The organism is Arthrobacter zhaoguopingii, assembly GCF_009828595.1.
GTDB classification, from domain to species: domain Bacteria; phylum Actinomycetota; class Actinomycetes; order Actinomycetales; family Micrococcaceae; genus Arthrobacter_D; species Arthrobacter_D zhaoguopingii.
In genome coordinates, this window is record NZ_WPNY01000004.1 from 1 (window position 1) to 56,361 (window position 56,361).

Sequence of the window (56,361 nt, forward strand, 5' to 3'; positions counted from 1 at the left end):
AACTTGGCACACTATTGAGTTCTCAAACAACAGGCACTACCGGCACCACACAACCCGACAAAACCAGGCCATCCTCGCTCCGGAGCAACTTCACAAGCCTACCCGCACCCAACCATCCCCGCAAATCCGCTCCCCCGCACCACCACCGGACAACCCAGCACCAGCACAACAGAACCAACCCGCAACAACAGACACCAAACCAAGACCACCCCGGACCCGTGCACAGCACACACCGGAAAAGCCTCAGAAATTTGTGTGGGTTTCGCCGCCCTCACCGGGGCAACTCCATAACTATACGACCCCCACCCACCAAACACAAATCCCCCACCCACCCCCACAAAACCGGCGAAATCCCGGGGTTGGGAGCGGGGTTAGGCCGGTTCGACCTCGACCATGGCGAGAGTCCGCTTGCCCCGGCGAACCAGGGCGTAGCGGCCGTGCAGGAGGGCCTCCGTGCCGATGGCCGCCTCCGGGTCGGTGACCTTGACGTTGTTCACGTAGGCTCCGCCCTCGCTCACGGTCCGGCGGGCGGCCGAATTGCTGGCGGAAAGTCCGCTGGCGGTGAGCAGCTCGACAATGGTGGGCGTTCCGGCGGGAAGGGTGACGGCCGGCAGTTCGGCGGTGGCCGCCGTCAGGGTGGGCTCGTCAAGCTGGCCCAGCTCCCCCTGGCCGAACAGCGCAGCCGAGGCTGCGATCACCTTCTCGGTGGCGTCGGCCCCGTGGATCAGCGAGGTGACGTCATAGGCCAGGGTGCGCTGCGCCTCACGCAGATGCGGCCGTTCGGCGGTGGACTGCTCGAGCGCCTCGATCTCCGCCCGCGTCCGGAAGGTGAACACCTTGAGCCGGTCGATGACATCGGTATCGGCGGTGTTGAGCCAGAACTGGAACATGGCGTAGGGGCTGGTCATGGCGGCGTCGAGCCAGATGGCGTTGCCCTCGCTCTTGCCGAACTTCGTTCCGTCGGAGTTGGTGACCAGGGGCGTGCCGATGGCGTGGACGCTCTTTCCCTCGGCCTTGCGGATCAGTTCGGTTCCGCTGGTGAGGTTGCCCCACTGGTCCGAGCCGCCCGTCTGCAGGACGCACCCGTAGCTGCGGAACAGTTCGAGGAAGTCCATGCCCTGAAGCACCTGATAGCTGAATTCCGCGTAGCTGATGCCCTCGTCGGAATTGAGCCGGGTGGCCACGATGTCCTTCTTGATCATTGTCCCGACCCGGTAGTGCTTGCCGACCTCGCGCAGGAAGTCGATGGCGCTCATCGGCGCGGTCCAGTCGAGGTTGTTGACCATCCGGGCCCCGTTCGGGCCGTCGAAGCTGAGGAAGCGCTGCACCTGCCCCTGGAGGTAGCCGACCCATTCGGCCACCGTCTCCTTGGTATTCATGGTGCGCTCGGCCGTGGGCCGCGGGTCCCCCACGAGCCCGGTGGAACCGCCCACGAGGGCCAGCGGCTTGTGGCCGGCGAGCTGGAGCCGGCGCATCAGCAGCAGCTGCACCAGGTTGCCCAGGTGCAGGCTCGGCGCCGTCGGATCGAAGCCGCAGTAGTAGGTGACCGGGTCTCCGGCCAGGAGCTCTTCAAGCTCGGCCTCGTCCGTCGAGACGTGCACGAGCCCGCGCCAGCGGAGCTCCTGCCACACGTTCGCGAATGTGGGGTCGTTCTGCTGGGCGGTCAGGCCCGGATCTGAGGATTCTTTCGTCTGCGGCACAGGATCCAAATTATCAGCCCTCGATGCCCTCCGGGATCGTGCCGGTCGAGATCAGGCGCAGCCGCTGGGTGGGACGCGTCATCGCCACGTACAGGTCCCCCACGCGGGCGGTGGCCGAATCGAGCATGAGCTGCGGCTCAAGGATGACCACGCCGTCGAACTCAAGGCCCTTGGAACCCCGCGGAGTCAGCAGCACGATGTCCTGGGTGGGGCCTCCGGCCCCGGATCCGACCCGGTCGCCGTACTCGGCCGTCAGGGCCCGCCGGACGTTATCGAGCTGGTCCTCGGGGGCGATGACGGCGAGCAGCCCGCCATCCACGATGTCCAGTTCCTCGGGCACCGCCTGCAGCAGGGCGGGAATCAGATCGGGCACCCGGTCGACGACGGGGGCGAAGCGGCCTTCGCGCACGGCCTTCGGCGCCGAGATCACCAGCCCGGCCGCGGTGGCCATCCGGACGGCGGCCTCGGCGATCTGCGCCGGAGTCCGGTAGTTCACCGTCAGCTCCTCGAGCTGCCATCGATCGCCCACGAACGGTTCGAGCGCCTGGCCCCAGGAGCTCGAACCGGCGGCCGAACTTGTCTGGGCGATGTCCCCGACCACCGTGAATGACTTCACCGGGCAGCGCCGCATGAGCAGGCGCCACTGCATCGGCGAGAGCTCCTGCGCCTCGTCGACGACGATGTGCCCGAAGGCCCAGGTCCGGTCGCCGGCGGCCCGTTCCGCTGCACTGAGCCGCGCCGTGGGGACGGCATTGTGCTGCGCCAGTACCTCGGCGGTGACGACGCCGTCGACACCGGAGTCGACCAGGGACGCGTTGACGTTCTCGAGGGTGCGCTCGGCGTTGGCCAGGTCCCGGCGGCTCTCTGCATCGCGGGCGGCGGTGTCCCTGCCGGCCGAGGCGTCGAGCTCGCCGAGGAGCTCGGCCGCCTCGTCCAGGAGCGGCACATCCGCCTCGGTCCAGGGGGCGTCGGCGGGCCGCAGCAGCAGTGCCCGGTCCGCCTCGCTCCAGTGCGGTGCGGCCGCGGCAAGGTGGGCCGGTTTGCTCAGCAGTTCGGTGATGAGCTTCACCGGCGTGAGCGGCATCCAGGCGAGGTTCAGCGCAATCCGCACGTCCCGGGAGCTGCGCACATCCTCGGCGAGGTAGGCCCTGTCGGCGTTGTTGCCGGGTCCGGAGGAGGCCTCGAGCTGCTCGGTCAGCTGTTCGGTCAGTTCGCGCAGGAGGATCTTGACGAACGTCACGCGGGCTTCATTGTGCGGTTTGCCGGTGGCGCGCGCCCGGTCCCTCGCCCGAGCCACCTGGCGCGGCGTCAGGGTCAGTATGGTGCCTTCCACATTGAGCCGCCGGGGTTCGGGCGGGATGCGCTGGCGGTTGGCGACGGCGTTCCGGATGATCTGCGCCATTTCGAGCCGGCCCTTGAGTGCCGCGGCTCCTTCACTGTGTTCGGGAACGGTGGTGATCCCGGGCATGAGGGTGCCGATGCCTGCCATCACCACGCCCGTCTCGCCGAGCGAGGGCAGTACCCTCTCGATGTACTTCATGAACGCATCGGTCGGTCCGACGAGGAGGACGCCGGCGGACTTGAGCCGGTCCCGGTGCGTATAGAGGAGGTAGGCGGCGCGGTGCAGTGCCACGGCGGTCTTGCCGGTGCCCGGCCCGCCCTGCACGACCGTCACCCCCGACAGCGGTGCCCGGATGATGCGGTCCTGCTCGGCCTGGATCGTGCCGACGATGTCGGACATCTGCCCGGTCCGGCGGGAGTTCAGTGCGGCCAGCAGCGCGCCCTCGCCCTGCAGCGACTCGTCGTTGCTCAGCAGGCCGGCGTCCAGGACGTCGTCCTCGATGGCGACAACGTCGCGCCGGGAGAGGATCAGGTGCCGGCGGCGGCGGACGCCCATCCGCTCGAAGGCCGTCGCCTGGTAGAACGTTCCCGCCTCCGGCGCACGCCAGTCGATCATCAGCTGCTGGAGGTCCTCGGTGGAGAGCCCGATCCGGCCGATGTAGCGTTCCTCGCCGTCGTCGAGGTCGAGGCGCCCGAAGACCAGCCGGTCGTCCACGGCGTTCAGCTGGGCGAGGCGGTCTTCGTACATGGTGGCGAAAGCGTCGCGTTCGGAGCGGTTCTGGTGCGAGCCGGCCGAGGCGCTGCGGCGGACCTCCGCCAGCTGCCGGGCTTTTTCCTCACGCAGCTGGTCGAGCCGCCGGTACAGGCCGTCAACGTACCCGCGCTCGTGCTCAAGTTCGTTCTTGGCGTGGGACGTTTCATGCATGATGGGTTTCCCTCCCGGAAAGGCAGACCGTCAATTCTATCCTGAATAGCGTGCGCAGAACCCTACAGGGTTGACAGCGCGTGCACCCGGCGACCCGGCAGGAGTCCGCGGCCGGCCAGTGCCTCGAGTTCAAGGACAACGCCGCATCCAACCACCTTCGCACCGCCCCGCTCAAAGAGCCGGGCGGCCGCCGCGAGGGTTCCGCCGGTGGCGAGCACGTCGTCGAGCAGGAGCACCCGGGTGCCGGGAGTGACGGCGTCGCGGTGGATCTCCAGGGTCGCCTGGCCGTACTCGAGGTCGTAGGCCTCGGAGTAGACGGCACGCGGCAGTTTGCCGGCCTTCCTGACCGTGACGACCCCGGTTCCGGCGGCATATCCGACGGCAGCCGCGAGCAGGAACCCGCGGGCCTCAATCCCGGCCACCACGTCGAAGATGCCCTGGAACGGTTCGATGAGGGCGTCGATGACGGTGCGGAACGCCGCGGCGTCCGCGAAGACCGGGGTGAGGTCCCGGAAGATGATTCCGGGCAGGGGAAAGTCCGGCACCGGGGCGCAGAGTTTTTCGACGAGGTCGCGTGCGGAACCGGCGCTCTGGGGGGCCTGTGAGCTGATATTCACCCCATCACCTTACGGGCAGCAGGGGGCTTCGCGGGCCGGTACTTGGAGACCGTGGGCTCACCGGGCAGCCAGAAGCGCCATGGGTACTCGGCGCTCCCTCCCGGACCGCTGAGCCCGACGCGCGGACCCGTGGCATACTCCCCGGCCGCTGCGGGCGCCTCGGGCAGCTCGAGGGTCAGCGGGGCGGCGAACAGGTCGGCGCCGTCGAACCGGCGGTCGAGGCCGAGCGCCTGCGCCAGGCGGGCCGGGCCACGGGCCAGGTCGAGGTCGCTTCGGGGCCCTCCGCGGCGGGCCCGGGCCGTCTCGATCCCGTCGACGAGCTCCCCCGCTCGCAGCAGCACGCCCCCGGCGCGGCCGTCGTCCCCGCACACCACGTTGGCGCAGTAGTGCATGCCGTAGGTGAAGTACACGTAGAGGATGCCTGCGGGCCCGTGCAGGGAGGCGTTCCGGGCGGTCCTGCCCCGGAAGGCGTGCGAGCCCGGATCCTCGGCGCCCCGGTAGGCCTCGACCTCGGTGATGCGGACGGTCACCGCTCCGTCTTCGCTCCGATGGGTCAGGAATGCACCCAGCAGCAGAGGTGCCGCTTTCAGGGGGTTCACTGCCAGGCGGCTGCGCGACGGGTGGGAAACTGGCGGGACGGGCGCGGGTGCGCCGGGAGCAGGCAGATGGGCCACAACCAGTTACGGTAGCAAGCCTTCCGCGTCCTCCTCCAACCCGGGGCACGACGGCGATGTCCGATTCCCGCTAGGTTGGGCTGGGGAAAGCTGGGAGGATGAAGCAATGGACTTCTGGCAGCAGTACCGCGCCATCGACGCCCGTGACGTCCGCTTCGACGGGCAGTTCGTCACGGCGGTCTCCAGCACAGGCATTTACTGCAGGCCGTCCTGCCCCGCACGGACCCCGAAACCGGCGAATGTCCGGTTCTACCGCACGTCAGCCGCAGCCCACGAGGCCGGATACCGGGCCTGCAAGCGCTGCCTTCCCGAGGCCGTTCCGGGCACCCCGGAATGGAACCTGCGCTCGGACGTGGCGGCCCGCTCGATGCGGCTGATCGCCGACGGCGAGGTCGACCGCTCGGGCGTCGTCGGCCTGGCCGGAAAGCTCGGGTACTCGACCCGCCAGCTCAACCGCATCCTGCGTGAGGAGCTCGGAGCAGGCCCGCTCGCCCTCGCCCGCGCCACCCGGGCGCAGACCGCGCGGACGCTGCTGACTGCGACGTCGATGAAGCTGTCGGACGTGGCCTTCGCCGCCGGCTTCAGCAGCATCCGCCAGTTCAACGACACGGTGCAGGAGGTCTTCGACCTCACCCCGTCCCAGCTGCGCGGGGCGGATTCCCTCGGCCGGACGGCCCGCCGTCCCGCCGAGAGCCCGGCCGGCGCGGCCGCGCCGGCGTTTCCGGGGCTGGTCCTGACCCTGCCGGTCCGGACCCCCTACGACAACGGCATCTTCGGCTTCCTGGCCGCCCGCGCACTGCCCGGCGTGGAGCAGGGCACCGAGGAAAGCTACGCCCGGCTGGTGCGGCTTCCGGGCGGACAGGGCTGGTTCCGGGCGTTCCCCGTGGGCGGCACGGATGCGCCCGGGGGTCTGCGGGTCGAACTGCGCCTTGAGAGCCTCAGCGACCTGCCCGTGCTCCTGAGCCGGATCCGCAGGCTCTTCGACCTTGATGCCGATCCCACGGCCGTCGACGCCGCCCTGTCGGGCAGCGCTCTGTTCGCGCCGCTGGCGGCAGCGGTGCCTGGAATCCGGCTTCCCGGGGCGGTGGACCCCGCAGAGCTCCTCATCCGGGCGATGATCGGCCAGCAGATCACCGTGGGCGCAGCGAGAACCGCACTCACCTCCCTGGCGGAGGCGGGCACACCGTCGGTGCTGTCCCAACCCGGCTTTGATCGGCTGTTTCCGAATCCGGCGCAGATCGCGGCGGTGGCAGGGAGCGTCCTGCGCGGACCGGCCCGGCGGATCGAAGCGGTGCGGCGCACCGCCGAGGGGCTCGCCGATGGCAGCATCCGCCTCGGCGTGGAGGACGACCTGCAGTCCCTGGCGGACCGGCTGCTTCCCCTTCCCGGGATCGGCCCGTGGACGGTGAACTACGTCGCTATGCGGGTGCTGGGAGCAACCGACATCCACCTCGGAAACGACGCCGCCATCCGGAACGGGTGGGCGGCCCTCACCGGTTCCGGCGGGTCGGCGGCCGGCACGGCGACCAAGGCCGGGGCGGCCGCCGCGCTCTCCGACGCCATGTCCGCCGTCAGCCCCTGGCGTTCCTATGCCACGATGCACCTGTGGCGGGTTGCCGCCGGCGTCCCGGCGCGGGCCTCCGCCGCCCGCCGGGTTCACGCTGCCCGTCCGGGTCCCTCCCCCGATGCTTTCACCCCGGCCCCCTCCAAGGAATCGAAGGACAACCAGTGATGACCTCCCTGACCACCACCATCCCCACCCCGGACGGGCCGTTCACCATCATTGAAGGCGACGGGGTGGTGATTGCCTCGGGCTGGACCGCCGACACGGCTGACCTGACCGGGCAGATCCACGTCAGCCTCAAGCCCGTCTCGATGAGCGCCGCGCCGGCGGAGCTCCGGCGGATCACCGATGCCGTTGACGCCTACTACGACGGCGAGCTCGCGGCGATCCTCGAGGTCCCCGTCCACCAGCTCTCGGGCCCGTTCCGCACCCGCGCCTGGGAGGTGCTGCGCGAGGTGCCGGCGGGCGAGCCGGTCACCTACGCCCAGTACGCGGCGCTGACCGGCAAGGCGACCGCCGTCCGGGCGGCCGCGGCAGCCTGTGCACGCAACGCGGCGGCCCTTTTCGTCCCGTGCCACCGGGTGGTCCGCACCGACGGCACCCTGGGCGGGTTCCGCTGGGGCCTCGAGGTCAAGCGCCGGCTTCTTGACCGGGAAGCCGCCGTGCGCGGCCTCACCCCTGCCGTGTCGGCCACTGCTTCCGGCGCCCAGACGGCCCTCTTCGACTGACCCGTCCGCCGGAAGGGCACCTCTCCAGGCAGGCGCGCAGCTCGCCCCCGTCGAATCGGCAGCTCACCACCCTTCGGTGTCCGCAAAGCGGGGTGATGTGCAGTCTCGACGGGACGGTCAGGCCCCTGTGCGCGGCACCTTCTCGCCGCCCCTCCTCGCCGCCCCTCCCGCCGAATACGCAGCTCACCACCCGTCACGGGCGGCGGAGCGTGGTGAGGTGCAGTTTCGGCGAGGAGGTGCCCACTCGAGCGGCCTGCCTCGGAGTAGTCAGCCCGCGGGCTGCAGTTGGCGCCGGTAGAACTCCTCGAGGACCCGGATCTTGCGCTCGCTCCGGTGGGATGAGCCGCCGGCGAGGTTCACAGCGACCGCGTCGAGGTGGGCATGCCAGCGGGCCATGAGCAGCGGAAGCCCCTCCCTGTCCTCAACGACCGCGCGCACCGTCACCCGGGTGCACTTCTTGCCCTCGCGGGTGAGGTCCACCTCGGCCAGCTCGACGAAGGGCTGGTCCTCGGGATCAGCGGTCAGCGCATCATTGACAAGGAGCAGTTTCCCTTCGTAGCGCCGGTCGAAACGGACAAGCGGCACGCCGTCCTCCTCTTCGAGCACGCCCATGCTGGGTGAGATCGCGTAGCGCCGGCAGTAGGCGTCGCGCAGCTCCATCCAGTCCGTCCCCGGCCCCTGCGCCGGCACGCCCGCCGCCGCCGCCCGCAGGGCCCCGAGCAGCAGCTGCCAGCCCGCCGCTCCCTCGGCCAGGAATTCGTCGGTCTCCGGGTGCAGCCGGAGCTGGAGAAGGGTGCCGCCGTTGCTGGGCAGCACCCGGATCTCGACGATCGATACGAGGCCGAACTCGTCCTCCCAGGTGAACTGCGCGCTGGTGGGCGGGTCGATGTGCACCACGGTGCCGCTGATGGTTCCGCCGTCGAGTTCGAGGGTGAACGCCTTGCCCAGCTTCAGCCCGGGGCTGAGCCGCCCGAGCCAGCGCTCGAGCTTCGGGGGCGAGGTCAGCAGTTCCCACACATACGACCGGGGGTAGTCGAACTGTTCGTCGAAGGCCAGGACGTGATTCCCGTGGACCTGCTCGACGCGTCCGGTGGGATCCGCCCGCCCGGAGCCGCCCGCAGGCATTCCTTCGGGGTGGGTTCGCCCGGGCACGTTCGTCCCGGCGGGGGTTTCGGTGCTGGTGCCTGCGTCCATGGTCCCTCCGGGTGGGTTAGCCACAACCTACTCCGGCTCCGGGCCCGACGGAAGACTCCCCCGGCGGCCCGTCCGGGCCGCCGGGGATCCTCAGGAGGCCCGGGGGCGGGTGAATCCGGCCGCCGCGCGCAGCTCCCGCTCGAGGGCTTCGAGCTGGCGGGCGACGGCGGCCGGAGCGGTTCCGCCCTGGGCGTCCCTGCTGCCGAGGGACCCCTCAACGCTCAGGACCTCCCGGACCCCGGGGGTGAGGTGCGCGGAGATTCCCGCGTACTCCTCGTCGGTGAGACCGTCCAGGTCCACGCCGCGGCCCTCCGCGAGCCGCACGGCCGCGCCGGACAGCTCGTGCGCCTCACGGAAGGGAACCCCCTGCCTCACCAGCCATTCCGCGACGTCGGTGGCCAGCGCGAACCCCTGGGGCGCCAGCGCTGCCATCCGTTCGGTGGAGAAGGTGAGGGTGGCGATCATCCCGGACACCGCCGGCAGCAGGAGCTCAAGGGTGTCGACGGCGTCGAACACCGGCTCCTTGTCCTCCTGGAGGTCCCGATTGTAGGCCAGTGGCAGTCCCTTCAGGGTGGCCAGGAGCCCGGTGAGGTCTCCGATCAGCCGGCCGGCCTTGCCGCGGGCCAGCTCCGCGACATCCGGATTTTTCTTCTGCGGCATGATCGAGGAACCGGTGGAGAAGGAGTCATGAAGCGTCACAAAGGAGAACTCCTTGGTGGCCCAGAGAATGATCTCCTCGCTGATCCGGGACAGGTCGACGCCGATCATCGCCGCGACCCAGGCGAATTCGGCGTAGACGTCCCGTGAGGCGGTCCCGTCGATCGAGTTGTGAGTCGCCGAATCGAACCCGAGGTCGGCGGCCACGGCCTCCGGGTCGAGGCCCAGCGAGGAGCCAGCCAGTGCCCCGGACCCGTAGGGCGAGACGCCCGCGCGCCGGTCCCAGTCCTGCAGCCGCTGCACATCGCGCAGCAGCGCCCAGGCGTGGGCGAGCAGGTGGTGGCTCAGCAGCACCGGCTGGGCGTGCTGCAGGTGGGTGCGCCCCGGCATGGGTGCCTCCGGGTGGGCCCGCGCCTGGCCGACGAGTGCATCGACGACAGCGAGCACGCCGCCGGCGATGACGCGCGCGTGGTCCCGCAGGTACATGCGCCCGAGCGTCGCGACCTGGTCGTTCCGGGACCGGCCGGCGCGCAGCCGGCCCCCCAGCTCCGCGCCCGCCCGCTCGATCAGCCCGCGCTCAAGGGACCCGTGAACGTCCTCGTCCGAGTCCGCCGGGGTGTAGGCCCCGGAGCGGACATCGGCGTCGAGCGCGTCGAGGGCCTTGAGCATCCCGGCCAGCTCACCCTCGGTCAGCAGCCCTGCCCGGTGCAGCACCCGGGCGTGGGCGCGGGAGCCTTCGATGTCGTACACGGCGAGGCGCCAGTCGAAATGTGTCGACTTGCTCAGCGCCGCCAGGGCGTCGGCCGGGCCGCCATCGAACCGGCCGCCCCACAGCGATCCGGTGTTGGTGCTTCCGGTGGCGCTGGCCTCCACCTCAGGCCCCTGCCCGCTGGTCGCGGCCGGAGGCCACCTTCGAGGACAGGCCGAAGATCTCGATGAACCCGCGGGCCATCGACTGGTCGAAGGTGTCTCCGGTGTCGTAGGTGGCCAGGTTGAAGTCGTAGAGCGCGGTCTCGGACCGGCGGCCGGTGACGGTGGCGCGCCCGCCGTGGAGGTCCATGCGGATGTCCCCGTTCACGTACTTCTGGGTGTCCTCGACGAAGGTGTCAAGGGAGCGCTTCAGCGGGGAGAACCACTGGCCGTCGTACACCAGTTCGGTCCAGCGCTGGTCGACGGTCTTCTTGAAGCGGGCCTGCTCGCGCTCCACGGTGACGTTCTCGAGCTCGCGGTGCGCGGCAATGAGTGCCATGGCACCGGGGGCCTCGTAGATCTCCCGGCTCTTGATGCCGACCAGGCGGTCCTCGACGATGTCGATGCGGCCCACGCCCTGGGCGCCGGCCCGGCGGTTGAGCTGTTCGATGGCCTGCAGCGGGGTGACGGGACTGCCGTCGATGGCCACGGGGATGCCGCCGGCGAAGGTGATGATGACCTCATCGGGTGCCGGGGAGGACTCGGGGGCGTCGGTGTAGTCGTAGACGTCCTTGGTGGGCCCGTTCCAGATGTCCTCGAGGAAGCCGGTCTCCACGGCGCGGCCCCACACGTTCTGGTCGATGGAGAACGGATTCTTCTTCGTGGTTTCGATCGGCAGGTTCTTTTCCTCGGCGAAGGCGATGGCCTTGTCGCGGGTCAGCGCGAGGTCGCGCACCGGGGCGATGCACTTCAGGTCCGGGCCGAGGGTCTGGATGCCGACCTCGAAGCGGACCTGGTCGTTGCCCTTGCCGGTGCAGCCGTGCGCCACCGTCGTCGCGCCGAACTCGCGGGCGGCGGCGACGAGGTGCTTGACGATCACCGGGCGGGACAGGGCGGAGACCAGGGGGTAGGCGTCCATGTACAGGGCGTTGGCCTTCAGGGCGGGCATGCAGTACTCGTTGGCGAACTCGTCCCGCGCGTCGGCGACGTAGGCTTCGACGGCGCCGCAGGCGAGGGCGCGCTGCCGGATGTCTTCGAGGGACTCGCCGCCCTGTCCGACGTCGACCGCCACGGCGATCACCTCGGCGCCGGTGGCCTCGGCGATCCAGCCGATGGCCACCGAGGTGTCGAGTCCGCCGGAGTAGGCGAGAACAATGCGTTCGGTCACTGGGTGTGCTCCTTGGGTGAATCCCCGGACACGGCGTCCGGGAGGGGGTTGAGGGGGACGGGGTGGGGCTCGCCCGCGCTGAGGGGGTCGCGGGCATAGTTCAGGAAGCGCTCGGCGACCTCCGCGCCGCCGTTCGGGTCGCGGGTCACGAGCATCACCGTGTCGTCCCCGGCGATGCTGCCGAGGATCGACGGCATAACCGAGTGGTCGATGGCGAGCGCGAGGAAGTTGGCGGCGCCCGGCGGGGTGCGCAGGATGACGAGGTTCGCCGAGGCTTCCGCGGTGACCAGGAGTTCGGCGCACAGTCGAGCGAGGCGCGCGTCGAGGATTTCCTGGGTCAGCCCGGTCTGCGGGGTCCGGCCGCCGCCTTCGCCCGGCACCGCGTACACGAGCGCGCCGTCGCGGCCGCGGATCCGCACGGCACCGAGTTCGACGAGGTCCCTGGAGAGGGTCGCCTGGTTGACCTGGACGCCGTCGGCGGCCAGCAGGGCGGCCAGTTCGGCCTGGGACCGCACGGACTGGGCGGTGAGCAGGGCGGTGATCCGGGCCTGGCGGGCGGTCTTCGTCGCCGGCCGGTGCGACTCGCGGGTCACGGCGATCCGTCTTCCGGTGCCGGGTTGCGCAGCAGCCAGGCCAGGAGCGCCTTCTGCGCGTGCAGCCGGTTCTCGGCTTCGTCCCACACCACCGACTGGGGGCCGTCGATCACGTCGGCGGAGATTTCGTAGCCGCGGTAGGCCGGCAGGCAGTGCAGGACGACGGCGTCGGGCCGGGCCAGGTCCATTGCGGCCGCGTCGACGCCGTAGGGGCGGAACAGCTCGAGCCGGGCCGCCTTCTCCTCCTCCTGGCCCATGGAGACCCACGTGTCGGTGGCGACCACGTCGGCGTTCCGGAGGGCCTCGGCCGGGTTGGTGGTGACGAGCACCGAGCCGCCGGTCGCCGCGGCCCGCTCCCGGGCGGCGTCAACGACGGCTCCGGCGGGCTGGTGGCCCTCGGGGCCGGCGATCCGCACGTGCATGCCGGCGGTGGCCCCGGCGAGCAGGTAGGAGTTGGCCATGTTGTTGGCGGCGTCGCCGAGGTAGGCCAGGGTGAGCCCTGAGAGTTCGCCCTTGCGCTCGCGGATCGTCATGAGGTCCGCGAGCAGCTGGCAGGGGTGGTAGTCGTCGGAGAGGGCGTTGATGACGGGCACCGAGGACGCCGCGGCCATCTCCTCGAGCCCGGCCTGGGCGTAGGTGCGCCACACGACGGCCGCGGTCATGCGTTCGAGGACCTTCGCGGTGTCGGTGATCGACTCCTTGTGCCCGAGCTGGGTTTCCCCGGCGCCGATGATCAGCGGCGAGCCGCCGAGGTCGGCGATGCCTGCCGCGAAGGAGATCCGGGTCCGGGTGGAGGTCTTGTCGAAGATGACGGCCACCGTGCGGCGCCCGTGCTCCCCGCCCGCCAGCGGGGCGAGCGCGTAGGGGTCCTTCTTCAGCTCGTCGGCAAGGTCGAGGACCTCACGCTGCTCCGCGGGACTGAGGTCGGTGTCGACGAGGAAGTGTCGGGTCATGATGCGGCTCCTTGCGCGGTGGTGAGGATGCCGGGGAGGGCCTCCAGGAAGCTGTCGGCCTGCGGGCGGGTGAGGATCAGCGGTGGCGCCAGGCGCAGGGTGCGCTCCGAGGTGCTGTTGATGATGAATCCCGCGTTCAGCGCGGCCTGCACCGCCGCCGGCGCGTAGCCGCCGTCCAGGTCGAACCCGACGAGGAGCCCGGCGCCCCGGGCCTCGACCACCCCGGGCACGGCGGCCAGCCCGGCGCGAAGGTGCTCCCCCAGGTTCCGGGCGTTGTCGAGGGCACCGGTTTCCTCGAGGACGGCGAGGGTGGCAAGGCCCGCGGCGCCGGCGACCGGGTTGCCGCCGAACGTCGTCCCGTGCTGGCCGGCGGTGAGCAGACCGGACGCCGGCCCGTAGGTCATCAGCGCACCGATCGGGAACCCTCCGCCGAGGCCCTTTGCCAGGGTCATGGCATCGGGGACGATTCCCTCGGCCTGGTGGGCGAACCAGGTGCCGGTGCGGCCGATGCCGGTCTGCACCTCGTCGAGGATGAGCAGGGCGCCGTGTTCCGCGGTGGCGGCCCGGGCCCGCCGGAGGTAGCCCGGCGGAAGCGGGCGCACGCCCGCCTCGCCCTGGATCGGCTCGAGGAACACCGCGGCCACCGTGTCGTCGACGGCGTCCAGCAGGGCCTCCGGGTCCCCGAACGGAAGGTGTTCAACTCCCCCCGGGAGCGGCTGGAACGGCTCCCGGTAGGCCGGTTTCGCGGTCAGGGCCAGGGCGCCCATGCTGCGCCCGTGGAAGGCGCCGTCGAGGGCGAGGATCCGGGTGCGGGTGGGCGAGCCGTTCCGGCGGGCCAGCTTGAACGCGGCCTCGGTGGCCTCGGTCCCGGAGTTCGAGAAGAACACCCGGGAACCGTCCGGGGCTCCGGCCAGCGCCAGCAGCTTCTCGGCGAGCGCGATCTGGGTGGGGCTGGTGAAGAAGTTGGACACGTGGCCCAGGGTTGCCAGCTGGGCGGACACCACCGAGGCGACGAACGGGTGGGCATGGCCCAGGGTGTTCACCGCGATCCCGCCGAGCAGGTCGAGGTAGGTGTTGCCGTCCGCGTCCTCGACGGTGCATCCGCTGCCGCGCACGAGGACGCGCTGCGGGGTGCCGAAGACTCCGAGGAGCGACGAGCCGTACCGGGCCAGCCAGTCCGCACCGGACGCCTGGGTGCCCGCTGGTGAGCCGAGCCGCGCCAGGAACTCCGCTCCGCCGCTCATGCCCGGGACTCCGGCAGGTGGGCGGCGGCGTCGGCGGTGACCTGGGTGCCGATTCCTGCATTGGTGAACGTTTCGAGGATCAGGGAATGGGCCAGCCGCCCGTCAATGACGGAGGCGCTCTCCACGCCGTCGTCGACGGCCCGAAGGCAGGCCTTCATCTTCGGAATCATTCCCGCGGCCAGGGAGGGCAGCAGCTCCCGCAGCTCGGCGGCCGGCAGGGAGGAGATCAGCGAGTCCCTGTCGGGCCAGCTGCGGTACAGCCCCTCGACGTCGGTGAGGATGACGAGCCGGGAGGCCCCCAGCGCCGCGGCCAGGGCCGCCGCCGCGGTATCCGCGTTGACGTTGAGCACCTGCCCGGTCCCGGCGCCGTCGCCGTCGGTCTCCGGGGCGACCGTGGAGATCACCGGGATCCGGCCGGCCTCAAGGATGTCAAGGATGGCGCCGGGGTTGACCCCGGTGACCTCCCCTACCAGCCCGAGGTCGATCTCCTGCCCGTCGACGACGGTGCCGGTGCGCCTTGCCTGAAGCAGGCCGCCGTCCTCGCCGCTGAGTCCCACGGCGTAGGGGCCGTGGGCGTTGATTCGACCCACCAGCTGGCGGCCGACCTGCCCGGTGAGCACCATGCGCACCACATCCATGGCCTCGGCGGTGGTGATCCGCAGGCCGCCGGCGAACTCGGATTCGATGCCCAGGCGGCCGAGCATCGAGCTGATCTGCGGACCGCCGCCGTGCACGACGACCGGCCGGACGCCGACGTGGTGCAGGAACACGATGTCCTCGGCGAAGGCGCGGCGCAGGTCGTCGTTGATCATCGCGTTGCCGCCGTACTTGATCACCATGGTGGTGCCGGCGAAGCGCTGGATCCAGGGCAGCGCCTCGACCAGGGCGGCGGCGGTGCCCTGCGCCCGGAGCAGGCCGGCGGCGGAGGCGGCGGAGTGCGTCACGTTCGGTCCTTCGGTCAGCTCGAGTAGGCGGAGTTCTCATGCACGTATTCGTGCGTGAGGTCGTTGGTCCAGATGGTGGCGCTGGCCGTCCCGGCGGCCAGGTCGATCTCCACGGCGACTTCCCGGCCCGACAGGTCGACGAGGTCGCGGGGGTCCCCGATGCCGCCGTTGCGGCAGATCTGCACCCCGTTCATCGACACGTTGAGGCGGTCGGGTTCGAACGCCGCGTCGGTGGTGCCCACGGCCGCCAGGACCCGCCCCCAGTTGGGGTCGTTGCCGAAGATCGCCGTCTTAAAGAGGTTCGAGCGTGCCACCGCGCGCCCCACGGTTTCGGCGTCGGCCTCGGAGGCTGCACGGACCGTGGTGATGGCGATGGTGTGGCTTGCCCCCTCGGCGTCGGTGATCAGCTGGGACGCAAGGTCGAGGCAGACGCCGGTCAGCGCGGAGGTGAACTGGTCCGGATCGGGGGCGACTCCGCTGGCTCCCGAGGAGAGCAGCACCACGGTGTCGTTGGTCGACATGCACCCGTCGGCGTCGGTCCGGTCGAAGCTGACCCGCACGGCGGCCCGCAGCGCTGCGTCGAGCTGTGCCGGGGAGAGCACGGCGTCGGTGGTGAGCACCACCAGCATGGTCGCGAGCCCGGGGGCGAGCATTCCCGCGCCCTTGGCCATTCCCCCGATCGAGTACCCCTCGCTCGCGGTGTCGGGGGACGCCGGATAGCGCGCCTGCTTGGAGACGGTGTCCGTGGTCAGAATGGCCTCGGCGGCGGCTGGGCCTCCGGCGGAGCTGAGGGTTCCGGCCGCCCCGGAGACGCCCGCCAGCAGCTTTTCCATCGGCAGCTGCTCCCCGATGAGCCCGGTGGAGCAGACGAAGACGTCGGCCGCTGAGACGCCCAGCAGGTCCGCCGCGGCCTCGGCCGTGCGGTGGGTGTTGGCGAATCCCTCCGGGCCGGTGCAGGCGTTGGCTCCCCCGGAGTTCAGGACGACGGCGTCGACCCGGCCGTCGGAGACGACCTGGCGCGACCAGAGCACCGGCGCCGCGGCGACCCGGTTGGTGGTGAAGACCGCCGCGGCGTGCTTCAGCGGCCCGTCGTTGACGACGAGGGCTACGTCGGAGCCGCCGGAGGCTTTCAGGCCCGCGGTGACGCCGGCGGCGCGGAAGCCGCCCGGGGTGGTGATGCTCATGGTGCTGTCCCCTGGAGGGTCAGGCCCGCGGTCTCGTCGAGTCCGAGGGCGATGTTCATTGACTGGACGGCCCCGCCGGCAGTCCCCTTGGTGAGGTTGTCGATGACGCAGCTGACGATCACCCGCCCCGCGTGCGCGTCGAAGGCGAGCTGGAGGTTGGCGTAGTTGGAGCCCAGCACCGCCTTCGTGGCCGGCCACTGCCCCTCCGGCAGGAGCCGCACGAAGGGCTCGGCCCCGTAGGCGCCGGCCCAGGCGGCCCGGAGCGCCTCCGCCGGAGTGCCCGGACGCACCCGCGCCGTCGCCGTGGTGAGGATGCCGCGCGCCATCGGGGCGAGGGTCGGGGTGAAGGAGATCCGCACCGCCTCCCCCGCGGCGGCGCTGAGTCCCTGTTCGATCTCCGGAGTGTGCCGGTGGCTTCCGCCGACGCCGTACGGGCTCATTCCGCCCATCACCTCGGAGCCCAGGAGGTGGGCCTTGGCCGCCTTACCCGCCCCCGAGGTGCCCGAGGCCGAGACGATGACGACGTCGTCGGGCTCCAGCAGGCCCGCCGCGAAGCCGGGGACGAGGGCGAGCAGGGCGGAGGTCGGATAGCAGCCGGGCACGGCGATCCGCCGCGCGCCGCGCAGGGCCTCCCGGTGCCCGGGGAGCTCGGGCAGTCCGTACGGCCAGGTCCCTGCGTGCGCGGACCCGTAGAATGCCTCCCACGCGGCGGGGTCCTCGAGGCGGTGGTCCGCTCCGGCGTCGATGACAAGGGTGTCCGGGGACAGCTCGGCGGCGAGGCCGGCGCTCGCACCGTGGGGAAGGGCCAGGAAGACGACGTCGTGCCCGCTGAGCGTCTCGGCCGAGGTCTCCTCGAGGACCCGGTCGGCGAGCGCATGGAGGTGCGGCTGGAGCGCGCCGAGCCGCTCGCCGGCGTTGCTGTGGGCGGTGATGGCGCCGATCGACACCAGCGGATGCGACGCGAGAAGCCGCAGCAGCTCCCCGCCGGCGTACCCGCTGGCTCCCGACACGGCAACTGAAAGACTCATTCCATAAGCATACGGCAGATTTATGCAGACCACCACATAGTTATGCACACAAGCGGAGGCCGGGGTTCGGATGGCGGGAGGAGCGGACCGCGCCTAGCATGAGGGTTTCATCGAACGAACGGAGTCCACCATGGCGAAGGCCATCGTCCTCACCGAGACCGGCGGCCCCGGAGTCCTGTCGACCACCGAGGTGCCGCGCCCGGAACCGCAGGGCACGCAGCTGCTGGTCGAGGTCGCCGCGGCCGGCGTCAACTTCATCGAGACCTACCAGCGCAGCGGCGCCTACCCCCTTGAGCTTCCCTTCCCGCTGGGCGGCGAGGCCGCCGGCGTCGTGGTGGGCCTCGGGACTTCCGCGGCGGGCTTCGCGGTGGGAGACCGGGTGGCCTTCGCCGAAGGCACCGGCACCTATGCCCAGTACGCGCTGGTGGAGGCGGACAAGGCGCTGCCGGTGCCCGACGGCGTGGACCTGGAGACGGCCGCCGCCGCCGCCCTTCAGGGTCTGACGGCGCACTACCTCATCAACTCCACCTTTCCGGTGGCCTCCGGCCAGACCGTGCTGGCCCATGCCGGGGCCGGGGGTGTTGGCCTGCTGTTGATCCAGCTGCTCAAGGCCAGGGGCGCACGGGTGATCACGACGGTGTCCACCGCGGACAAGGAGGAACTGGCACGCGGCGCCGGCGCGGACGAGGTGCTCCGGTATGACGGATTCGCCGGGGCGGTCCGGGAGCTCACCGGCGGCACCGGCGTCGATGTCGTGTACGACGGGGTGGGCAGGAGCACTTTCGACGGTTCGCTGGACTCGCTGCGGGTGCGCGGCACGATGGTCCTCTTCGGGGCGGCGTCGGGTGCGGTCCCCCCGCTGGACCCGCAGCGCCTGAACCGGGGTGGGTCGTTGTTCCTGACCCGGCCGACGCTCGGCCATTACCTGCTCACCGCGGAGGAGCGCCGCTGGCGGGCCGGCGAGTTGTTCGATGCCATCGCCACCGGCGCGCTGAAGGTCCGCATCGGAGCGAGGTATCCCCTGGCGGAGGCCGCGCGCGCCCATGAGGACCTTCAGGCCCGCCGGACCACCGGTAAGGTGCTCCTGATCCCCTGAGCCCCGACAGAGGGCACGCGGGTCACGCCCGGCGGGAACGAAGCAACTCACCGGATCCGCCGGAGGACGACGGCGGCACCGGGTGCAGTCGCGCTGCCTCCGGTGCCGCCGCCGTGCTTAAGCGGTGGTCGTGCCTCAGCGGTGGTCGTGCCTCAGCGCTGGAAGGCGCCGAACCGTTCGGCGGCCACCGCGATGGCAGAGCCGCGGGCGGCACTCGCCTCCTCGGCGGTGAGCGTGCGGTCCGGTGCACGGAAGCGCAGGGCGAAGGCGAGGGATTTCTTCCCCTCGCCAATCCCCAGGCCCGAGTACACGTCGAACAGGCTCAGGTCCTCGAGGAGGTCCCCCGCCCCCTCGCGCAGGGCCTCAAGCACGGCCGAGGACGGGACGTCGTCCCCGACCACCAGCGCCACGTCCTGGGTGGACGCCGGGAAGGCGGAGAGGTCCCGCGCCACGATGACATCCGGGGCCGCCTCGAACAGCAGGTCGGCGTTGATTTCGAGCGCGACGGTCCGGGCCGGAAGGTCCGAGGCCGCCGTGAGCTTCGGGTGGAGTTCTCCCGCGTAGCCAAGGACCTCCCCGCTGCGCAGCCGGATGCGTGCGGTGCGCCCGGGATGGAAGGCCTGGTGCGCGCCCTGCTCAACGACGAGGTCGACGCCGGTGACCTCGCCCATGAGGCGCACGGCATCCACTGCGTCGGCCCAGTCCCAGGCCCGCGGCGCCAGGCCCGGGCCGGCGGGAGCCTCATGGCCGGTGAAGACGGCGGCGACCAGCTGCGGCTGGTACGGGATTCCCTCATAGAGGGCATCGAGCACCCCCTCCGGCGGGCGCACGCCAAGGGGCGGGATGCTCCCTGTGCCCATGGATTCGCCCGGGAGGAACACCAGGCCGGTCTCCATCAGCGCGAGGTCGCGGAACCCGCGGGAGACGTTGCGCCGGACAACGTCCAGCAGTCCCGGCAGCACGGAGGTGCGCAGGTACCCGAGTTCGGCGCTGAGCGGGTTCGCCAGCTTCACGGCCCGGGCCGGCACGCCCTCCTCGGCGGATCCGAAGGTGTCGTTCGAAACCCTGGAGACGAACGGGTAGGAAAGCACCTCCGTGAGCCCGGCGGCGGCGAGGGCGTTCAGGAGGCGGCGGCGCTGCTGCTGCAGGCGGGTGAGCCCGCGCCCCGGAGGCGCCGTCGGCAGCGAGGACGGGATCTTGTCGAAGCCGACGAGCCGAATGATTTCCTCGGTGAGGTCCTCGCGCGTCTCGAGGTCGGGGCGCCAGCTCGGCGGAACCACCTCGTGACCGCCGTCGTGAGCCGTGACAGCGGCGCCGAGGTCCTCAAGGGTGCCGGTGATCTGCTCCGGGGTGAAGTCGAGCCCGATCAGCCGGGCGGGGTAACCCTCCGGCAGGTCGATCCGGCGCGGCTCCGGGGCCGTCCCGACGTCGGTGGCGGTGGTGTCGGGGGTGCCACCGGCGAGCTGGACAATGAGTTCGACGGCGCGCTGGGCCGCGATGTCGGCGACGTGCCAGTCAACGCCGCGCTCGAAGCGCTTCGATGCCTCCGAGGGCAGGCGGTGGCGGCGCCGGGAGCGGCCGATGCTGACCTCCTCGAAGTGTGCCGATTCGATCAGCACGTTCGCCGTCGCTGCGGAGACCTCGGTCGCCGCACCGCCCATCACCCCGGCGATGCCGATCGGCCCGGAGGCGTCGGTGATCAGCAGGTCGCCCGGATCGAGGGCGCGCTCCTTGTCGTCGAGGGTCTTGAGCTTTTCGCCCTCGGTGGCGCGCCGCACCACGATATCGCCGGACAGCCGGTCGAGGTCGTAGAAGTGGAGCGGCTGTCCCAGCTCGAGCATGACGTAGTTGGAGATGTCGACGATCAGCGAGATCGAGCGCATTCCGGCCAGGCGCAGGCGCGCGGCCATCCAGGGCGGGGTGGGCCGGGTCGGATCGACTCCGCGCACGGTGCGCGCCACGAACCGGTCGCAGCCGGGCCGGCCGTAGATCGGGGCCGTATCCTCGAGCCGCACGGGGTACCCGGGACCGGAGGCCTCGGGGACGGTGACGGCGCCGGCCGGGTCGGTGAACCGAGTCCCGGTGGCGTGGGCGTACTCACGGGCAACGCCCCGAAGGGAGAAGGCGTACCCGCGGTCGGGGGTGACATTGATTTCGGCAGCCTCGTCGTACAGCCCGAGCAGCTCCAGTGCGTCGGAGCCCACTTCGGGGTCAAGGCCCACGGTGGAGAGCACCAGGATGCCGTCGTGGTCCTCGCCGATGCCCAGCTCACGCACCGAGGCGATCATGCCGGCCGAGAGGTGGCCATAGGTCTTGCGCGGCGTGATGGCGAAGTTGCCCGGCAGCAGGGCGCCGGGCAGGGTCACGACCACCTTGTCGCCCTCAGCGAAGTTGTGGGCGCCGCAGACGATGCCCTGTACGCCCGAGGGGTCGATGCCCTCACCGGTCAGGCTCTGCTCGGCGCCCTCGGGCACGACGCGCACCTGGCACCAGTTGATGGTCTTGCCGTTGGACTGGGGTTCCTTGACCACGCTGAGCACCTGCCCCACGACGATGGGGCCGCGCAGCTCGTCGGTGGGACGGTGGACAGCCTCCTCCTCGAAGCCCACGGTGACAAGGTCGGCCAGGACGCCTTCCGCTGTGGCGTCGGCGGGCACTGCGGCGAACTCCCGCAGCCATGAAAGGGGGATTCTCACTTAGATCTCCATCCCGAAGTGTTGGCTGAAACGTACGTCGCCCTCGATCATGTCGTGCATGTCGCTGACCTCATTGCGGAACATGAGCGCCCGCTCGATGCCCATGCCGAAGGCGAACCCGGAGTAGACCTCGGGGTCGATCCCGGCAGCGCGCAGCACGTTCGGGTTGACCATGCCGCAGCCGCCCCACTCGATCCACTGCGGGCCGCCCTTGGCTCCGGGGTGCCAGATGTCCAGCTCGGCGCTCGGCTCGGTGAAGGGGAAGTAGTTCGGCCGCAGGCGGACCTTGGCCTCAGCTCCGAAGAGCTGCCGGGTGAAGTGCTCGAGGGTTCCCACGAGGTCGGCCATCGTGAGGCCCTTGTCGATGGCGAGGCCCTCGAACTGGTGGAAGACCGGCGTGTGGGTGGCATCGAGCTCGTCGGTGCGGAAGACCTTCCCCGGGCACAGCACGTAGATGGGCAGCTCCCGTTCAAGCATGGAGCGCACCTGCACCGGGGAGGTGTGGGTGCGCAGCACCAGGTGGGCGCTGGGCGGCTCGACGAAGAACGTGTCCTGCATTTCGCGCGCCGGGTGGTCCGGCTTGAAGTTCAGGGCGTCGAAATTGAACCACTCCGACTCGAGCTCCGGGCCCTCGGCGATCTCCCAGCCCATCCCGACGAAAACGTCGGTGACGCGTTCCTGCAGGGTGGACAGCGGGTGCCGGGCGCCCATCCGCCGCCGCCGCGGGGCGGCGGTGACGTCGACGGCCTCCTCGACAAGGATCCGGGCGTCGCGTTCGGCTTCGAGTTCGAGGGTGCGGGCGGCGAGCGCGGCGTTGATCCTGCCGCGGGCCGGGCCGATGTTCTTGCCGGCGGCGGCCTTCTGGTCCTTGGCGAGGGCGCCGATACCGCGGTTGGCCAGGCTGAGGGCCGACTTCTCCCCGGCGTGCGCAATCCGGACCGCCTTGAGGGCATCGAGGGTGTCGGCCGCTGCGATGTCGGCCAGGGCCCGGTCGACCGCCGCGGAGACGGCCGCGGCATCAAGGGGGTCGGGGATTTCGGCGCCGGGGCTCCCGGCCCCGACTTGCTCGTGGGAGTTAGACATCGGGATGGCTTACCTAGCACTCTCGTTTGCGGGTCCGGCGGACGCAGGAAGCCTGCGGAGCCGATCGGGGAAGTTCCGGGAGCAGCGGTTGATCACGAACTTCCCGGCATGGCCAGTCTAATTGAACGGGAACTAGGATATCCGCATGAGCTCCGGCGGCGCAGTGGCCAGCGCCCTGAACTGGCTGAACCTCTCGACCCCCTGCGCGCTGCTGCTCGCCCGGGCCAGAGGGTGCACCCTCTCGCCCGGGCCCGGCGGGATCATCATCGCCGAGGGCTGGACCGGCCGGCTGCCGATTGCCGGGGCCTTCACCGTGGGAAGCGTCGTGTTCCTGCGCGGTCCCCGCTCACGGGCGGGAAAGGCCCTGCTCACCCACGAGGCCCGGCACAGCCTGCAGTACGCGGCCTGCCTTGGGCTGCCCTTCCTTCCAATGTATTTCGCCGCCGCCGCGTGGTCGGTGCTGCGCACCGGGGATCCCGCCTCGCTCAACCCCTTCGAACGCCATGCGGGCCTGGCCGACGGCGGCTACCGGCAGCGGCCCGTGCGCAGCCTGCGGTCCGCGGCGGCCGCGGCGATCCGACGGCGCTGACGGCACGGGCGACGCCGCGCGCCCGGCTGCGGCCCGGACGGCGCGTTCGCCGGCCGTCCGCGGTCAAGACCGGCCGTGACGGAATCCAGCCACCCCCGGCGGAAGTCCTCCGGAGCCGGCCGCCTCTAGAATTTCGGGCTAGTGTTCGGCGCCGGCAGGGAGTTCGATGTCGACGGGGTTTTCAAGCGCCGTGACGGCGATGAGGGCGAGCGCCGTCGCCATTCGGCCGACGTCGAGGCCGGGTTGGCCGTGAACGGCACCCTGGCCGGTCGAGTACGGCACGTGGATGAACCCGCCGGCGATGTTCTCCCGCGCGGCGAGCAGGTCCATCAGGGCGTAGAAGAGGAAGTTGCACACATAGGTGCCGGCCGTTTGGGAAACCTCCGCAGGAATCCCCGCCCCGGTCAGCCGTGCCAGTGCCGCCTTGATCGGGAGGGAGGTGAAGTACGCCGCCGGCCCCCCGTCCCGCACCGGGCGGTCGACGGGCTGCTCCCCCCGGTTGTCCGGGATGCGCGCATCGACGAGGTTGATCGCCACGCGCTCCAGCGAGATGGCGCTCCGGCCTCCCGCCTGCCCCGTGCACAGCACGAGCCGGGGCTGGAACTGCTCCAGCGCGGCGGCGAGTACCAGGGGAGCCTCGGCGAAGGAACACGGCAGTTCGACCGCAGCGGCCTCGTATCCCTCGGACGCCAGCCGGTCGGCGGCGCCGCGGGCCGCCGTCCACGAGGGATTGACGGCCTCGCCGCCGAAAGGCTCGAAGCCGGTGAGGAGGATCATGAAACCAGCGTAGGCCATCCCGGCCTGCCCATCCTGATTTTTTCTCGAAGATGTGTTCTAATTCAGGGATGCGTTGGGATGCTCAGAAGACCGACCCCGCCCTGCCGGTCACCGGCGCCGAACCGCTGCTGCCCCTGGCCGGGCTCGTCCGCACCGTCCGGACCCCCGAGTTCGCCGGCATCACCTTCCACGAGGTGGTCGCCAAGTCCGTGCTGAACCGGGTGCACGCCGGCTCCGGCATGCCGTTCTCCTGGACGATTAACCCGTACCGCGGCTGTTCCCACGCCTGCGTTTACTGCTTCGCCCGCAAGACCCACAGCTACCTCAACCTCGACTCGGGACTGGACTTCGATTCGCAGCTCGTGGTGAAGACCAACGCCCCGGAGGTGCTGCGGAGGGAGCTCGCCCGGCCCTCCTGGAAGCACGAGCACGTGGCGATGGGCACCAATACCGACCCCTACCAGCGGGCCGAGGGACGCTACCGCCTGATGCCCGGCATCATCACCGCCCTTGCCGATTCCGGGACGCCGTTTTCAATCCTCACCAAGGGCACGCTCCTGGCCCGGGACATTCCGCTGTTGACCGCCGCAGCCGGCTCCGTACCGGTGGGGATGGGCATTTCCCTGGCCCTGACGGATGCGGCCCTGGCCGAAGCCGTGGAGCCGGGGACGCCGGCACCCAAGGCGCGCCTCGGGCTGATCCGCAGGCTTCGGGACGCCGGCCTTCCCTGCGGGGTGATGGCGATGCCGATCCTGCCCTGGCTCACCGACACCGATGAAGCCCTCGATGGGCTCTTTGCGGCGCTGGCAGCGGCCGGAGCCACGGGCGTGACGGCGGGACCGCTTCACCTGCGCCCGGGTGCCCGGGAATGGTTCCTGAACTGGCTGTCCCGGACCCACCGGCACCTCCTCCCCCGGTACCGGGAGCTGTACGGGGGCGGTTCCTACGCCTCGAAGGAGTACACACAGTGGCTCACCGGAAGGGTCCGTTATTTCCGGAAGCGCCATGGACTTCCGGCCGGAGCCGGCTTTATGCGGAGCACCTCGACCGGCACCGGGCGGGAGAAATCCGGTGAGGGACCCTCGGGAGGCACGCGGCCCCAGCCGCCCGGCGGCGGGAACCGGCCCGGCGCCCGCACCTCACCGGCGCAGACCGAGCCGACCTTGTTCTAACCCGCGCGGGCCGCCGGCCGCACGCCGCCCGAGGAGCGCCGCCCTAGGAGCCCGCCAGCTGCAGGACCGCGCTGACGATTGGCCGGTCGGCCGGGATCCAGGGCAGCGCGGCCAGGGCCGGGGCGTCGGCCAGGTCGATCCAGCGCAGTTCGTCGTGGTCCTGGAGGGGCTGCGGGTCGCCGTCGGCCACCTCGGCAAGCCAGACCCGCATCACTGCCGTGGCATTCAGCGGCCACCCTCCCGGAAGTGGTCCGTCCACCTCGGCGCCGAGGCTTACGTCGACGCCGAGTTCCTCTCTCAGTTCGCGGTGGAGGGCGTCGGTGCAGCTCTCGCCGGGCTCCACCTTGCCGCCCGGGAATTCCCACATGCCGGCGAACTGCTCGGGTGCCGTGCGGCGGGCCACGAGGAGGGCGGTGGGGCGGGCGAGGGAGTCCACGATGGCGGCGCCGACGATCTGTCGGAGCGCAGGAGCGGTTTCACGTAGGGTCACGCCTCGAGTCTAGCCAGCGCCGGGTCCAGCCAGCGCCCGGTCTAACCAGCGCCGAGTCTAACCAGCGCCCTGATCCGTCCTGCCCCTCAGCTCTCCTCGGGGTGGACCAGCCGGCCGTCGCCGGGCTCATCGAAGTGCTCGGGGTTGAGCTCATGCCGGTATTCGCCGTGCGGGCTCAGCCCGGGAACGAACTGCCCTGCATTGAGCTGGGTCGAGGTGTATGCCTCCTCGGAGAACTCCCCGGCGGACCCGTGCCCGGCCTCGGGGAGACTGATGTCCTCCCGGAGGTGTTCGCTCTCCGGCAACTGGTCTTTGGGGTGGAGCCAACTCATGTCTTAAGCCAATCAGACGGCGCGGTTTTGCACCAGAACCGCGCGGCGCGCCGCGCGGACCGGGAAGAGGAGTGGAGAAAGGGTGGGGAGAGGGACCGGCGGCGGCGCGGCGGTGCCCGCGCGCCGGGGAGCGGCCGCTGCTGTGACCCATCCGATCTGCGCGCTCCTCCCACCCGCATTACAGTGGGGGAAGACAACGGCGTCACCCGCCGGAGTTCCGGCGTCGACATCCACTTCACGCCGAAAGTCGTCTATGTCTTCCTCCCGGCCCTCAGCCGTCATCACGCCCCGCCAGCTTGGCCTCGCCATCGCGGCCCTCGCCGTCGGCGGTTTCGCCATCGGAACCACCGAGTTCGCCATTATGGGGCTGCTTCAGGAGATGGTCGACGACCTCGGCCTGAGCTACAGCCAGGGCGGCCACGTCATCTCCGCCTATGCCATCGGAGTGGTGGTGGGCGCACCGGTGCTGGCAACGCTTGGGGCCCGCAGGCGCCAGCGGACCATGGCGCTGATGCTCATGCTTGTGTTCACGCTCGGCAACCTCTTCTCATTCCTGGCCGCCGACTACGGCATGCTGCTGCTCTCCCGGTTCCTCTCGGGCCTGCCCCACGGCGCCTACTTCGGGGTGGCCGCCGTGATCGCCGCCTCCCTGGCCAAGCCGACCCGGCGTGCCTGGGCGATCTCGATGGTGATGGTCGGCCTCAGCATCGCCAACGTGATCGGGGTCCCGTTAGCCACCTGGCTGGGCCAGCAGTTCGGCTGGCGCACCATGTTCCTGCTGGTCGCGGTCACCGGTGTCGCCACGATCCTCCTGGTCCTTCGGTTTGTTCCGCTGCAGGAGGTGCACCCCGATGCGAGTATCCGCAGCGAGCTCTCCGCGCTTCGCCGTCCGCAGATGTGGATGACCCTGCTGATCGGCACGGTGGGCTTCGGCGGCTTCTTCGCCGTCTATTCGTTCATCTCCCCCATCATCACCGAGGTCACCGACCTGCCCGCCGGCATCCTGCCCCTGGTCGTCGCCCTGTACGGCATCGGCATGCTGGTCGGCAATGTGGTGGGCGGGCGGATCGCCGACAGGTCGGTCCTGGGCAGCATTTACGCGGTCATGGCGGTCATCGTCGTCGTGCTCGTGGTGTTCCCGCTGGCGATGCGCTTCCCACCGACGGCGTTCCTGTTCGTCTTCCTGGTCGGGGCCAGCGGCGCCTCCCTGATCCCGTCGCTGCAGACCCGGCTCCTCGATGTCTCCCCCGGTGCACCCTCGCTGGCCTCATCGCTGAACCACGCCGCACTCAATATCGCCAACGCCCTGGGCGCGGCGGTGGGCGGCGCGGTCATCGCGGCCGGCTGGGGATTCACGGCGCCTGCCCTCGTCGGGGCGGGGCTGGCCGTGGTGGGGCTTCTTGTGGCGCTGTCCAGCGGCAGGATGGACGCCCGGTCCGCGCGGGCGAAGGCCCGCACCCTCGAGCCGGTCGGCTGAGTCCCGAGGGCCCGGCCCGGAAGCGGGCCGCTCAGGCGGGTGAGGAGTTCGCCGGTGTCCGGCGCTGGGCGCGGGCCGAGGCGTAGAGGCAGACGGTGGCCGCGGTGCCGACATTGAGGCTTTCGGCCTGCCCGTAGATAGGCACGGCCACGCGGTGTCCGGCCGCCTCGACCAGATCCGCCGGAAGGCCCTGGGCCTCGTTGCCGAAGAGCCAGGCGGTTGGCTCTTCGAGCCGGGCCCGGTCCCCCGCGGCGGTGCCGGACCCGGTGAGCCGGCGTGCCGAGGATTCGTCCTGGAGCGCGTCCAGGTCGACGTCGCCATACCCGTCCGCCGCAAGGACGGTCAGGGAGTGCTCCCGCAGGGCTGCAAGGAGTTCGTCCCGGTCGGCACCCAGCACCACGGGTAGGTGGAAGAGCGAGCCGGCGGTCGAGCGCACCGCCTTCGGGTTGTAAAGGTCGACGCTCGAGGCGGTCAGAATGACGGCGTCGGCTCCGGCGGAGTCGGCCGCCCGCAGGATGGTTCCGGCGTTGCCCGGGTCGCGGACCTCGACCAGCACCGCGAGCAGCTTCGGACGCGCCGCGAGGACGCTTTCGAGGGAGACGTCGATGAAGCGGCAGACCGCGATGAGTCCCTGCGGGGTGACGGTCGAGGACATCTCGGCGAGGACATCGTCGGTGACCAGCCGCGCGGTGGGCAGGCCCGGCCCGTCGGCCAGCGCGGCGACGTCGGGGTTGCGTTCGAGTGCGGCGCCGGTGGCGAAGAGTTCAGTGACGACTTCCTGCCCGCCGGAGGCCCCGCGCAGCGCGTGGAGCCGGAGCGCCTCGCGCACCGACTGGGGGCCTTCGGCCAGGAACTGTCCCCGCTTTAAACGCGCCGGACGCCCCGCAAGCCGCGCGACCTCCCTCACCCGATCGGCTCGGGGGTTGGTCATCGCTGGTGCCTGGGGGCGTCCGGATATGCTCATGAAATTTCAGGCTGCCGCCGGCGGTGCCGGCAACGGACCTAGGCCTTCGCTGCGGCCTTGGCCTTGGTGGCCCGGGGCGCCTTGACGACCTTCTCCTCCGCGACGACGGGGGCTGAGGTGTCGGCTGGCAGGGCGGCCTTGGCCAGCGATACCAGCGTGGCAAACGCGGCGGCGTCGGTGACGGCGAGGTCGGCGAGCATGCGGCGGTCCACCTGGATCTCCGCAGCCTTCAGGCCCTGGATCAGGCGGTTGTAGGTGAGGCCGTTCGCGCGGGATGCAGCGTTGATGCGCTGGATCCACAGGCGGCGGAAGTCGCCCTTGCGCTTGCGGCGGTCACCGTAGCTGTACACGAACGAGTGCAGCAGCTGCTCTTTGGCCTTGCGGTACAGGCGCGAACGCTGCCCGCGGTAGCCCTTGGCGCGCTCAAGAATAACCCGACGCTTTTTGTGGGCGTTTACCGCCCGCTTCACACGTGCCACGTGCGTACTCCTTCAGTAGTTCGTCCGTCCGGCCTGCTGGCCGCGGTGCCCTCCGCTGTGCGGTGCCCGAAGACGGAATGGTTGGTGTGGTCTTAGACGCCCAGCATCTTCTTGATGACCTTGGTGTCGGCCTTCGAGACGATCTTGTCGCTGGCCAGACGGCGGGTCAGCGTCGAGGACTTGTGCTCGAGGTAGTGGCGGCGGTTGGCCTGCTGGCGCTTCAGCTTGCCGCTGCCGGTCAGCTTAAAGCGCTTCTTGGCGCCACTGTGGGTCTTCATCTTCGGCATGGGGACCGATCTCCTTCTGCTAGCCGCGGACGGGTGTCAGCGGTTGGACGGCGCCCAGGAGCGCCTGCGGTTTTACTTGGTCACCCGGAGGGATTCCAAGAGCTGGGAAGTTCCTACTCGGAGCTTCCAGGCTTCGGCCGGCTCGACGGGCTCTTCGAGGGAGCCGTCCTTCCGGCGGGCTTGGGGGCGGCAGCGGGCTTGGGAACCGCCATCGGCTTCGGAGCGCCACCGGGCTTCGGTGCCGCCATTGGCTTCGGCGCGGGCGCCGGTGCTGCCGGAGCCGCCTCGGCGGCGGGCTTGGCCTCGGCGGGCTTGGACGCCGCCGCTGCCGGCCGGGCGGCCGCGGGCTTTGACGCAGCCGCTGCAGGTCGAGTGGTCCTGGCGGGTGCCTGCCGGGGTGCAGGCGCCTTGGCCGGCTCGGCGGCGGCCGGGGCCGGCTCGGCGGCGGGCGCTGCCTGCTCGACGACGGCCGGGGCCGCCTCCTGGGCGGGAGCAGCCTGCTCGGGCGCTTCCGGTGCGGTCTCGGCGGGAGCGGTTGCCTCCTCCGGCTGGCTGCCGGTGATCGAGTAGCCCTCGGGCAGCAGATCCGCGAGGGTCTGCGTCAGCGGCGCGCCGCTGGTTCCGGAGACATCGACGCGGGGCGTGCCGGACTTGGCCGCCTCGTTCGCAGCCTTGGCATCGGCACGCTGCGTCGCGCGGCGGGCTTCGGCCTTCGCCTCGGCCTTGTTCTTGACCGGGCCGATCACCATGACCATGTTGCGACCGTCGATCCTCGGCGAGGACTCGACGACGCCGACCTCGGCGACATCCTCGGCGAAGCGCTGCAGCAGCCGGATACCCATCTCGGGGCGCTGCTGTTCGCGGCCGCGGAACTGGATCATGGCCTTGACCTTGTCGCCCGCGCCGAGGAACCGGATGGCGTGCCCGCGCTTGGTCTCATAGTCGTGGGTGTCGATCTTCAGGCGGAAACGGATTTCCTTGAGGACCGTGTTGGTCTGGTTCTTCCGCGCCTCACGCGCCTTGACCGCGGCTTCGTACTTGTACTTGCCAAAATCCATCAGCTTCGCAACCGGAGGCTTGGCCTGCGGTGCAACCTCAACAAGATCCAGGTCGGACTCGGCGGCAAGTCGAAGTGCGTCCTCGATACGGACAATTCCTACCTGTTCGCCGGCAGGCCCAACCAACCGCACCTCGGAGACGCGGATACGATCATTGATTCTTGGCTCGCTAATGTGTAGCTCCTGATTGTTGAAAACCTGGGAGACCGCCTGCACATGGAGAAGGCCTCCAATCGCATGCGCAATCGAAGGCCTCGGGTATCAGTGCGTACACGTCCGGCAGATACCGGCGTGTGCTCAGGCGCGGTTGCGCCTGCTGCACCGACCTGGACCCGGCTGCCTGAAGCACTTCCCAAGGAAGCACCAGGCAATCGCGGGTGGGAGAGGACTCCGCTTGCATCCTGAACGTGTCATTTCCCATACCCGCAGGGGGCGCTGGGAGTAACGACGTTCAGTTGGTCTGTGACAAGCTTACCAGTATGAGCACTCCGAACAGCAATCCCGCCGAAACCGGGCACGGGGCCCCGGCCTCCGCCTCCGACCCCTCTCCGACCCGCCGCAGCTTCGCGGAGGAGGCGGGCCCGGAGCACGGCTCCGAGGAGTCGGTCCAGCAGCACATGCGCGACATCGCAGAGGTGGCCGCCGTGGAGGTCATCACCACCTCGGCCGTCCACCTGATGAGCGCCGCCGCCGTCAAGTGCGGGCTGGCCGCTGGCGACGACGCGGAGGAGCTCAAAGACCTCGACGAAGCCCGGAAGCTGATCACCGCCCTCGCCGGGTTCGTCACGGCCGCCGCCCCGGAGATCGGCAGCCAACATGCCGGCCCGTTGCGCGACGGCCTGCGCTCGCTGCAGCTGGCCTTCCGGGAGGCGTCGGTAATCCCCGATGCTCCGGGCAAGGGTCCGGGCGAGAAGTTCACGGGCCCCGTGAACTAGCACCGCGGAACCACTCGGCGCCGATCCGACGGCGGCCGGCCTCCAACGGGCCGGCCGCCGCTGCGCTTAAGGGCCGCGGTCAACCGCCCGGCATGCGCGACCGGCTCTCCGACGGGCGCGCGGGAACGGATTTCAGGCGACGGGAGCCCGGCGGCGCCGGACCTGCTGGGCGGCGAGCCCTGCGCTGCCGATCAGCGCCGCGGCACCGCCCACGGCGGCGAAGCCTCCCCACGGTCCCGCCGTGTCGATCAGCAACCCGGCGAGCGGAGCTCCGACGGCGACGCCGGAGGTCAGAGCCGAGCCGTACCAGCCCATTGCCTCTCCCCTGCGCTTCTCCGGTACGAGGTCGGCGACCTTTTCGGAAGCGGCGGAGAGTACCGGTGCGCAGAGCAGGCCAGGGGCGATGGAGAGCAGGCTCAGGGAAAGGGTGTCCGTGGCGAAGGCCATCGGAATGGTCAGCACCCCCATGCCGAGCAGGAGCACCAGGGGCGAGATCGGCTTGTGCAGGGCGCCGTAGAGCAGTCCCCCGACGATTGAGGCGGCGCACCAGGCGGCGAAGACCAGTCCGAGCTGCTCCTCCCGGCCGGTGTGCTCCAGGGTGGCGATGATGCCGACCTCGGTCCCGGAGAGGGCGAGGCCCGCCCCGGCGGCGACGGCCATGACGACGGCCAGCGGGATGGTGACCCAGGCGAACCGGGAACCGACCCGGCCGCCCACCCGCCGCAGCACCGGCACCGCTGCGCGCGGCATCAGTTCCGCCGACGCCTCGTTGACCCGGGCGGGGGCGGCGGCCACCACGGATTCGACGGCCATCGCCGAGTCCTCCGCGTCGCTTGGCGCGGGAAGCGCCCCGGGCTGCCCGGTGCGGGTGGGCGGGTTGTAGATCATCAGCAGGATGCCCGCCGCGGCGGTGGCGAAACCCACCAGGGTGAGGCCGAGCACCGTCGACACCTGGGTCGCGAGCACGATGCCAACGGCCGGGCCCACCATGAAGATCGTCTCGGTGGAGATGGCGTCAAGGGTGAAGGCCGTGCGGCGGGAGTGCCCCTCGACCAGCACGCCGAGGGATTGGCGCACCACGGAAAAGGCCGGGAGGGTGAACAGCCCGCCCACCAGTGCCGCGAGCAGGAGCCACTCATACGGCAGCCGCGGGGCGATCGACCAGATGACGGCCTCGGCGATGACCGAGGGGATCAGCGCCCGGCGCAGGCCGACGCTGTCGACCCGCCGGCCCCGCCAGGGCGCGCCGACGGCGATGCCGATCGTCACCAGCGCGGCAACGGTCCCGGCGGCGGCGTAGCCGCGGTCGAGGGTCTGGACGACGTGAAGGGTAAGAAGGACCCCCGCGGCGGAGTGGGGGAACCGGGCGACCATGCCCACGAGCAAAAGCCTCCGGACGGGAACGATGCGCAGCAGTTCCAGGTACACGGCAAAGTTCACGGCAGCATCTCTCTTGCTGATCCTTCGCGGTCAGCGGGTTATTCGGATCTCCAGGGAGTCGACCCGTTCGACGAACTCCCGGCGGGCCCGGAGCGAGGCGCGCAGGCGCTCGGTAAGGTCCCGGACGGCGGTGGGGCTGAGCCCGGGCTGCAGCCGGATACTCATCTTCAGTTCCGGTCCGGCTCCGCCGCCGGAAACCAGCCTACCGCCAGCCGTCCGGGCGGCCACCCCGGAGCCTGGCTCGAGGACGACGTCGAGGATTGCCTCCTCGCCGGCGGTGATCGGCGCGACGATCCCGCGGAGGCCGGGGTCGCGGTAGCACGGCGTCCACGGCTCCTGCTGGGCCAGCGCCCACACCGCCGGACGGCGCACCACGAACGTGAAGTCGGCTCCCGGGTCGACGACCAGCAGTTCGGCCTTCTCCGCCACACCGGCCAGGGCCGCCCGCGCCGCGTAGGCGGCCACAGGACGGGCGTCGGAGTGCCAGGCCGCGAGCCGGTCCGCCGAGGTGAACACCGGCAGCGCCGCCCGCCCGTCGGGCGCACGCAGGGTCACCAGGGCCATGTCGGCTTCCTTGTCGGCCTCGACCCCATCGAGGCCCTCACCGGCGGCGGCGAGCTGGGCCACGATGGGGATGAAGACCCGCGCCGATGCCAGCGCCTGGATCACCTGCTCCTCGCCGCCGGCTCCCTCGATCAGGGCCCGGACGGCGGACGAGTAGCCGGGGTCGGCCTGTCCGTCGTCGTCGTCGAAGTTATGGAGGGGGTTCCCGTCACCGGAGAGGTCCCGTCCGGCCCAGGGCCGTCCCGCCGAGTCCGTGGTGTTTCCCGCCAGCGCGGCGGCGATGTGCGCCGGGAGCTCCCTGCTCATTCCCGAGGTGCCGGGTGGCCGGCCACGTCCAGCGCCTGGGGAAGGGTGAACGCCCCGGCGTAGAGGGCCTTGCCGACGATCGCTCCTTCGAGGCCGCTGGGCACCAGCTGGCGCAGTGCCGCGAGGTCATCGAGGTTCGAGATGCCACCGGAGGCCACCACGGGCCGGCTGGTGCGCTCGATCACCTGCTTCAGCAGTTCGAGGTTCGGCCCCTGCAGGGTGCCGTCCTTGGTGACGTCGGTGACAACGTAACGGGCGCATCCTGCGTCCTCGAGCCGCTGCAGCACTTCCCACAGGTCCCCGCCCTCCTGGGTCCATCCCCGGGCGGCCAGGGTGGTGCCTCGGACGTCGAGGCCGACGGCGATCGCGTCGCCGTAGCGGGCGATGGCGCTGGCGGTCCACTCGGGGTTCTCGAGGGCTGCCGTTCCCAGGTTCACCCGGGTGGCCCCGAGGGAGAGGGCGGCGTCGAGTGATTCGTCGTCGCGGATCCCGCCGGAGAGCTCGACCTTGATGTCGAGCTTCCGGACGACCCTTTCGAGGAGCGGGCGGTTCGACCCGCGGCCGAACGCGGCATCGAGGTCGACGAGGTGGACCCACTCCGCGCCGTCCTCCTGCCAGGCCAGCGCCGCGTCGACGGGGTCGCCGTAGCTGGTTTCGCTGCCGGCGGCCCCCTGGACGAGGCGGACGGCCTGGCCGTCGGCGACGTCCACGGCGGGGAGGAGTTCCAGGTTGGGAGAGTCGGTGAACGGGCTCATGCGCTTCTTTCGGTCGACGTGGCCGGGAGGGGCCGCGGGAATGGGTGCCCAGCTGGTGGAGGTGCACAGCTGGCGGAGGTGCACGTTGGGGTGCGGGGCGGGCGTTGGTGCGGGGCGGGCGTGCTGCGCTTGCCTAGGCGTCAAGGGTAAAGAGGTACGCCCCTACCAGGGCCATGCCGGCGAGGATCCAGAAACTGATGATCAGCGCCTTGGGGAAGCCCTGCGAGCGGAAAGACAACGCCCCGCCGATCAGCAGGCCGGCAACCCCCATCAGGAGAACGCTGATCATTATTTTCCCAGCCTGCCGGTCCAGTTGCGCAGCAGCTGGGCCCCGGCGTCGCCTGATTTTTCCGGGTGGAACTGGGTGGCCGAGAGCGGCCCGTTCTCGACGGCGGCGACGAACCGCCCGCCGTGGTCGGACCACGTCACCTGGGGCGGCTTCATCATGGGCTGGCTGACGTCGAAGTCCCAGTGCTGCACTCCGTAGGAGTGGACGAAGTAGAACCGCTCGTCCTCGATGCCGTTGAACAGCACCGAGTCCTCGGGCGGACTGACCGTGTTCCATCCCATGTGGGGCACAACGTCGGCCTGGAGTCGCTCCACCTTGCCGGGCCACTCCCCCATCCCGGCGGTGCGCACGCCGTGCTCGACCCCTTCGTCGAAGAGGATCTGCAGGCCCACGCAGATGCCAAGGACGGGACGGCCCCCGGCTACACGGCGTCCGATCAGGCGCAGCGCATCGACGTCCTTCAGTCCCTTCATGACGGCCGCGAAGGCGCCCACGCCGGGCACCACGAGCCCGTCGGCGTTGAGGACGTCCTGCGACTTGGCGCTGAGGGTGACCTCGGCACCGACGTGCTCAAGGGCCCGCACCACGGAGCGGACGTTGCCCGACCCGTAGTCGAGCACCGTCACCTTCGGCGCGCTCACAACGCCCCCTTCGTCGACGGGATGCCTTCGACCCGAGGGTCGGACTCCACGGCGGCTCGGAGGGCCCGCGCAAAGGCCTTGAACTGCGCCTCGACGATGTGGTGGGGATCGCGGCCGGCGAGCACGTTGAGGTGCAGACAGATTCCCGCGTGCAGCGCGATGGCTTCGAAGACGTGGCGGGTCAGCGATCCGGTGAAGTGTCCTCCGATGAGGTGGTACTCCTGGCCCGCCGGCTCGCCGCCATGAACGAGGAAGGGGCGCCCGGAGATGTCGACCACGGCATTGGCAAGGGCCTCGTCGAGGGGAACGGTCGCCTCGCCGAAGCGCCGGATGCCGGCCTTCGTGCCGAGCGCCTCGCGGAGGGCCTCCCCGAAGGCGATCGCTGTGTCTTCGACGGTGTGGTGGACGTCGATGTGCGTATCGCCCGTGGCCTTCACCGTCAGGTCGATCAGGGAATGCTTCGCGAGGGCCGTGAGCATGTGGTCGTAGAACGGCACGGAGGTGCTGATATCCGAGGTACCCGTGCCGTCGAGATTGACCTCGAGGTACACGCTGGATTCGCTGGTGGTCCGCTCGATCCGCGCAGTGCGGGCGGCGGAGATCTCCACGGTCATTGGTGTCCTTCGCTAGGGGCTTCGCGTCGGTGCTGCCTGCATCCGGAAGTGGAGGGGCGTCGCACGTTCCCCTCCAGTCTAGGAGACGCCGGTCAAAGGAGGCGCTTCAGTGACTCAAGGAACACTGTGGTTTCGCTCTCGGTACCGGCCGTCACGCGCAGATGGCCGGGAATTCCGACGTCGCGGATCAGCACCCCGGCCTCGAGCAGGCCTCGCCAGACCCGCTGCGGGTCCGTCAGCCCGCCGAACAGGACGAAATTGGCATCGGAAGGGGCCGGGCTCAGGCCCAGCGCCGTGAGCTCGGAGACAATGCGGTCGCGCTGGACCTTGATCGCCTCGACGTTCGCCAGGAGGGTCGCGGAGTGGGTCAAGGCGGCGTTGGCGGCGGCCTGGGTGATGGCCGAAAGGTGGTACGGCAGGCGGACCAGGCGGAGCGCGTCGGCGACCTCCGGTGCCGCCGCGAGGTACCCCAGGCGGGCCCCGGCCAGCGCGAAGGCCTTGCTCATGGTGCGCGAGACGATGAGCCGCTCCCGGCCCGGAAGCAGGGTGATTGCGCTGGGTGTTCCGGCGTGGGAGAACTCCGCGTAGGCCTCGTCGACAATGATGATGGCCCGCGCCGCCGCGCCGGCCTCGTACGCGGCCTCAACGACGTCGAGCCCCAGCGCCGTCCCCGTCGGGTTGTTCGGCGAGCAGAGGAAGACGATGTTGGCCCCCGAGGAGGCGACCTCCCGGGCGACATAGCCGGCCTCGAGCTGGAACGAGGGGTCCCGCGGGGCGGTGACATAGCGGGTGTCCGTGGCGCTGGCCAGCAGCGGATACATGGAATAGGTGGGTGGGAAGCCGATCGCGGTGCGCCCCGGGCCCCCGAAGGCCTGCAGGATCTGCTGGAGCACCTCGTTGGAGCCGTTGGCGGCCCAGACGTGATCGGCGGTGACTCCCCCGCCGAGATAGCGGGCCAGGTTTGCGCGCAGTTCGGTGAATTCGCGGTCGGGATAACGGTTCAGGCCCAGGGCTGCTGCCTGCACCGCGTCCACGATGGCCCGGTGAACCTCGGCGGGCACCCCATGGGTGTTCTCATTGACGTTGAGCAGGATCGGTACGTCAATCTGCGGTGCACCGTAGGGAGATAGCCCCACAAGGTTCTCACGCAGCGGAAGGCGGGACAGGGACTCAAGGCGGTTCCTCACCCATCGAGCTTAAGCGACAGTCCGCCCGGGCGAGGAATTGAGGCGGGACGACCGGGCGCCACAGGCGGGCGAAGGCTACCGGGAGACGGGAATCGCAACGACCTGGCCCGCCTGCACCGTCGATGACCCCAGCCCATTGAGCTCGACGATCTCCGAGACCACATCGCGCGGATCCCGCTCGGGGGCGAATTCGCCCGCAAGGGACCAGAGGGTCTCCCCCGGTGCCACATTGACGTCCATGGTTTGGGTCGGCTGGCCCGCGTCGCTGCCGGCCCGGGCCGGCGCCGTCGTGGAGGCGGCAAGGAACACCAGGACGGCCACCAGCAGCACCAGCGGCACTCCGACCAGCAGCACCCGGCCGCGGCGCGTCAGCCGCAGTGGGGGCAGATCCGCATCCCGCTGACTGGGAAGACGGTCGCCCGTGTGGCCAAGGGACCGGAAACCACCCGCCACGGCGGAACCTGCGGTGGCACTGAGCGAGCCTGGCGTTGCGGTCATGACGTGTACCTCTTCTGGAGTTTCGAATAAGTTCAACCCGTTCGAACATTGAATTCGAACATGTCTTCTATTTCGTCCTGCTTATTCTTAGCATCTGTTATCGATCTTTGTCGAGACTCGCTCGAACATATGTTTGAAAACACCTCCGCGCTCGCCTACCGTTGGGTTCAGAGGAAGACGCGGGCTCCGGGGTTTCGCTACCGGACGGCGACAACCTGACAACACCATCTGCCACCGACAAAACGATCCGCCGACGGGTCCGGCGCAGGTGGCGGCGCAGCGAAGGGACAAACCAGTGGCAGAGCGGGCAGCGGAAGAGGCTCGGGCGGTTCCGACCGTCCCGGTGGGAGAGGCAGCCGCAGGAGTTCCCACCGGCACGCCGATGCGCGGACGTCCAAGGGGCCGGAGCGTCCCCAAGGGTCTGACCACCCGGCAGATGAAGATCCTCGAGACGATCCAACGGTCAATCGGCGCCAACGGGTACCCCCCGTCGATGCGCGAGATTGGGGACACGGTGGGGCTCGCGAGCCTCTCGAGTGTCACGCACCAGCTGTCCCAGCTGGAGCGGCTTGGATATATCCGCAGGGACCCGAAGCGGCCGCGGGCCATGGAGATCCTGCTGCCGCTGACCCTGGCGGACGCCCCGGCACCCGAGCAGGGCCGGTCAGGGACAGGCCCTGCCTCCGACTTTTCCGGCGCTGTGGACACCGCAATGGTGCCAATGGTCGGACGGATTGCCGCAGGTGGTCCGATCCTGGCCGACCAGGTCGTCGAGGACGTCATGCCCCTGCCGCGGCAGCTCGTCGGCCACGGCGAACTGTTCATGCTCCGGGTAACAGGTGACTCGATGATCGACGCCGCCATCTGCGACGGCGACTGGGTGGTGGTCCGGCGCCAGCAGAGCGCGCAGAACGGTGAGATCGTCGCCGCGCTCCTCGACGACGAAGCCACCGTCAAGACCTTCCGCCAGCGCGACGGGCACACCTGGTTGCTTCCGCAGAACACCCGGTACGAACCGATTCTGGGCGACCATGCGAGCATCATGGGCAAGGTGGTCTCGGTGATGCGCGCCCTGTAGGCTCCCGGTCCGCCGCCAGGGTTGGCGGTGTCGGCGGGCCCGCTATATCGGTCGTGGGCGTCGTGCCGCCGGGCCGACCGCGTCGGTTGTGGATCTGGTGACCGGTCGTGCCGGCCGCGCCGGAGGCGGGGCTCGGCCGCAATAGTCGGCGCCCGGTGCAATACTGGCGGCATGTCGCACGGAAGGGAAGGTCCGCCGGATGCCGCTTGATACCTCTACCCTGAGGGTCGCCTTCGGCGTTGTCGCGCTCATCCAGCTCGTGCTGTTCTATCTTGTGACCTTCCGCCGCACCCGGTCGGCCTACAGTGCCTGGTGGTGCGCGGCGATCGGCCTGTTCCTTGCCGGGTCCGCGGCCTTCCTCCTCGACGGCACCTCCCACCAGGTCTGGGCCAACCCGCTGGGGAACACCCTGCTCGTGGCCGGCGCCGCGGCCGTCTGGGCGGCGGCCCGTTCGCTCCACCGCGGGCGACCGCGGGTGGCGCAGCTCGCCGCCCCGCCCCTGCTCACGGCTCTCGCCTCGGCCGCGGACAACCCCGCAGTCAACGCCTGGTCCGGCGGACCGGTGTTCCTGGCGATGATGTCCCTGCTGTTCGGCCTCGCCGCCCGCGAGGTGTGGCGGCCCGCGCCCCACCGGGTGCGCACCCAGGTGCCGCTCGCCGTCGCCTCGGGGTTCCTCTCGCTCTTCTACCTTGGCCGCGGCATCGCGTTTGTCGTTGACGGAGTCGACGGGTTCGTCTTCACCACCTACTTCGGGTCGGCGGTGACCACCCTGATCACCCTGACCCTCCTCGTCGTGGTCTCCTTCACCATGGCCGCCCTGAGCAACGACCAGGTCACCCGGGACCTGCGGCACAAGGCAGCACGGGACGGACTGACCGGGCTGCTCAACCGTTCAGCCTTCCTTGACCGGGCGGACCGAGAACTGAAGCGCCTCAGCGCCGCCGGGATCCCGGGGGCGCTCATCCTTGCGGACCTCGACCGCTTCAAGCAGGTCAACGACACCTATGGCCATGCAGCGGGCGACACGGCGCTGCAGGCGTTCGCCGAGGCGTGTTCGCGGTCGGTGCGCTCCACCGACCTCGTGGGACGCTACGGCGGGGAGGAGTTCATCATCCTGCTCACCGGCGCCGATGGGGAGCGCGCCGAGGCGGTCAGCGCGGAGATCAGCCGTGCGCTGCAGGGAACACCGACGGCGCAGGGATTCCCGCTGCCCACCGTCAGCTACGGAATCGCCGACGCCGGAGAAGCGGGCCGCGGGCTGGAGGCGGTCATCGCCGCGGCCGACGCCGCGCTCTACGCCGCGAAGTCGCAGGGCCGGAACCGGGCGGTCCGGGCAGCCGCCTAGCCAGTGGTTTCTCCGTACCTCCCCCTCTGTGCCTCCCCTTGTGCCTCCGTCGGGGCCCTACCCTGCGGCGACCCGCTCGAGGATGCCCAGCACTGTCGTTCGATCGGTCGTGTGCCAGAACGGCGGCAGGGCTGCGCGCAGGAACGACCCGTAGCGCGCAGTGGCAAGGCGCGAGTCGAGGACCGCGACGACGCCGCGGTCGCCGGAGGCCCGGATCAGCCGCCCTGCCCCCTGGGCGAGCCGCACGGCCGCGTGCGTGGCGGACACACTCATGAACCCGTTCCCGCCGGCGCGCGCCACCGCCCGGGTGCGGGCAGTCATCAGCGGATCGTCGGGGCGGGGAAAGGGAATGCGGTCGATCACCACGAGCCGGCATGACTGCCCCGGCACATCGACTCCCTGCCACAGGGACATCGTCCCGAACAGGCAGGTGTCCGGTTCCTCGGCGAACTGCTGCACGAGCGAGGGAAGCGACGCCTCCCCCTGGCACAGGATCTCGAAGTCGACGAGCGGCCGCAGCGCCTCGGCTGCTTCCTCCGCCGCCCGGCGCGAGGAAAACAGTCCGAGCGCTCCGCCGCCGGAGGCCTTCAGCAGTGCCTCCAGCTCGGCCAGCTGCGCCTCGGAGGTTCCCCGTTCCGGCTTCGGGAGGTCCTTGGCCACATACAGCACCCCCTGGCGCGGGTAGTCGAAGGGACTTCCGACGTCGACCCCGGCCCAGGATGGCGCGCCCGCTCCGGTCAGCCCGAGGGAACCGGCGACGGGGCCGAACTCGGCGCCGATCGCAAGGGTCGCCGAGGTCAGGACGACCGTGTGATCTTCGAACAATCCCTCGCGGAGGCGCCCCGCGACGGACAGCGGTGCCACGTTCAGGATGGCCGGAGCGCTCTCGTCGGCCATGGAGTAGCCGGCACCCGGGGTGAAGGTGCTGGGCCGGGAGGCCCAGACCACCTCGCCGGCCTCACCGGCGGCGAGAAGCCGCTCGGCCACCTCGAAGACCAGGCCGAGCCGTCCGCGCGCCTGCTGCCGTCCGCCGTCGGCGTCCCCCGGGCCGTCGGCCTTGCCGTCGGTCTTGGTGTCCGACAGGGCGGTACGCGAGGCATCGCGCACCTGTTCCAGGGCAGATTCGAGCTCCTCGGGGAGCCGTCCGGGTATCAGTCCCGACGGCAGGAGCGCGCAGGCCTCCTCGAGGGCCTTGCCCGCGGAGTCGAGTGCGTCGGTGCGCAACGAGGCGTGGCGGCGCACCGCGGTTGCCGCCGCGGAGACCATCGCCGCCGAGAGCTGGCCCGAGACGGCTCCGGTGACCCGGTCGTGGAGTTCGTGGGCCTCGTCGATGACGACGACGTCGTAGTCCGGGAGCACGGCGAGGCCCTCGAAGGCGCTGATGGCGAGCATCGCGTGGTTCGTGATGACGATGTCGGCGGTCGCGGCGGCCTCGCGGGCACGCTCGCTGAAGCACTCCTTGGCCACCGGGCACCGCTGGGCGCCGAGGCACTCGAGGCTGCTGACCGACACCTGGCGCCAGGCGCGGTCGCTGACGCCCGGCAGCAGTTCGTCGCGGTCACCGGTCTCGGTGTCTTCGGCCCATTCGCGGAGGCGCACCACCTCCCGGCCGAGCGCGCTGCCCGGCGCGGCCGGTGCCGCGCCGGGGTGCTGGACGGCGTCCTCGCCGAGGCTGAACAGGGCGTCGGGGGCGTCCTCCTCCGGGAATCCCCCCGCCGTCTTGTGCAGGCACACGTAGTTCGACCGCCCCTTGAGGAGGGCGACGTCGACGGGCCGGGGAAGGTGCGGCTGAACCGCCGACAGCAGCCGGGGCAGGTCACGGCCCACGATCTGCGCCTGCAGGGCCAGGGTCGCCGTTGACACGACAGAAGGCTTCCCGCTCTCCATGGCATGGGCGATCAGCGGCAGCAGGTAGGCCAGCGACTTTCCCGTTCCGGTACCGGCCTGGACGAGAAGGTGCTCCCCGGTGTCGATGGCCTCGCTCACCCGGCGCGTCATCTCATGCTGACCGGCGCGGCTTTCACCGCCCATCGCCGCAACGGCGGCATCCAGCAGGTTCAGCGCGTCGGGCTCGGGCCCTTTACTCATGCCTCAGGTACGGTTCGAGTTCCGCCGCGAGGCCCTCCCTCACCATCACCTCGAGCACGGTTCCCTCTTCGGCGTGGTCCAGGGAGAGGATCTCCGCGTCCTCCTCGTGAAGCCGGCTGGTGATCTCCCCGTGGTCGTAGGGAACGAGCAGGGACATCCGCACCCCGGGCCTCGGAATGGAAGTGCTGATCTGCATGCGCAGTTCATCGATGCCCTGGCCGGTGCGGGCCGACACGACGACGTGGCGCGGCTCCCGCTGCCGGAGGCGTTCGAGGACGAACGGGTCGGCGGCGTCGGCCTTGTTCAGCACGATGATCTCGGGGATCTTCCGGGCGTCGACCTCGGCGAGGACCGTACGCACGGCGGCGATCTGCCCTTCGGGGTCGGGGTGGGAGGCGTCCACGACGTGCAGGATCAGGTCGGCGTCCGCCACCTCCTCGAGGGTTGACCGGAAGGCCTCGACGAGCTGGGTGGGCAGCGACCGGACGAAGCCGACGGTGTCCACCAGGGTGTACCCGAGGCCGTCGGTTGTCTCGGCGCGGCGCACCGTCGGATCGAGGGTGGCGAACAGGGCGTTCTCCACCAGCACACCGGCGTCGGTGAGCCGGTTCAGCAGCGATGACTTCCCGGCATTGGTGTAGCCGGCGATGGCCACCGACGGCACCTGGTTGCGGCGCCGGTTCGAGCGCTTGGTCTCCCGTGCCGGCTTCATGCCGGCGATCTCGCGGCGCAGCTTCGCCATGCGGGTGCGGATCTTCCGGCGGTCGAGTTCGATCTTCGTCTCACCCGGACCACGGGAGCCCATTCCGGCGCCGGCGCTGCCGACCTGGCCACCGGCCTGCCGGGACATCGATTCACCCCAGCCACGAAGCCGCGGCAGGAGGTATTCGAGCTGGGCGAGTTCCACCTGGGCCTTGCCCTCGCGGGACTGGGCATGCTGGGCGAAGATGTCGAGGATCAGGGCGGTCCGGTCGATGACCTTGACCTTAACGATGTCCTCGAGGCCCCTGCGCTGGGAGGGGGAAAGCTCGCTGTCGACGATGACGGTGTCGGCCCCGAGGGCCGCCACCACGGCCTTGAGCTCCTGGGCCTTGCCGGAGCCGAGGAAGGTGGCAGGGTCCGGCTTCAGGCGCCGCTGGACCATGCCGTCGAGCACCTCCGAGCCGGCTGTCTCAGCGAGGGCGGCGAGCTCCTGGAGCGAGTTCTCGGCGTCCTGCGCCGTGCCGTCGCTCCACAGGCCGGCGAGGACGACGCGCTCGAGGCGCAGCTGCCGGTATTCGACCTCGGTGACGTCTTCAAGTTCGGTCGAGAGACCTGCCACGCGGCGCAGGGCGTGCCGCTCGGCAAGGTCCTCCTGGTCTCCGTCGAACTCCGAGTGCTCCTGTGCGGAGGCGGAGAGGGCCTGTGCGCGTGAGCGCCACGTCGCCGGGGCGCCGCCGGCCGGGCCGTCGCCGGCCGGGGGCTTGGCTGCCGCCGAAGATTTGGACTCGACCGCCTCGTCGTGGGCGAGAATCCGGTCGATGACAGCCTGGATCTCCGCGGGTCCCATCTCGGCTCCGGTCGATCCTTCGTGGTTCGTGGTCATGTTCTCCTTTGTCATTGCGTCCTTCAATGCTAGTAGCACGAAAACCGCCAGCACAGCGAATTCACTCTCCGCGCAACGGGACTTGCCCCCGGCCGGCCGGCTGTCTCCGGGGGACCGGGCTCCGGCAGGCCTCCGCCCGGTGGACGGCCCGGCGGGGCACTAGGCTTGACGCTTATGGAATCCCAGCACTACTTCAGCCCCCAGCCCGCCGGCCCGGGCGTCCGGCGGCCGCTGTCGGTTGTCCTCAATGGCGAGCAGCGCGACCTCGTGACATCATCGGGCCTGTTCAGCCCCGACGGAATCGACAAGGGCACCGCCATCCTTCTCGGCTCCGTCCCCGAGCCGCGGGGCACGCGCCTGCTCGACGTCGGCAGCGGGTGGGGTCCGCTGGCCCTGACCCTTGCGCTGAAGGCCCCGGACGCCCAGGTGTACGCCGTGGATGTCAATGAGCGGTGCATCGCCCTGACCCGGGACAATGCGGCCCGCCTCGGCCTGGCGAATGTTTCTGTTGGCACGCCGGACGACGTCGACCCGTCGCTCGAATTCGACACCATCTGGTCGAATCCCCCCATCCGGATCGGCAAGGCGGAGCTCCACGCGCTCCTGCTGCGCTGGCTGCCGCGGCTTGCTCCCGGCGGGGAGGCCTGGCTCGTGGTGCAGAAAAACCTGGGCGCCGATTCCCTGCAGCGCTGGCTCGCCGAAGCCCTTCCCCCCGGCTTCACCGTGCGCCGGGCAGACACCGCGAAGTCCTTTCGCATTCTTTCCATCACCCGTCCGGCGGACTGACGGCGCCCGAGCCGGCGGAGCCTTGACCAGCGCGGGCGTTCCGGAGACCGCGGACCCGTCTGTTGCGGAAAGAGCCCGTTCAGGACCCGAGCAGGGTCCCCTCGGCCACGAGCACCGCGGGCCCGCTGAGGTCGACGTGCTCGCGTCCATCGGCGCCGATATGGAAGACGACCCCCAGCACGCCGCCGGGGACGCTGACTGCCCAGTGGGAGGGCGACTCAGGCCCGGCCCAGTAGCGGGTGGCGACGGCGGCGGCGCACGCCCCGGTGCCGCAGGAGAAGGTCTCGCCCACCCCGCGTTCGTGGACCCTCATCGTGAGCCTGCCGACGCCGTCCTCCACGAGCGGCTCGGCGGGAACGACGAATTCGACGTTCGTTCCGTGCGGAGGTACCGGCTCGACCTTCGGGGCCTCGATCAGCGGTGGCGCGGCGAGCTCGTCGAGCCCCGCAAGGGCGACGACCGTGTGCGGGTTGCCCATGCTCACCGAAAGGCCCGGCCTCGGGACGCCGAGGCCCGCCGCCTCAACCGTCGAATCCACAGCCCTGGCGGCAGCCTCACCGGGATGGATGAACTCCCAGGGGCCCATATCCACCGAGTACCCGTCGGCCGACCGCGAGACCACCTTGATGCCGGCCCTCGTCGCCACGGACACCGCGGCCCCGTGATCGAGGCTCACCAGGCCCTTGCTGACCAGGAAGTGGACGAAGACCCGAACACCGTTGCCGCACATCTCGGAGACGGATCCGTCGGCGTTGCGGTAGTCCATGAACCACTCGGCCTCCGGATTCCCGCCGAGCAGCTCACGCCCCTCGGGAAGCTGCCCGGAGCGCACGGCGCGGATCAGCCCGTCGGCTCCGACCCCACGGTGGCGGTCGCACGCCGCGGCGACGGCGTCGGCGCTGAGGTCGAGTGCCGCCTCGGGGTCGAGGAGGAGGAGAAAGTCGTTGCCCGTTCCATGGCCCTTGGTGAACGGCACACCGGTAAGGGGCGATACGGTCGGGGCCTGCCGGGCGGGTGCGGTGCTCACCCTTCTAGGATAGTGTCCCGGCGCCGCGGGCGAGGAGGAGGGCCCGCTGGATCAGGTCCGGAGCCCGCCAGGGCAGCCACTGCACCCGGGGGTCGCCCCGGAACCAGGTGCGCTGGCGCTTGGCGAACTTCCGGGTCGCGGTGATGGTGTCCTCGATGGCGGCAGCTTCGCTAAGGGTCCCGTCAAGGACCGAAAGGAACTGGGAGTAGCCGAGGGCCCGCGAGGCGGTGCGTCCCTCCCGAAGGCCCCGGGCGTCGAGGGCCCGGACCTCCTCCTGCAGGCCGCTCCGGACCATCGTGTGCACCCGCTCCGCGAGCCGGACCTGGAGTTCCTGCGGGTCGACCGCCAGCCCGATCTGGACCGCCGGCGCGTAGTACTGCCGGTCGGGCATGAAGGAGCTGAACGGGCGTCCGGTGAGCTCGGCCACCTCCAGTGCCCGGACCAGCCGGCGGTCATCGGCGATCCGGGCCGCCGACACCGGATCCACCGCGGCGAGCCGGACGCGGAGCGCGGCGGACCCTCCGGCGGCGAGTTCGGCCTCGATGCGTTCCCGGACGGCCGGATCGGTACCAGGGAATTCGAGCCGGTCAAGGACGGCGCGGACGTAGAGTCCCGACCCGCCGACGAGCACGGGGACGCTGCCGCGGGCCCGGACGGCGTCGATGGCCCGCCGGGCCTCGGCCTGATAGGCGGCGACGCTCGCCTCCTCGCGGATGTCGAGGATGTCGAGGAGGTGGTGCGGAACGCCGCGCCGTTCCTCGAACGGCACTTTGGCCGTCCCGATGTCCATGCCGCGGTAGAACTGGAGCGCGTCGGCGTTAATGACCTCACCGCCGAGTTCAACGGCGAGGGCGATCGCGAGGTCGGACTTGCCCGTGCCGGTGGGACCGACGACCGCGACGATGGGCGGCCGGGCGTCCCCTGAATGCACCCCGGTAGCCTGTTCCAGCCCGGGGGCCTGCGCGCGTGGAACGGCCTGCCCTACCCCGGCTCCACTGGCGGGCCCGGCGGGACCTCCGGTGCCGGGTTCTGCTCCACCGGGTCCGCTTACGGGCCCGGTGCCCGCGAAGGGCGGTATCAAGGGGCGGAGCGTCGCGGGGGCAGCGACGGCATGCCCAGGGACACCCCCGCACCGGCAGTGCCGGGCCCGCCACCGGGGACCGGCGCCCCGCACGAGTCGGCCTGGCTGCGGTCCCAGGCGTCCCCGGCACGGGAGCGCCGCACCGAGTATTCGGCGGCGGTGGGGTCGGACAGCAGGTGGAAGGGCGCGGCGTGGGTCACCGGCACAGTCACCAGGTCGCCGGGGCGGGGCACCTCGGCGCCGGCGGGGACGCTGAAGTGCACCAGCCGCTGGTCCTGGGCGCGCCCGGTCAGGCGGTGGGTCTCTCCGGCCTTCCGGCCCTGGTTCGCCGTCACCATCACCTCGACGGACCGGCCCACCTGGCGGGCGTTTTCCTCTTCGGCGATGCGGTCCTGCAGGGCGGTGAGGCGTTCGAAGCGTTCCTGCACGACGTGTTTGGGCAGCTGGTCCGGGAGGTCCGCTGCCGGGGTGCCCGGGCGCCGCGAGTACTGGAACGTGAAGGCCGTCGCGAACCGGGACTTCTCGACGACGTCGAGGGTGGCCTGGAAGTCCTCCTCGGTTTCGCCGGGGAAGCCGACGATGATGTCGGTGGAGATTGCTGCGGAAGGCATCCGCTCGCGCACGCGGTCAAGGATGCCCAGGAACTTCGCCGACCGGTACGAGCGGCGCATCGCCTTGAGGATGCGGTCGGAGCCGGACTGCAGCGGCATGTGGAGCTGCGGCATGACATTGGGGGTTTCGGCCATGGCGTCGATGACGTCATCGGTGAACGCCGCCGGGTGCGGGCTGGTGAAACGGACCCGCTCAAGCCCTTCGATGCTGCCGCAGGCCCGGAGCAGTTTCGCGAAGGCGCCCCGGTCGCCGAATTCGACCCCGTAGGAGTTCACATTCTGGCCGAGCAGGGTCACTTCGATGGCGCCGTCGGCCACGAGGGCCTCGATTTCGGCGAGGATCTCTCCGGGCCGGCGGTCGCGCTCCTTGCCGCGGAGGGAGGGCACGATGCAGAACGTGCAGGTGTTGTTGCACCCGACCGAGATGGAGACCCATCCGGCGTACACCGAGTCCCGCTTGGTGGGCAGGGTCGAGGGGAAGACGTCGAGGGATTCGAGGATCTCGAGCTGGGCCTCGTCGTTGTGCCGGGCGCGTTCAAGCAGGGCCGGCAGCGCCCCGATGTTGTGGGTGCCGAAGACCGCGTCGACCCAGGGCGCCCTGCGGAGGATGGTCTCGCGGTCCTTCTGCGCCAGGCAGCCGCCGACGGCGATCTGCATGCCCGGGTTGGCCTCCTTGACCGGGGCGAGCATGCCGAGGTTTCCGTAGAGCTTGTTGTCGGCATTCTCACGGACGGCGCAGGTGTTGAAGACGACGACGTCGGCCTGCCCGCCGGTGGCCGGGGTGAGTCCTGCCCCCTCGAGGAGGCCCGAGATCCGCTCCGAGTCGTGGACGTTCATCTGGCATCCGAAGGTGCGCACCTCGTAGGTGCGCTGCGGGCCGACGGAAGCCGCCCCCGCCGGGGTTGTCGACGGGTCGGCGGAGGAAGGTGCGGGGACTGTAATACTCACGGCTTAAGGGTACGACCGCCCCGCCACCGGCCCACAATCGCGCGCCCGACGGCGGTAGTCACTCCAGCAGGAGAGGCACGCGAGAACGCCCTCGCCGCGTCATTCGGAGGCGGCGTCCTGCGCGTCGAGGGCGTCCTTGACGAGTGCGAAGGCCAGGCCCGGCGCGTAGCCCTTCCGGGCGAGCATTGAGACGAGCCTGCGGACCTCCTTGTCCCGCGCGGAGCGGTCCCCGAGGTCAACGCCCTGCCGCATCTTCCGGTGGATCAGTTCACGTGCGGCGTTCCGTTCGTCGTCGTCGCTCACCTGGGCGAGGGCGTCCTCGGCAAGGGCCGGGTCGATGCCTTTTTCGGCCAGTTCCCGTTTCAGGGCGGAGCGGGCCAACGAGCGGGTGGCGGAGCGGCTGCGGACCCACATCCGGGCGAACTCCGCGTCGTCGATGAGCTGGACCTCTTCGAAGCGGTTCAGGACCGCCGTGGCGGCTTCCTCGGGCACGCCCCGCTCGGCGAGCTTCACGGCCAGCTGGTGCCGGCTTCTCGGCGCCATCGCGAGCTGGCGAAGCACGATGGAGCGGCCGAGGGCGAGGGGGTCGGACGGCTGCGCCTGATCCGCTGGGTCCTCCGGCGTTGCTTCCCCGCGGCCGCGACGCCGTGAACGCCCACTGGAGCCGTCGGCGGTGCCCGCCCCGCTGTGCGGCGCGTCATCGGGGAACCCGGAAGGGCTCCACGGGGCCGGGGCGGCCTCATCGGGATCCTGTTCGGGAGGGAGATCCGCCGAGCGTCCGAAGACGGGGCCGAATGCTGAATCGTTGAGCGCGCGCTCGGTTTTCCGCCGGCTGCGTGACTTGGGCGTCTGCCCCCCGAAGGATCCCCCGCTGCCGGATTTCTTCCCGAGGGACCCGCCGCCGGCCGGCTTTTTCCCAAACGATCCGCCGCCAGCTGGTTTTTGACCGAAGCCCCCACCCGCAATGTTTTCCCCGGATGGTCCACCCCCGGCCCGCTTCCGGCCGAACGACCCGCCGCTGGCAGACTTTTTCCCGAAGGACCCACGGCTGGCCGGCTTCCTCCAGGAGGACCCGTCGGCCGCGGACTCTTCGCCGAAGGTCATGCCGGCAGCGTTTGCGCCGAACATCTCGTATTCGGCCGGCGGTCCGGCGGAGAGGCCGCTGCCAGCGCTTGCCCCGAACAACTCGTATTCGGTCATCTGGTGTTCGGCCGATGGTCCGTCAGGTGTCCGGCGGACCTCCCCGGTATCGGCCCGTGTGCTTTCGGAATCCCCTGGGGGCGGCGGGCCGTCGGCCGGCCGCCCCCAGGATCCGCTTCCTGCCACTGCGGCTACTCTCCGCCGACGGCCTTCAGCTTGGGGCCGCCCTCGTTCTCTTCGGGCTGCACACCGATGCCAAGCTTGACGCGGATCTTCCGCTCCAGCTCATCGGCGAGGTCGGGATTGTCGATGAGGAACTTGCGGGCATTCTCCTTGCCCTGGCCCAGCTGGTCGCCGTCATAGGTGAACCAGGCGCCGGACTTCTTGACCAGTCCGTTCTCGACGCCCACATCGATCAGACCACCCTCTCGGGAGATGCCGTGTCCGTAGAGAATGTCGAACTCGGCCTGCTTGAAGGGCGGGGCCATCTTGTTCTTCACGATCTTGGCCCGGGTGCGGTTGCCGACCGGGTTAACTCCCTCTTTGAGGGTCTCGATCCGGCGGACGTCGATGCGCACGGAGGCGTAGAACTTCAGCGCCTTGCCACCGGTCGTGGTTTCGGGGCTGCCGAAGAAGACACCGATCTTTTCGCGGAGCTGGTTGATGAAGATGGCGGTGGTCTTGGTCTGGCTCAGGCGGCCGGTGATCTTGCGGAGGGCCTGGCTCATGAGCCGGGCCTGCAGGCCCACATGGCTGTCGCCCATCTCGCCTTCGATTTCCGCGCGGGGAACAAGCGCTGCCACGGAGTCGATCACCACAATGTCGATGGAGCCGGATCCGATGAGCATGTCCATGATCTCGAGTGCCTGCTCACCGGTGTCGGGCTGGGACACCAGGAGTGCGTCGGTGTCGACCCCAAGCTTCTTCGCGTACTCCGGGTCGAGGGCATGCTCGGCGTCGATGAAGGCCGCGATGCCGCCGTTGCGCTGGGCGCTGGCCACCGCGTGGAGGGCCACCGTGGTCTTACCCGAGGACTCGGGTCCGTAGATCTCGACGACGCGGCCGCGGGGCAGGCCGCCGATGCCGAGCGCGGCGTCAAGGGCGATCGAACTCGTGGAGATCGTCTCGATGGGTGCTCGAATCTCATCGCCAAGCCGCATAACGGAGCCCTTGCCGTACTGCTTGTCAATCTGCGCGAGGGCAGCCTGGAGGGCCTTCTCACGATCGGCTGGTGCAGCCATTGTTCACCTCGGTTGATTGTGCCCTGGGCTTGCGAAACCCCGCGGGCCGTTTGCATGTTCGTTCCGACCCTACCGGCCGGCTCTGACAGTCTTGGGAGGCCGCCCGGTATGTGAAAAAACCGGCAGGACCCGTCCTCCAAGCATATCTCGATCCGAACAGATATTCGAATGAATTGGGTCGATGAACGGCGTGTCCTATTCGGCCCGGCTGCGGGCCCGGGGCTTCAGGTCGCGCCCCAGCCACCGCTCGCGAGGCACGTCCTGCACCGCGCAGACCGCCTCCCACACCCGCCGGGGGTCGATCCCCGCCCGCAGCGCGTCGAGGGCGGTCCGGTCCCCCAGTTCACCGATCACGAGATCGCCCGCGAGGCTCCGTGAGTAGTGGGCCCCGAACTCGTCGTCCATCAGCCGCCAAAAGTCGCTGAGCCGCATTTTCTATCCTTTGTCGTTGCTGTTCCTACAGGATGCCCCAACCGCACAGGGGGGCGCATTCGATTTTCCGGCGGCGCCGGGACCGGGAGGTTGCCGATCCGTTACCCGCAGCGGGGCGGCTGGAGGGACCGCGAACCATAGAATAAGCGGTATGACCCCTGACCCCAGCACAACCGACGCCGCCGTGGATTCCGCCATCGTGGCGCTTGAGCAGCAACTCAGTATGCTCTGGAGGCGCGCCCGGTCCAACTCCTACAAGGTGGCCCGCAGGGTGCACCCGGAGATGGAACCTGCCGCCTACGGTCTCCTCGTCATCCTTCAGCAGGAGGGCTCGATGCGGCTCACCGACATTGCCGCAAGCGTTGGAGTGGGCAAACCGTCGGTGAGCCGGCAGATCGCCATGCTCGAACAGCTCGGTCTCGTGCAAAAGGAGGCCGATCCGCTTGACGGCCGCGCCCAGGCCATTTCGCTGACGCCGGCGGGCACGCAGCAGCTGGTGAACGCCCAGACCGCCCGCAAGCAGGCCTTCCACGAGCTGATGGCCGACTGGGACGTCTCCGACCTCGAGCAGCTTGGTCACCTGATCGCCCAGCTCAACGCCACCTACGCCAAGGACAACTGGTAGGCCGCTCGGCGGGACTGGAAGGCCTCAAGACAACGGCCGCACCGTCCCGGGTTGACGCCGCGCCTTAAAAGCAGCAGGACCCGCCGGTGGGCGGGTCCTTGTGGGTCGCTGCTGCCTAGCGGTTCGTTGCCGCCAGGCCCCTGCTGAAGTTTTCGGTGAGATCGTCGGGAATGTTGTTCTCGAACTCGCGGGAGAATTCCTGCGGAACGGTGTCCGGTACTGAGACACCCTCCGCCTCCGCGAGCCGGTCGCTGACCTCCCGCAGCATCGTGGACAGTGGTACGTCCAGCGCGCTGCAGATTGATGAGAGGAGTTCAGATGACGCTTCCTTCTGGCCGCGCTCCACTTCGCTCAGGTAACCCAGGGAAACCCTTGCACTGTGGGAGACTTCACGCAGCGTACGGCCCTGGCGCTGGCGCACGTCCCGGAGGACGTCTCCGATCTCATGGCGTAGTACGACCATTTTGCGCTCCTTTGGCTTGCGTTGTGCGTCATCTGCCAACCCCACATCACGCCAACGGACCACTCCGTTTACGGATACGGGTTGTCTTACCATCTGTATCGCCTTGCTCCCTCATAAATGCGGACCCGCCGGGAAGCGGAGAATGCATAGTCGGTCCGGCCCGATCTTCTTGGGCCTGAGTCGTCAACCTTATCAACGGCTCGCTGTATAGATAACTAGTGTGTCTTCACATTTGTTCCCTTAGGATGGCCGCGCCGAGCAGTTCCAGGGCGGCTCCGCAGGACGCAGCACGCACCGACTCCCGTCCGCCGGGGAACCCGAACCGGCGCACCTCGGTCCCGCCCGCGGTGGCCACGGCGATGAAAACGGTGCCCACCGGCTGGCCGTCGTGCGGGGCGGGCCCTGCCACTCCGGTGGTGGAGACGGCGGCATTCACCCCGAGCACCCGGCGGGCCCCTTCGGCCATCTGCGCGGCGACGTCGGGATCCACCGAGCCCGCCGAGTCGAGGAGCGCCGCGTCGACTCCGAGCACGTCCCGCTTGACTTCGTTGGCATAGGCGACAATCCCGCCGCGCAGCGTTCCCGACGCTCCCGGAACATCGGCCAGCGCCGCCGATACCTGCCCTGCGGTCAGGGATTCGGCGGTCCCGACGGTGACGTGCGCGGCCAGGGCGGCCGCGACGACGTCGGCAGCGTTCACTTCTGTCCGTTGGAGCGGGCCTTGGCACGCAGCTGGGCGGCCTGCCGGATGTAGTCGAGACCGGTCACCACGGTGATCACCAGGGCCGCCGCCATGAAGGCCGCCGCGATCCACCAGCCCCACGCGCCGGGGGTGCTGGCGAACGGGAGGAGGAAGACGAGGATGGCCACCGTCTGGACGACAGTCTTCAGCTTGCCCCCGCGCGAGGCCGGCATGACCCCATAGCGGATCACGGCGAAACGCAGGAGGGTGATGCCCACCTCGCGGGCGAGGATCACGATGGTGACCCACCACCAGAGCTCGCCGAGGATCGAGAGCATGATCAGCGCCGAGCCGATCAGCAGCTTGTCGGCGATCGGGTCGGCGATCTTCCCGAAGTCGGTGATCAGCCCGCGGCTGCGCGCGAGGTCGCCGTCGAGCTTGTCCGTGTAGATCGCCACGGCGAAGGTGATCACTGCAAGCCAGCGGAACAACCCGCCCGTGCTTTCGTCGGCGGCGAGGAACCAGACGAAGAAGGGGACGAGCACGATCCGCACGACGGTGAGGACGTTCGCGATATTCAGAACGGGCACTTCTTTGGCTGGGGTGTTCATCACGCGATAAGGCTACCTTCCCGTAAGGCTCCAGGCGTCCTCGCCGTCGTCATCGGCGTTGTCATTTCCGTCGTTCCATTCGACCGCCTGGGAGCGCGCTGCGAGGTCGTCGGCCACGAGGTCGACGGGGGCCGCGGCCGGCGCGGCAGCGGGCGCCTGCGGCACGGCGGCGCCTTCATCGCCGCGCATGGCGGCGAGCACCGGGGCGAGGTCGTCCGGTTTGACGAGCACGTCGCGGGCCTTTGAGCCCTCCGAGGGGCCTACGACGCCGCGGGACTCGAGCAGGTCCATGAGCCGGCCGGCCTTGGCGAAGCCGACCCGCAGCTTACGCTGGAGCATCGACGTCGAGCCGAACTGGGTCGTCACCACCAGCTCGGTGGCCTGCAGCAGCACCTCGAGGTCGTCTCCGATGTCGTCGTCGATCTGCTTCTTGGGCGCCTCGACAGCGACGTCCTCGCGGTACACCGCCCCCAGCTGGCCCTTGACGTGCTCGACCACGCGGTGGATTTCGGACTCCGTCACCCAGGCACCCTGGACGCGCATCGGCTTGGAGGCGCCCATCGGCAGGAACAGGGCGTCACCCTGGCCGATCAGCTTCTCCGCGCCAGGCTGGTCGAGCACCACGCGAGAGTCGGTGACCGAGGAGGTCGCGAACGCCATCCTCGACGGCACGTTCGCCTTGATCAGGCCCGTGACGACGTCGACCGAGGGCCGCTGGGTGGCGAGGACCAGGTGGATGCCCGCGGCGCGGGCCAGCTGGGTGATGCGCACGATCGAGTCTTCGACGTCGCGCGGGGCGACCATCATCAGGTCCGCGAGCTCGTCCACGATCACGAGCAGGTACGGGTAGGGGCGCACCACGCGCTTGGAGCCCTCGGGCGGTACGACCTTGCCGTTGCGGACGGCCTTATTGAAGTCGTCGATGTGCTTGAACCCGTAGTTGGCGAGGTCGTCGTAGCGGGTGTCCATCTCGCGGACCACCCACTGCAGGGCTTCGGCGGCCTTCTTGGGGTTGGTGATGATCGGCGTGATCAGGTGCGGAACGCCCTCGTAGGCGGTCAGCTCGACGCGCTTGGGGTCGACCATGACCATGCGCACCTCATCGGGGGTGGCCCGCATCAGGATCGAGGTGATCATGGAGTTCACGAAGGAGGACTTGCCCGCGCCGGTGGCGCCGGCCACGAGCAGGTGGGGCATCTTGGCGAGGTTCGCGACGACGAAGCCGCCCTCGACGTCCTTGCCCACGCCCATCACCATCGGGTGTTCGGTCTTGCGGGCGTTGCCCGAGCGCAGCACGTCCCCGAGGGAGACGGTCTCGCGGTCGGTGTTCGGGATCTCGATGCCGATCGCCGATTTGCCGGGGATCGGCGAGAGGATGCGCACGTCCGAGCTGGCGACGGCATAGGAGATGTTCTTTGACAGGGCGGTGACCCGCTCCACCTTGGTGCCGGAGGCGAGTTCGATCTCGTAGCGCGTCACCGTCGGGCCGCGGGAGAAGCCGGTGACCTTCGCATCGACGTTGAACTGCTCGAGGGTGTGCGTCAGGGCGGCGACGACGGCGTCGTTGGCCTCGGAGCGCTCCTTGGGCGGGGTGCCCGCCGGGAGGTAGTCCGAGGGCGGCAGGGTATAGGCGACGTCCCCGGCCAGCTGGAGCTGCTCGGTCCGCTGCGGGATCGGCGAGGGCGGGGTCTGCGGCTGGACAGGGGTGGAGGGGACGATGAGGGCCTTGGCTGCCGGCACGACGTCGATCGCCTCGGTGGCGGGCCCGCCCGCCGGCTCGTCCCCCAGGCCTTGGGCGCGCTTGATCTTTTCGGTCGCGAGTTCCTGCTGGGTGGGACGGCGCACGCCGGCGGGGATCTGCCGCTCGGCCTCGCGGGCCTTGCGTTCCTCGTCCTCGATCAGGGCGCGTTCGAACGCCTCGTCGCCGACGAACCCGTCGGAGGACGGATCCTCGGCCGGCTCGTCGCCGCGGTTCCTGGCCTGGCGTTCCCTGCGCTTGGATTTTGGCTTCACGGCGGTCGAGCCGTGCGCCTCGTAGAGGTAGCTCTGGTCGTGGCTGTCGCGGTCGGCGGTGTCGATCAGGTCCTGGCCCATCAGGTGCTCGTACAGGCTCCGGAGCCGGTCGGGGATGTGACGGAAGGGGGTGGCGGTGATGATCAACAGGCTCACGAAGACGACGAAGCCGAGCAGCACCCCGACTGGCCACGGGGTGAGCACGGAGCTGAGCGGACCGGCCACCAGGAAGCCGGCCACTCCCCCGGCGCGCCACAGCAGGGGCAGGCCCGCGGAGAGGCCCGGCTGTCCGCCGACGAGGTGGGAGATGCCGGAACCGGCGAACAGGAGGATCAGCAGACCGATGGCGATCCGGTTGTTGGCCCGGTGCGCCTCGGGGTAGCGGAAGAGGCGCACGGCGCCGATGCCGAGCAGGAAGGGGATCAGCAGCGCCATCCAGCCGAAGGTCCCGCCGGCGACGGCGTGGACGACGTCCGCGACCGGGCCCTTGAGTGCCCACCATTCGACGGCGGCGACGGCCACGGCCAGCAGCAGCAGGAAGAATCCGGTGCCGTCCCGGCGCAGTTCGCGTTCAGGGTGGACCTCGTGGCCGAACTTGCGGACTCCCGCCCCGGCCATCCGGGCGACGCCCAGCCAGGCCCCGCGCACGGCGCGGACGGGAAGCGGCGGCCGGTCATCGGCCGGCACCGCGATGGCCTTGGTGGTCTGCGTCCTGGCGCTGGAGGAACCCCGGCCCGACGTTGAGCGTCCAGCGGGCGCGGCCTTGCCGCGCGATCGCTGGGGGCCCCGCGGGGCAGGGGAAGTACGAGTCGCCATACTGCTACGGTACCGGACGGGGCCCGCGTTCACCGGAATATACGCGGTTTCCGGGGCAGGCAGGGACCCCCGCCGCTCCGGCCGCGGAGCGGGACCGGGCGCCGGGTCAGGCCTCCAGAACCACCGGGATGATCATCGGGCGGCGGCGGTACCGGCGGTTCACCCACGTGCCGATGACCCGGCGCACCACCTGCTGGAGCTGGTAGGTGGTGTGGTCGGTATTGCTGCGCACCGCCTCTTCGAGGGCGGCGTTGAGCTTGCCGGTGATCTCGTCGAACACCGAGTCGTCCTCGGCGAAGCCGCGGGCGTGGATGTCCGGACCGGAGACGATCTTGCCGGTGGTGCGGTTCACGACGGCCACGATGGAGATGAACCCCTCCTCGCCGAGGATGCGGCGGTCCTTGAGGTCGGCGTCGGTAATCTCGCCGACACTCGATCCGTCGACATACACGAAGCCGCACTCCACGGCACCGACCGTCCGGGCCTTTCCACCGCTGAGGTCGATGACCGAGCCGTTGTCGGCGAGGATCACGTTCTCCGCCGGCACCCCGGTCAGCTCGGCGAGCCGGCCGTTGGCGATGAGGTGGCGGGTCTCCCCGTGGACCGGCATCACATTGCGCGGCTTCAGGATGTTGTA

54 protein-coding genes (1 of these 54 only partly in view) are annotated in these 56,361 nt (G+C 70.2%); 11 read left to right on the forward strand and 43 right to left on the reverse strand.

Annotated features, from left to right (window positions below; all coding sequences use genetic code 11):
• Positions 1–371: 371 nt before the first annotated feature.
• The 4 genes from tyrS to GVV86_RS06765 form a co-directional block, all read right to left on the reverse strand.
• Complete coding sequence (tyrS, locus tag GVV86_RS06750; RefSeq protein WP_201291386.1) at positions 372–1,700, reverse strand: tyrosine--tRNA ligase; 1,329 nt, start codon at positions 1,698–1,700, stop codon at positions 372–374.
• Between the two features lie 13 nt (positions 1,701–1,713).
• Positions 1,714–3,966, reverse strand: a complete 2,253-nt coding sequence (locus GVV86_RS06755) for a HelD family protein (RefSeq protein ID WP_159802225.1) — start codon at positions 3,964–3,966, stop codon at positions 1,714–1,716.
• Between the two features lie 62 nt (positions 3,967–4,028).
• Entirely contained in the window at positions 4,029–4,577 is a 549-nt protein-coding gene (locus tag GVV86_RS06760) for an adenine phosphoribosyltransferase (protein ID WP_159802461.1), read from the reverse strand.
• A 2-nt stretch (positions 4,578–4,579) separates the two neighbouring features.
• On the reverse strand, positions 4,580–5,188 hold the full coding sequence (locus GVV86_RS06765; protein ID WP_159802463.1) for a DNA-3-methyladenine glycosylase: 609 nt from the start codon (positions 5,186–5,188) through the stop codon (positions 4,580–4,582).
• A gap of 175 nt (positions 5,189–5,363) precedes the next feature.
• Between GVV86_RS06765 and GVV86_RS06770 the strand changes: the two genes are divergently transcribed.
• On the forward strand, positions 5,364–6,989 hold the full coding sequence (locus GVV86_RS06770; protein ID WP_159802227.1) for a DNA-3-methyladenine glycosylase 2 family protein: 1,626 nt from the start codon (positions 5,364–5,366) through the stop codon (positions 6,987–6,989).
• Positions 6,989–7,549, forward strand: a complete 561-nt coding sequence (locus GVV86_RS06775; protein ID WP_159616212.1) for a methylated-DNA--[protein]-cysteine S-methyltransferase — start codon at positions 6,989–6,991, stop codon at positions 7,547–7,549. Before GVV86_RS06770 ends, GVV86_RS06775 begins: the two co-directional genes overlap by 1 nt.
• A 267-nt stretch (positions 7,550–7,816) precedes the next feature.
• Here the strand turns inward: GVV86_RS06775 and GVV86_RS06780 are convergent, their stop codons facing one another.
• The 9 genes from GVV86_RS06780 to argC form a co-directional block, all read right to left on the reverse strand.
• Positions 7,817–8,767 carry an SRPBCC domain-containing protein gene (locus tag GVV86_RS06780; protein WP_159802229.1) on the reverse strand — a complete coding sequence of 317 codons (951 nt, stop codon included), beginning with the start codon at positions 8,765–8,767 and terminating at the stop codon, positions 7,817–7,819.
• 66 nt (positions 8,768–8,833) lie between these two features.
• The gene (argH, locus tag GVV86_RS06785) at positions 8,834–10,273 is read right to left on the reverse strand and encodes an argininosuccinate lyase (RefSeq protein ID WP_159802231.1); all 1,440 of its coding nucleotides are present in this window, start codon (positions 10,271–10,273) and stop codon (positions 8,834–8,836) included.
• Position 10,274: 1 nt separating this feature from the next.
• A complete protein-coding gene (locus tag GVV86_RS06790; protein WP_159616085.1) occupies positions 10,275–11,477 on the reverse strand; it encodes an argininosuccinate synthase in 1,203 nt (400 codons plus the stop codon).
• A complete protein-coding gene (locus tag GVV86_RS06795; protein WP_246199582.1) occupies positions 11,474–12,070 on the reverse strand; it encodes an arginine repressor in 597 nt (198 codons plus the stop codon). The genes GVV86_RS06790 and GVV86_RS06795 overlap by 4 nt, the downstream gene beginning before the upstream one ends.
• Positions 12,067–13,023 carry an ornithine carbamoyltransferase gene (gene argF / locus GVV86_RS06800; protein ID WP_159802233.1) on the reverse strand — a complete coding sequence of 319 codons (957 nt, stop codon included), beginning with the start codon at positions 13,021–13,023 and terminating at the stop codon, positions 12,067–12,069. The genes GVV86_RS06795 and argF overlap by 4 nt, the downstream gene beginning before the upstream one ends.
• The gene (locus GVV86_RS06805) at positions 13,020–14,267 is read right to left on the reverse strand and encodes an acetylornithine transaminase (RefSeq protein WP_159802235.1); all 1,248 of its coding nucleotides are present in this window, start codon (positions 14,265–14,267) and stop codon (positions 13,020–13,022) included. The genes argF and GVV86_RS06805 overlap by 4 nt, the downstream gene beginning before the upstream one ends.
• Positions 14,264–15,211, reverse strand: a complete 948-nt coding sequence (argB, locus tag GVV86_RS06810) for an acetylglutamate kinase (protein ID WP_246669898.1) — start codon at positions 15,209–15,211, stop codon at positions 14,264–14,266. The genes GVV86_RS06805 and argB overlap by 4 nt, the downstream gene beginning before the upstream one ends.
• 14 nt (positions 15,212–15,225) lie before the next feature.
• Positions 15,226–16,395 carry a bifunctional glutamate N-acetyltransferase/amino-acid acetyltransferase ArgJ gene (gene argJ / locus GVV86_RS06815; protein ID WP_159616079.1) on the reverse strand — a complete coding sequence of 390 codons (1,170 nt, stop codon included), beginning with the start codon at positions 16,393–16,395 and terminating at the stop codon, positions 15,226–15,228.
• A complete protein-coding gene (gene argC / locus GVV86_RS06820) occupies positions 16,392–17,423 on the reverse strand; it encodes an N-acetyl-gamma-glutamyl-phosphate reductase (RefSeq protein WP_159802237.1) in 1,032 nt (343 codons plus the stop codon). Before argC ends, argJ begins: the two co-directional genes overlap by 4 nt.
• Before the next feature lie 130 nt (positions 17,424–17,553).
• Here argC and GVV86_RS06825 point away from each other — a divergent pair, with 130 nt between their 5' ends.
• Entirely contained in the window at positions 17,554–18,519 is a 966-nt protein-coding gene (locus GVV86_RS06825) for a quinone oxidoreductase family protein (protein WP_159802239.1), read from the forward strand.
• Between the two features lie 152 nt (positions 18,520–18,671).
• On the opposite strand, the gene pheT is transcribed toward GVV86_RS06825, so the two are convergent.
• Both pheT and pheS read right to left on the reverse strand, forming a co-directional pair.
• A complete protein-coding gene (gene pheT / locus GVV86_RS06830; protein ID WP_159802241.1) occupies positions 18,672–21,215 on the reverse strand; it encodes a phenylalanine--tRNA ligase subunit beta in 2,544 nt (847 codons plus the stop codon).
• Positions 21,216–22,298 carry a phenylalanine--tRNA ligase subunit alpha gene (pheS, locus tag GVV86_RS06835; RefSeq protein WP_159802243.1) on the reverse strand — a complete coding sequence of 361 codons (1,083 nt, stop codon included), beginning with the start codon at positions 22,296–22,298 and terminating at the stop codon, positions 21,216–21,218. It abuts the gene before it with no gap.
• A gap of 145 nt (positions 22,299–22,443) precedes the next feature.
• Between pheS and GVV86_RS06840 the strand changes: the two genes are divergently transcribed.
• Positions 22,444–22,887, forward strand: coding sequence for an eCIS core domain-containing protein (locus GVV86_RS06840; protein ID WP_159802245.1), 444 nt, complete (start codon positions 22,444–22,446; stop codon positions 22,885–22,887).
• 138 nt (positions 22,888–23,025) lie between these two features.
• On the opposite strand, the gene pcp is transcribed toward GVV86_RS06840, so the two are convergent.
• A complete protein-coding gene (gene pcp, locus GVV86_RS06845) occupies positions 23,026–23,664 on the reverse strand; it encodes a pyroglutamyl-peptidase I (protein WP_159802247.1) in 639 nt (212 codons plus the stop codon).
• 68 nt (positions 23,665–23,732) lie between these two features.
• On the opposite strand from pcp, the gene GVV86_RS06850 reads away from it, so the two are divergent.
• Positions 23,733–24,836: an Rv2578c family radical SAM protein gene (locus GVV86_RS06850; RefSeq protein ID WP_159802249.1), complete on the forward strand. Its 1,104-nt coding sequence runs from the start codon at positions 23,733–23,735 to the stop codon at positions 24,834–24,836.
• A gap of 43 nt (positions 24,837–24,879) precedes the next feature.
• On the opposite strand, the gene GVV86_RS06855 is transcribed toward GVV86_RS06850, so the two are convergent.
• Positions 24,880–25,326 carry a (deoxy)nucleoside triphosphate pyrophosphohydrolase gene (locus tag GVV86_RS06855; protein WP_159802251.1) on the reverse strand — a complete coding sequence of 149 codons (447 nt, stop codon included), beginning with the start codon at positions 25,324–25,326 and terminating at the stop codon, positions 24,880–24,882.
• 86 nt (positions 25,327–25,412) lie between these two features.
• Entirely contained in the window at positions 25,413–25,658 is a 246-nt protein-coding gene (locus tag GVV86_RS06860; RefSeq protein ID WP_159616061.1) for a hypothetical protein, read from the reverse strand.
• 253 nt (positions 25,659–25,911) lie between these two features.
• Between GVV86_RS06860 and GVV86_RS06865 the strand changes: the two genes are divergently transcribed.
• On the forward strand, positions 25,912–27,135 hold the full coding sequence (locus tag GVV86_RS06865) for an MFS transporter (protein ID WP_159616059.1): 1,224 nt from the start codon (positions 25,912–25,914) through the stop codon (positions 27,133–27,135).
• Positions 27,136–27,166: 31 nt separating this feature from the next.
• On the opposite strand, the gene GVV86_RS06870 is transcribed toward GVV86_RS06865, so the two are convergent.
• The 4 genes from GVV86_RS06870 to infC form a co-directional block, all read right to left on the reverse strand.
• Entirely contained in the window at positions 27,167–28,099 is a 933-nt protein-coding gene (locus tag GVV86_RS06870) for a TrmH family RNA methyltransferase (protein WP_159802253.1), read from the reverse strand.
• A 38-nt stretch (positions 28,100–28,137) separates the two neighbouring features.
• Entirely contained in the window at positions 28,138–28,578 is a 441-nt protein-coding gene (gene rplT / locus GVV86_RS06875) for a 50S ribosomal protein L20 (RefSeq protein ID WP_120166544.1), read from the reverse strand.
• Between the two features lie 92 nt (positions 28,579–28,670).
• Complete coding sequence (rpmI, locus tag GVV86_RS06880) at positions 28,671–28,865, reverse strand: 50S ribosomal protein L35 (protein WP_120166546.1); 195 nt, start codon at positions 28,863–28,865, stop codon at positions 28,671–28,673.
• A 113-nt stretch (positions 28,866–28,978) separates the two neighbouring features.
• Complete coding sequence (gene infC, locus GVV86_RS06885) at positions 28,979–30,055, reverse strand: translation initiation factor IF-3 (protein ID WP_246669899.1); 1,077 nt, start codon at positions 30,053–30,055, stop codon at positions 28,979–28,981.
• Between the two features lie 347 nt (positions 30,056–30,402).
• On the opposite strand from infC, the gene GVV86_RS06890 reads away from it, so the two are divergent.
• Positions 30,403–30,858: a DUF1844 domain-containing protein gene (locus GVV86_RS06890; RefSeq protein WP_159616055.1), complete on the forward strand. Its 456-nt coding sequence runs from the start codon at positions 30,403–30,405 to the stop codon at positions 30,856–30,858.
• A gap of 132 nt (positions 30,859–30,990) precedes the next feature.
• On the opposite strand, the gene GVV86_RS06895 is transcribed toward GVV86_RS06890, so the two are convergent.
• The 8 genes from GVV86_RS06895 to GVV86_RS06925 form a co-directional block, all read right to left on the reverse strand.
• Entirely contained in the window at positions 30,991–32,298 is a 1,308-nt protein-coding gene (locus GVV86_RS06895; RefSeq protein WP_159616053.1) for an MFS transporter, read from the reverse strand.
• Positions 32,299–32,328: 30 nt separating this feature from the next.
• Positions 32,329–33,168, reverse strand: coding sequence for an SseB family protein (locus GVV86_RS06900; protein WP_159802255.1), 840 nt, complete (start codon positions 33,166–33,168; stop codon positions 32,329–32,331).
• Positions 33,165–33,923 carry a bifunctional 1-(5-phosphoribosyl)-5-((5-phosphoribosylamino)methylideneamino)imidazole-4-carboxamide isomerase/phosphoribosylanthranilate isomerase PriA gene (priA, locus tag GVV86_RS06905; protein ID WP_159616049.1) on the reverse strand — a complete coding sequence of 253 codons (759 nt, stop codon included), beginning with the start codon at positions 33,921–33,923 and terminating at the stop codon, positions 33,165–33,167. Before priA ends, GVV86_RS06900 begins: the two co-directional genes overlap by 4 nt.
• Positions 33,924–34,056: 133 nt before the next feature.
• A complete protein-coding gene (locus tag GVV86_RS18445) occupies positions 34,057–34,212 on the reverse strand; it encodes a hypothetical protein (RefSeq protein ID WP_201291387.1) in 156 nt (51 codons plus the stop codon).
• Entirely contained in the window at positions 34,212–34,853 is a 642-nt protein-coding gene (gene hisH, locus GVV86_RS06910) for an imidazole glycerol phosphate synthase subunit HisH (protein ID WP_159802257.1), read from the reverse strand. Before hisH ends, GVV86_RS18445 begins: the two co-directional genes overlap by 1 nt.
• Positions 34,850–35,467 carry an imidazoleglycerol-phosphate dehydratase HisB gene (gene hisB / locus GVV86_RS06915; protein ID WP_159616045.1) on the reverse strand — a complete coding sequence of 206 codons (618 nt, stop codon included), beginning with the start codon at positions 35,465–35,467 and terminating at the stop codon, positions 34,850–34,852. Before hisB ends, hisH begins: the two co-directional genes overlap by 4 nt.
• A 92-nt stretch (positions 35,468–35,559) precedes the next feature.
• Positions 35,560–36,654 carry a histidinol-phosphate transaminase gene (locus GVV86_RS06920; RefSeq protein ID WP_159802259.1) on the reverse strand — a complete coding sequence of 365 codons (1,095 nt, stop codon included), beginning with the start codon at positions 36,652–36,654 and terminating at the stop codon, positions 35,560–35,562.
• A 75-nt stretch (positions 36,655–36,729) separates the two neighbouring features.
• Positions 36,730–37,152: a LysM peptidoglycan-binding domain-containing protein gene (locus GVV86_RS06925; RefSeq protein WP_159802261.1), complete on the reverse strand. Its 423-nt coding sequence runs from the start codon at positions 37,150–37,152 to the stop codon at positions 36,730–36,732.
• Between the two features lie 382 nt (positions 37,153–37,534).
• Between GVV86_RS06925 and lexA the strand changes: the two genes are divergently transcribed.
• Both lexA and GVV86_RS06935 read left to right on the forward strand, forming a co-directional pair.
• Positions 37,535–38,230, forward strand: coding sequence for a transcriptional repressor LexA (lexA, locus tag GVV86_RS06930; RefSeq protein ID WP_159616207.1), 696 nt, complete (start codon positions 37,535–37,537; stop codon positions 38,228–38,230).
• A 199-nt stretch (positions 38,231–38,429) separates the two neighbouring features.
• Complete coding sequence (locus tag GVV86_RS06935) at positions 38,430–39,575, forward strand: GGDEF domain-containing protein (RefSeq protein ID WP_159802263.1); 1,146 nt, start codon at positions 38,430–38,432, stop codon at positions 39,573–39,575.
• A gap of 57 nt (positions 39,576–39,632) precedes the next feature.
• On the opposite strand, the gene GVV86_RS06940 is transcribed toward GVV86_RS06935, so the two are convergent.
• Both GVV86_RS06940 and hflX read right to left on the reverse strand, forming a co-directional pair.
• Complete coding sequence (locus GVV86_RS06940) at positions 39,633–41,663, reverse strand: ATP-dependent DNA helicase (RefSeq protein ID WP_159802265.1); 2,031 nt, start codon at positions 41,661–41,663, stop codon at positions 39,633–39,635.
• A complete protein-coding gene (hflX, locus tag GVV86_RS06945) occupies positions 41,656–43,263 on the reverse strand; it encodes a GTPase HflX (protein ID WP_425513921.1) in 1,608 nt (535 codons plus the stop codon). Before hflX ends, GVV86_RS06940 begins: the two co-directional genes overlap by 8 nt.
• 159 nt (positions 43,264–43,422) lie before the next feature.
• On the opposite strand from hflX, the gene GVV86_RS06950 reads away from it, so the two are divergent.
• Positions 43,423–44,034, forward strand: a complete 612-nt coding sequence (locus GVV86_RS06950) for a class I SAM-dependent methyltransferase (RefSeq protein ID WP_159802267.1) — start codon at positions 43,423–43,425, stop codon at positions 44,032–44,034.
• Positions 44,035–44,113: 79 nt separating this feature from the next.
• Here GVV86_RS06950 and dapF read toward each other — a convergent pair whose 3' ends face one another.
• The 6 genes from dapF to GVV86_RS06980 form a co-directional block, all read right to left on the reverse strand.
• Complete coding sequence (gene dapF / locus GVV86_RS06955) at positions 44,114–45,061, reverse strand: diaminopimelate epimerase (protein ID WP_159616035.1); 948 nt, start codon at positions 45,059–45,061, stop codon at positions 44,114–44,116.
• Positions 45,062–45,065: 4 nt separating this feature from the next.
• Positions 45,066–45,992 (reverse strand): tRNA (adenosine(37)-N6)-dimethylallyltransferase MiaA, encoded by a 927-nt coding sequence (miaA, locus tag GVV86_RS06960; RefSeq protein ID WP_201291388.1) that lies wholly within the window; start codon positions 45,990–45,992, stop codon positions 45,066–45,068.
• A gap of 146 nt (positions 45,993–46,138) precedes the next feature.
• Positions 46,139–47,701 (reverse strand): tRNA (N6-isopentenyl adenosine(37)-C2)-methylthiotransferase MiaB, encoded by a 1,563-nt coding sequence (gene miaB / locus GVV86_RS06965; protein WP_159802269.1) that lies wholly within the window; start codon positions 47,699–47,701, stop codon positions 46,139–46,141.
• Between the two features lie 99 nt (positions 47,702–47,800).
• Positions 47,801–48,901: a regulatory protein RecX gene (locus tag GVV86_RS18595; RefSeq protein WP_246669900.1), complete on the reverse strand. Its 1,101-nt coding sequence runs from the start codon at positions 48,899–48,901 to the stop codon at positions 47,801–47,803.
• Between the two features lie 131 nt (positions 48,902–49,032).
• Positions 49,033–50,082 (reverse strand): recombinase RecA, encoded by a 1,050-nt coding sequence (gene recA, locus GVV86_RS06975; RefSeq protein ID WP_159802271.1) that lies wholly within the window; start codon positions 50,080–50,082, stop codon positions 49,033–49,035.
• 195 nt (positions 50,083–50,277) lie between these two features.
• Positions 50,278–50,514: a DUF3046 domain-containing protein gene (locus tag GVV86_RS06980; protein WP_159616029.1), complete on the reverse strand. Its 237-nt coding sequence runs from the start codon at positions 50,512–50,514 to the stop codon at positions 50,278–50,280.
• A gap of 151 nt (positions 50,515–50,665) precedes the next feature.
• Here GVV86_RS06980 and GVV86_RS06985 point away from each other — a divergent pair, with 151 nt between their 5' ends.
• A complete protein-coding gene (locus GVV86_RS06985; RefSeq protein ID WP_120166577.1) occupies positions 50,666–51,139 on the forward strand; it encodes a MarR family winged helix-turn-helix transcriptional regulator in 474 nt (157 codons plus the stop codon).
• A gap of 115 nt (positions 51,140–51,254) precedes the next feature.
• On the opposite strand, the gene GVV86_RS06990 is transcribed toward GVV86_RS06985, so the two are convergent.
• The 5 genes from GVV86_RS06990 to GVV86_RS07010 all read right to left on the reverse strand — a co-directional run.
• Positions 51,255–51,695, reverse strand: a complete 441-nt coding sequence (locus GVV86_RS06990) for a helix-turn-helix domain-containing protein (protein WP_159616027.1) — start codon at positions 51,693–51,695, stop codon at positions 51,255–51,257.
• A gap of 133 nt (positions 51,696–51,828) precedes the next feature.
• Positions 51,829–52,302 (reverse strand): CinA family protein, encoded by a 474-nt coding sequence (locus GVV86_RS06995; RefSeq protein ID WP_159616025.1) that lies wholly within the window; start codon positions 52,300–52,302, stop codon positions 51,829–51,831.
• Entirely contained in the window at positions 52,299–52,895 is a 597-nt protein-coding gene (gene pgsA / locus GVV86_RS07000; RefSeq protein WP_159616201.1) for a CDP-diacylglycerol--glycerol-3-phosphate 3-phosphatidyltransferase, read from the reverse strand. Before pgsA ends, GVV86_RS06995 begins: the two co-directional genes overlap by 4 nt.
• A gap of 12 nt (positions 52,896–52,907) precedes the next feature.
• A complete protein-coding gene (locus tag GVV86_RS07005) occupies positions 52,908–55,724 on the reverse strand; it encodes an FtsK/SpoIIIE family DNA translocase (protein WP_159802273.1) in 2,817 nt (938 codons plus the stop codon).
• A gap of 106 nt (positions 55,725–55,830) precedes the next feature.
• Positions 55,831–56,361, reverse strand: the final stretch of a protein-coding gene (locus GVV86_RS07010) for a ribonuclease J (protein WP_159802275.1). It continues 1,155 nt past the right edge of the window; the window shows 531 of its 1,686 coding nt (coding positions 1,156–1,686); its start codon lies off the right edge, out of view — the gene reads right to left on this strand; its stop codon occupies positions 55,831–55,833.

Coding starts and splice junctions, on each gene's coding strand:
- GVV86_RS06755 (WP_159802225.1), bottom strand. CDS start 3,966: ATGCATGAAACGTCCCACGCCAAGAACGAACTTGAGCACGAGCGCGGG.
- GVV86_RS06770 (WP_159802227.1), top strand. CDS start 5,364: ATGGACTTCTGGCAGCAGTACCGCGCCATCGACGCCCGTGACGTCCGC.
- GVV86_RS06775 (WP_159616212.1), top strand. CDS start 6,989: ATGACCTCCCTGACCACCACCATCCCCACCCCGGACGGGCCGTTCACC.
- argF (WP_159802233.1), bottom strand. CDS start 13,023: ATGACCCGACACTTCCTCGTCGACACCGACCTCAGTCCCGCGGAGCAG.
- GVV86_RS06805 (WP_159802235.1), bottom strand. CDS start 14,267: ATGAGCGGCGGAGCGGAGTTCCTGGCGCGGCTCGGCTCACCAGCGGGC.
- argJ (WP_159616079.1), bottom strand. CDS start 16,395: ATGAGCATCACCACCCCGGGCGGCTTCCGCGCCGCCGGCGTCACCGCG.
- argC (WP_159802237.1), bottom strand. CDS start 17,423: ATGAGTCTTTCAGTTGCCGTGTCGGGAGCCAGCGGGTACGCCGGCGGG.
- GVV86_RS06825 (WP_159802239.1), top strand. CDS start 17,554: ATGGCGAAGGCCATCGTCCTCACCGAGACCGGCGGCCCCGGAGTCCTG.
- pheS (WP_159802243.1), bottom strand. CDS start 22,298: ATGTCTAACTCCCACGAGCAAGTCGGGGCCGGGAGCCCCGGCGCCGAA.
- GVV86_RS06840 (WP_159802245.1), top strand. CDS start 22,444: ATGAGCTCCGGCGGCGCAGTGGCCAGCGCCCTGAACTGGCTGAACCTC.
- pcp (WP_159802247.1), bottom strand. CDS start 23,664: ATGATCCTCCTCACCGGCTTCGAGCCTTTCGGCGGCGAGGCCGTCAAT.
- GVV86_RS06850 (WP_159802249.1), top strand. CDS start 23,733: ATGCGTTGGGATGCTCAGAAGACCGACCCCGCCCTGCCGGTCACCGGC.
- GVV86_RS06860 (WP_159616061.1), bottom strand. CDS start 25,658: ATGAGTTGGCTCCACCCCAAAGACCAGTTGCCGGAGAGCGAACACCTC.
- GVV86_RS06865 (WP_159616059.1), top strand. CDS start 25,912: ATGTCTTCCTCCCGGCCCTCAGCCGTCATCACGCCCCGCCAGCTTGGC.
- GVV86_RS06870 (WP_159802253.1), bottom strand. CDS start 28,099: ATGAGCATATCCGGACGCCCCCAGGCACCAGCGATGACCAACCCCCGA.
- rpmI (WP_120166546.1), bottom strand. CDS start 28,865: ATGCCGAAGATGAAGACCCACAGTGGCGCCAAGAAGCGCTTTAAGCTG.
- GVV86_RS06890 (WP_159616055.1), top strand. CDS start 30,403: ATGAGCACTCCGAACAGCAATCCCGCCGAAACCGGGCACGGGGCCCCG.
- GVV86_RS06900 (WP_159802255.1), bottom strand. CDS start 33,168: ATGAGCAGGGAGCTCCCGGCGCACATCGCCGCCGCGCTGGCGGGAAAC.
- priA (WP_159616049.1), bottom strand. CDS start 33,923: ATGAGCCCGTTCACCGACTCTCCCAACCTGGAACTCCTCCCCGCCGTG.
- GVV86_RS18445 (WP_201291387.1), bottom strand. CDS start 34,212: ATGATCAGCGTTCTCCTGATGGGGGTTGCCGGCCTGCTGATCGGCGGG.
- hisB (WP_159616045.1), bottom strand. CDS start 35,467: ATGACCGTGGAGATCTCCGCCGCCCGCACTGCGCGGATCGAGCGGACC.
- GVV86_RS06925 (WP_159802261.1), bottom strand. CDS start 37,152: ATGACCGCAACGCCAGGCTCGCTCAGTGCCACCGCAGGTTCCGCCGTG.
- lexA (WP_159616207.1), top strand. CDS start 37,535: ATGCGCGGACGTCCAAGGGGCCGGAGCGTCCCCAAGGGTCTGACCACC.
- GVV86_RS06935 (WP_159802263.1), top strand. CDS start 38,430: ATGCCGCTTGATACCTCTACCCTGAGGGTCGCCTTCGGCGTTGTCGCG.
- GVV86_RS06940 (WP_159802265.1), bottom strand. CDS start 41,663: ATGAGTAAAGGGCCCGAGCCCGACGCGCTGAACCTGCTGGATGCCGCC.
- hflX (WP_425513921.1), bottom strand. CDS start 43,263: ATGACAAAGGAGAACATGACCACGAACCACGAAGGATCGACCGGAGCC.
- GVV86_RS06950 (WP_159802267.1), top strand. CDS start 43,423: ATGGAATCCCAGCACTACTTCAGCCCCCAGCCCGCCGGCCCGGGCGTC.
- GVV86_RS18595 (WP_246669900.1), bottom strand. CDS start 48,901: ATGACCGAATACGAGTTGTTCGGGGCAAGCGCTGGCAGCGGCCTCTCC.
- recA (WP_159802271.1), bottom strand. CDS start 50,082: ATGGCTGCACCAGCCGATCGTGAGAAGGCCCTCCAGGCTGCCCTCGCG.
- GVV86_RS06980 (WP_159616029.1), bottom strand. CDS start 50,514: ATGCGGCTCAGCGACTTTTGGCGGCTGATGGACGACGAGTTCGGGGCC.
- GVV86_RS06985 (WP_120166577.1), top strand. CDS start 50,666: ATGACCCCTGACCCCAGCACAACCGACGCCGCCGTGGATTCCGCCATC.
- GVV86_RS06990 (WP_159616027.1), bottom strand. CDS start 51,695: ATGGTAAGACAACCCGTATCCGTAAACGGAGTGGTCCGTTGGCGTGAT.
- pgsA (WP_159616201.1), bottom strand. CDS start 52,895: ATGAACACCCCAGCCAAAGAAGTGCCCGTTCTGAATATCGCGAACGTC.
- GVV86_RS07005 (WP_159802273.1), bottom strand. CDS start 55,724: ATGGCGACTCGTACTTCCCCTGCCCCGCGGGGCCCCCAGCGATCGCGC.